Source organism: Halosimplex carlsbadense 2-9-1 (assembly GCF_000337455.1).
Taxonomy (GTDB): Archaea; Halobacteriota; Halobacteria; order Halobacteriales; family Haloarculaceae; genus Halosimplex; species Halosimplex carlsbadense.
Genome location: NZ_AOIU01000031.1, coordinates 169718 through 227388, shown reverse-complemented (window position 1 = coordinate 227388; position 57671 = coordinate 169718). Strand labels below are relative to the sequence as shown.

44 protein-coding genes (1 of these 44 cut by a window edge) are annotated in these 57671 nt (G+C 69.4%); 18 read left to right on the top strand and 26 right to left on the bottom strand.

What is annotated here, in order from left to right:
* The 4 genes from C475_RS13295 to C475_RS13280 form a co-directional block, all read right to left on the bottom strand.
* Positions 1-1333, bottom strand: the 5' portion of a protein-coding gene (locus tag C475_RS13295; protein ID WP_006884362.1) for an ABC transporter substrate-binding protein. 140 nt of this gene lie to the left of the window's left edge; only the first 1333 of its 1473 coding nucleotides appear in the window; the start codon lies at positions 1331-1333; its stop codon lies off the left edge, out of view.
* 104 nt (positions 1334-1437) lie between these two features.
* Positions 1438-2148 (bottom strand): helix-turn-helix domain-containing protein, encoded by a 711-nt coding sequence (locus C475_RS13290; protein ID WP_006884361.1) that lies wholly within the window; start codon positions 2146-2148, stop codon positions 1438-1440.
* Positions 2149-2299: 151 nt separating this feature from the next.
* Positions 2300-3907, bottom strand: coding sequence for an AMP-binding protein (locus C475_RS13285; RefSeq protein WP_006884360.1), 1608 nt, complete (start codon positions 3905-3907; stop codon positions 2300-2302).
* Complete coding sequence (locus tag C475_RS13280) at positions 3900-4700, bottom strand: alpha/beta fold hydrolase (protein ID WP_006884359.1); 801 nt, start codon at positions 4698-4700, stop codon at positions 3900-3902. The genes C475_RS13285 and C475_RS13280 overlap by 8 nt, the downstream gene beginning before the upstream one ends.
* 296 nt (positions 4701-4996) lie before the next feature.
* On the opposite strand from C475_RS13280, the gene ppc reads away from it, so the two are divergent.
* The 3 genes from ppc (at position 4997) to C475_RS24640 (ending at position 8719) form a co-directional block, all read left to right on the top strand.
* The gene (gene ppc / locus C475_RS13275; RefSeq protein ID WP_006884358.1) at positions 4997-7693 is read left to right on the top strand and encodes a phosphoenolpyruvate carboxylase; all 2697 of its coding nucleotides are present in this window, start codon (positions 4997-4999) and stop codon (positions 7691-7693) included.
* Positions 7694-7775: 82 nt separating this feature from the next.
* On the top strand, positions 7776-8219 hold the full coding sequence (locus tag C475_RS13270) for a universal stress protein (protein WP_006884357.1): 444 nt from the start codon (positions 7776-7778) through the stop codon (positions 8217-8219).
* A gap of 89 nt (positions 8220-8308) precedes the next feature.
* Complete coding sequence (locus C475_RS24640) at positions 8309-8719, top strand: hypothetical protein (RefSeq protein ID WP_006884356.1); 411 nt, start codon at positions 8309-8311, stop codon at positions 8717-8719.
* A gap of 24 nt (positions 8720-8743) precedes the next feature.
* On the opposite strand, the gene C475_RS13260 is transcribed toward C475_RS24640, so the two are convergent.
* From C475_RS13260 to glpA, 3 genes are all read right to left on the bottom strand, one after another.
* Entirely contained in the window at positions 8744-10069 is a 1326-nt protein-coding gene (locus tag C475_RS13260; protein ID WP_049930632.1) for an anaerobic glycerol-3-phosphate dehydrogenase subunit C, read from the bottom strand.
* Between the two features lie 95 nt (positions 10070-10164).
* The gene (gene glpB, locus C475_RS13255) at positions 10165-11442 is read right to left on the bottom strand and encodes a glycerol-3-phosphate dehydrogenase subunit GlpB (RefSeq protein ID WP_006884354.1); all 1278 of its coding nucleotides are present in this window, start codon (positions 11440-11442) and stop codon (positions 10165-10167) included.
* Positions 11432-13171 carry an anaerobic glycerol-3-phosphate dehydrogenase subunit GlpA gene (gene glpA, locus C475_RS13250; protein ID WP_006884353.1) on the bottom strand — a complete coding sequence of 580 codons (1740 nt, stop codon included), beginning with the start codon at positions 13169-13171 and terminating at the stop codon, positions 11432-11434. The genes glpB and glpA overlap by 11 nt, the downstream gene beginning before the upstream one ends.
* A gap of 376 nt (positions 13172-13547) precedes the next feature.
* Between glpA and glpK the strand changes: the two genes are divergently transcribed.
* From glpK to C475_RS13235, 3 genes are all read left to right on the top strand, one after another.
* The gene (gene glpK / locus C475_RS13245) at positions 13548-15080 is read left to right on the top strand and encodes a glycerol kinase GlpK (RefSeq protein ID WP_006884352.1); all 1533 of its coding nucleotides are present in this window, start codon (positions 13548-13550) and stop codon (positions 15078-15080) included.
* Between the two features lie 3 nt (positions 15081-15083).
* The gene (locus C475_RS13240; RefSeq protein ID WP_006884351.1) at positions 15084-16178 is read left to right on the top strand and encodes a hypothetical protein; all 1095 of its coding nucleotides are present in this window, start codon (positions 15084-15086) and stop codon (positions 16176-16178) included.
* A gap of 97 nt (positions 16179-16275) precedes the next feature.
* A complete protein-coding gene (locus C475_RS13235) occupies positions 16276-17451 on the top strand; it encodes a Cdc6/Cdc18 family protein (protein ID WP_006884350.1) in 1176 nt (391 codons plus the stop codon).
* 49 nt (positions 17452-17500) lie between these two features.
* Here C475_RS13235 and C475_RS13230 read toward each other — a convergent pair whose 3' ends face one another.
* From C475_RS13230 to kdgK1, 4 genes are all read right to left on the bottom strand, one after another.
* Positions 17501-18481, bottom strand: coding sequence for an ROK family protein (locus C475_RS13230; RefSeq protein ID WP_006884349.1), 981 nt, complete (start codon positions 18479-18481; stop codon positions 17501-17503).
* A gap of 143 nt (positions 18482-18624) precedes the next feature.
* Positions 18625-20397, bottom strand: coding sequence for a pyruvate kinase (gene pyk / locus C475_RS13225; protein WP_006884348.1), 1773 nt, complete (start codon positions 20395-20397; stop codon positions 18625-18627).
* 222 nt (positions 20398-20619) lie between these two features.
* Positions 20620-20823 carry an HVO_0649 family zinc finger protein gene (locus tag C475_RS13220; protein WP_006884347.1) on the bottom strand — a complete coding sequence of 68 codons (204 nt, stop codon included), beginning with the start codon at positions 20821-20823 and terminating at the stop codon, positions 20620-20622.
* 316 nt (positions 20824-21139) lie between these two features.
* Positions 21140-22096 carry a bifunctional 2-dehydro-3-deoxygluconokinase/2-dehydro-3-deoxygalactonokinase gene (kdgK1, locus tag C475_RS13215; RefSeq protein WP_006884346.1) on the bottom strand — a complete coding sequence of 319 codons (957 nt, stop codon included), beginning with the start codon at positions 22094-22096 and terminating at the stop codon, positions 21140-21142.
* Between the two features lie 271 nt (positions 22097-22367).
* Here kdgK1 and C475_RS13210 point away from each other — a divergent pair, with 271 nt between their 5' ends.
* The 4 genes from C475_RS13210 (at position 22368) to C475_RS13195 (ending at position 28088) form a co-directional block, all read left to right on the top strand.
* The gene (locus tag C475_RS13210; protein ID WP_082223319.1) at positions 22368-24278 is read left to right on the top strand and encodes a HAMP domain-containing protein; all 1911 of its coding nucleotides are present in this window, start codon (positions 22368-22370) and stop codon (positions 24276-24278) included.
* Between the two features lie 138 nt (positions 24279-24416).
* Complete coding sequence (locus C475_RS13205; protein ID WP_006884344.1) at positions 24417-25352, top strand: DUF1616 domain-containing protein; 936 nt, start codon at positions 24417-24419, stop codon at positions 25350-25352.
* Between the two features lie 85 nt (positions 25353-25437).
* Positions 25438-27273, top strand: a complete 1836-nt coding sequence (locus C475_RS13200) for a glycosyltransferase family 2 protein (protein ID WP_049930567.1) — start codon at positions 25438-25440, stop codon at positions 27271-27273.
* Between the two features lie 101 nt (positions 27274-27374).
* On the top strand, positions 27375-28088 hold the full coding sequence (locus tag C475_RS13195) for a hypothetical protein (RefSeq protein WP_006884342.1): 714 nt from the start codon (positions 27375-27377) through the stop codon (positions 28086-28088).
* Between the two features lie 39 nt (positions 28089-28127).
* Here C475_RS13195 and C475_RS13190 read toward each other — a convergent pair whose 3' ends face one another.
* Complete coding sequence (locus tag C475_RS13190) at positions 28128-28400, bottom strand: hypothetical protein (RefSeq protein WP_049930565.1); 273 nt, start codon at positions 28398-28400, stop codon at positions 28128-28130.
* A 128-nt stretch (positions 28401-28528) separates the two neighbouring features.
* Here C475_RS13190 and C475_RS13185 point away from each other — a divergent pair, with 128 nt between their 5' ends.
* Complete coding sequence (locus C475_RS13185; RefSeq protein ID WP_006884340.1) at positions 28529-29053, top strand: metal-dependent hydrolase; 525 nt, start codon at positions 28529-28531, stop codon at positions 29051-29053.
* 14 nt (positions 29054-29067) lie between these two features.
* Positions 29068-30009 (top strand): NAD-dependent epimerase/dehydratase family protein, encoded by a 942-nt coding sequence (locus tag C475_RS13180; protein WP_049930630.1) that lies wholly within the window; start codon positions 29068-29070, stop codon positions 30007-30009.
* 40 nt (positions 30010-30049) lie between these two features.
* On the opposite strand, the gene C475_RS13175 is transcribed toward C475_RS13180, so the two are convergent.
* From C475_RS13175 to C475_RS13150, 5 genes are all read right to left on the bottom strand, one after another.
* Positions 30050-30511: a plastocyanin/azurin family copper-binding protein gene (locus C475_RS13175; protein WP_006884338.1), complete on the bottom strand. Its 462-nt coding sequence runs from the start codon at positions 30509-30511 to the stop codon at positions 30050-30052.
* Between the two features lie 1996 nt (positions 30512-32507).
* The gene (locus C475_RS13165; protein ID WP_006884336.1) at positions 32508-33335 is read right to left on the bottom strand and encodes a glycosyltransferase family 2 protein; all 828 of its coding nucleotides are present in this window, start codon (positions 33333-33335) and stop codon (positions 32508-32510) included.
* The gene (locus tag C475_RS13160; RefSeq protein WP_006884335.1) at positions 33328-34554 is read right to left on the bottom strand and encodes a glycosyltransferase family 4 protein; all 1227 of its coding nucleotides are present in this window, start codon (positions 34552-34554) and stop codon (positions 33328-33330) included. Before C475_RS13160 ends, C475_RS13165 begins: the two co-directional genes overlap by 8 nt.
* The gene (locus C475_RS13155) at positions 34551-35510 is read right to left on the bottom strand and encodes a glycosyltransferase family 2 protein (RefSeq protein ID WP_152436412.1); all 960 of its coding nucleotides are present in this window, start codon (positions 35508-35510) and stop codon (positions 34551-34553) included. Before C475_RS13155 ends, C475_RS13160 begins: the two co-directional genes overlap by 4 nt.
* Positions 35503-36756: a glycosyltransferase family 4 protein gene (locus C475_RS13150; RefSeq protein ID WP_082223318.1), complete on the bottom strand. Its 1254-nt coding sequence runs from the start codon at positions 36754-36756 to the stop codon at positions 35503-35505. The genes C475_RS13155 and C475_RS13150 overlap by 8 nt, the downstream gene beginning before the upstream one ends.
* Positions 36757-37018: 262 nt before the next feature.
* Between C475_RS13150 and tnpA the strand changes: the two genes are divergently transcribed.
* From tnpA to C475_RS13130, 4 genes are all read left to right on the top strand, one after another.
* Positions 37019-37423 carry an IS200/IS605 family transposase gene (gene tnpA / locus C475_RS13145; RefSeq protein ID WP_006884332.1) on the top strand — a complete coding sequence of 135 codons (405 nt, stop codon included), beginning with the start codon at positions 37019-37021 and terminating at the stop codon, positions 37421-37423.
* A gap of 3 nt (positions 37424-37426) precedes the next feature.
* The gene (locus tag C475_RS13140) at positions 37427-38668 is read left to right on the top strand and encodes an RNA-guided endonuclease InsQ/TnpB family protein (RefSeq protein ID WP_006884331.1); all 1242 of its coding nucleotides are present in this window, start codon (positions 37427-37429) and stop codon (positions 38666-38668) included.
* 61 nt (positions 38669-38729) lie between these two features.
* Positions 38730-40007: a hypothetical protein gene (locus tag C475_RS13135; protein WP_006884330.1), complete on the top strand. Its 1278-nt coding sequence runs from the start codon at positions 38730-38732 to the stop codon at positions 40005-40007.
* Positions 40008-40112: 105 nt separating this feature from the next.
* The gene (locus tag C475_RS13130) at positions 40113-41180 is read left to right on the top strand and encodes a glycosyltransferase (protein WP_006884329.1); all 1068 of its coding nucleotides are present in this window, start codon (positions 40113-40115) and stop codon (positions 41178-41180) included.
* Between the two features lie 39 nt (positions 41181-41219).
* Here C475_RS13130 and C475_RS13125 read toward each other — a convergent pair whose 3' ends face one another.
* From C475_RS13125 to C475_RS13105, 5 genes are all read right to left on the bottom strand, one after another.
* Positions 41220-42419: a glucosamine inositolphosphorylceramide transferase family protein gene (locus C475_RS13125; protein ID WP_006884328.1), complete on the bottom strand. Its 1200-nt coding sequence runs from the start codon at positions 42417-42419 to the stop codon at positions 41220-41222.
* 56 nt (positions 42420-42475) lie between these two features.
* Complete coding sequence (locus C475_RS13120) at positions 42476-43813, bottom strand: hypothetical protein (RefSeq protein ID WP_006884327.1); 1338 nt, start codon at positions 43811-43813, stop codon at positions 42476-42478.
* Positions 43810-45678 carry a LamG domain-containing protein gene (locus tag C475_RS22380; protein ID WP_006884326.1) on the bottom strand — a complete coding sequence of 623 codons (1869 nt, stop codon included), beginning with the start codon at positions 45676-45678 and terminating at the stop codon, positions 43810-43812. Before C475_RS22380 ends, C475_RS13120 begins: the two co-directional genes overlap by 4 nt.
* 194 nt (positions 45679-45872) lie before the next feature.
* A complete protein-coding gene (gene glmS, locus C475_RS13110) occupies positions 45873-47672 on the bottom strand; it encodes a glutamine--fructose-6-phosphate transaminase (isomerizing) (RefSeq protein ID WP_006884325.1) in 1800 nt (599 codons plus the stop codon).
* Positions 47673-47674: 2 nt separating this feature from the next.
* The gene (locus tag C475_RS13105) at positions 47675-48841 is read right to left on the bottom strand and encodes a sugar phosphate nucleotidyltransferase (RefSeq protein WP_006884324.1); all 1167 of its coding nucleotides are present in this window, start codon (positions 48839-48841) and stop codon (positions 47675-47677) included.
* Positions 48842-49052: 211 nt separating this feature from the next.
* Here C475_RS13105 and C475_RS13100 point away from each other — a divergent pair, with 211 nt between their 5' ends.
* Positions 49053-50525 carry a PQQ-dependent sugar dehydrogenase gene (locus C475_RS13100; protein ID WP_082223311.1) on the top strand — a complete coding sequence of 491 codons (1473 nt, stop codon included), beginning with the start codon at positions 49053-49055 and terminating at the stop codon, positions 50523-50525.
* Positions 50526-50543: 18 nt separating this feature from the next.
* On the opposite strand, the gene C475_RS13095 is transcribed toward C475_RS13100, so the two are convergent.
* Genes C475_RS13095 through C475_RS13085 form a run of 3 tightly spaced genes read right to left on the bottom strand, consistent with a single transcriptional unit; the run spans position 50544 to position 54011 of the window.
* Entirely contained in the window at positions 50544-52013 is a 1470-nt protein-coding gene (locus C475_RS13095; RefSeq protein ID WP_204366168.1) for a flippase, read from the bottom strand.
* 1 nt (position 52014) lies between these two features.
* A complete protein-coding gene (locus C475_RS13090) occupies positions 52015-52968 on the bottom strand; it encodes an NAD-dependent epimerase/dehydratase family protein (RefSeq protein ID WP_006884321.1) in 954 nt (317 codons plus the stop codon).
* A complete protein-coding gene (locus tag C475_RS13085) occupies positions 52965-54011 on the bottom strand; it encodes a Gfo/Idh/MocA family protein (protein WP_006884320.1) in 1047 nt (348 codons plus the stop codon). The genes C475_RS13090 and C475_RS13085 overlap by 4 nt, the downstream gene beginning before the upstream one ends.
* A 103-nt stretch (positions 54012-54114) precedes the next feature.
* Here C475_RS13085 and C475_RS13080 point away from each other — a divergent pair, with 103 nt between their 5' ends.
* Complete coding sequence (locus C475_RS13080; RefSeq protein WP_006884319.1) at positions 54115-55170, top strand: GNAT family N-acetyltransferase; 1056 nt, start codon at positions 54115-54117, stop codon at positions 55168-55170.
* Between the two features lie 22 nt (positions 55171-55192).
* On the opposite strand, the gene C475_RS13075 is transcribed toward C475_RS13080, so the two are convergent.
* Positions 55193-55609: an NUDIX domain-containing protein gene (locus C475_RS13075; protein ID WP_006884318.1), complete on the bottom strand. Its 417-nt coding sequence runs from the start codon at positions 55607-55609 to the stop codon at positions 55193-55195.
* Between the last annotated feature and the right edge of the window lie 2062 nt (positions 55610-57671).

Below are 57671 nucleotides of genomic sequence, written 5' to 3'. Positions count from 1 at the left end.
CGGTCATCTCCGAGCGGGCCTGGTTGTTGTACTCCTGGAAGGTGTAGCCGTCCGCGCCCTTCGGCGTGTCGGCGACGGTCATCCCCTTCATCGCGCCGGCGATGTCCGCGCCCTCGGTCGACCCCGAGGTCTGGACGGCCTGGTGGATGGCCGAGGCGGCGGTGAACGTCCCGGAGGTGAACAGGTCGGGGACGACCTCGTAGGTGTTCGTGTAGCTGTCGACGAACGCGTCGTTGATCTCGTTGTCGTACTGGTTCCAGTGGTACCGGGTCGTGAACGGACCGAGCTGGGAGTCCTCTATCTTCTCGGCCGTCAGCGGCGACCCGAGGACGCTCTCCATCGTGTTGCCGACGACCTGGTTGGTGATCTGGGTGGCGAAGCCGCCGAAGGCTCGATAGGAGTAGTCGCCCGAGAGGAACGAACTGAACAGGTTCGGGAGCGTCGTGACGGTGAAGCCGCCGACGATCCCCTCGGCGCCGGCCTCCTCGGCGTTGTCGAGCAGCCCGTCCCACTCGGCGTAGCCCTGCTCGACGAAGCGCTTGCCGACGATTTCGACGCCGTTGTCCTGCAGCACGGACTCGTAGTTGTTGACGACGGCGCGGCCGAAGCTGTAGTCGGCGCCGAACAGGAACACCCGCGACACGTCCGTCTCGTTGGCGACGTAGCGCCCGCCCGAGCGGGCGTCCATCGCCGTGTTCTCGCTGGCCCGGAACACCAGGTCGCTGCAGTAGTCGCCGCTGGACGTGATCGCCGCCGAGGCGGCCGGTCCCGCTACGAACGGGACCTGCGCCTGGCTGACGACCTGGCCGATGACCCGCTCGGCCGCCGACGAGGACGAACAGCCGAACAGCATATCGACGCCGTCGTCGCGGACGAGCGACGTGGCCGCCAACTGTGCGGGGTCCGCCGCGAACTCCGTGTCGCGGACGAGCAGCCGGTAGTCCACGTCGCCTACGGTCACGGTCGTCTCGCCGGTGCCGACCGTCCCCGCGGGGTCCGCGCCGGCCTTGTAGGCCAGCCCGGAGAGGAATCCCCACAGGCCCTGCTGGCCGTAGTACGACAGGTTCCCCGACATCGGCTGGAGGACGCCGATAGTCACCTCGCCCGATACGCTGCTCGCCGTGCCCGTCGCTGTCCCGTTCATGCCTGAGTCGTCGGTCGCCGCGTCGCCGTCCGTTCCGTCGCCACCGCCGTCAGCGCTGGTGTCGGCGCCACCGTCATCGCCGTCGCCGCCGGTCGGTGTCCCGTCGCCGTCCGAGCAGCCCGCCAGCGCCGCGGCGCCGGCGACACCCAGTGACTTCAGCGCCCGCCTCCGCGTGATATGCTCTCGCATGATAATTAGTGATACTACACTCACGGCCATATCCACCCGGGTTCACATGTTAACGAGCGGGTTCGGCCGAGGAAAACGGGAACGCGGGATGGCCGAACGGCCCCTTATTCGGCGTCGTCGAGGTCGTCGAGCGCGTCGACGACGCGTTTGATCATCTTGCGCTGGCCCCTGCGGAGGTTCTTCGAGACGGCCGGCTTGGACACGTCGAACTCGTCGGCCAGCGTCCCGAGCGTGGCGTCGCGGGGCGATTCGAAGTAGCCCGAGGAGACCGCCGTCTCCAGGGTTTCGCGCTCGGTCTCGGAGAGCTCCTCGCAGCCCTGGATGAGCGTCATCGCCGCGCCGGCGTTCTGGACGAGGTCTCCCATGTCGGGCAGCGTCGTGTCCGAGCGCTCGACCACCTCGAACTCGTTGTCGCGTTCGAGCTCGGCGAGCGTCTCGTCGGCCTGGCCCGGCCGGTCGAACCCGACGTGCCACACCTCGCTGCCCTCCTCGATGTAGAACGGGCCGGTTATGTAGCCGTCGTTGTCCCGGATAGTCTCCATCGCCGCCGTCTCGTCGATGACCGTCCGGATGTGGGCCACGTCCTCCCGGCGGGAGAGCAGCGTGTAGTCGTGCATGTTGCCGTGCTCGCGGAGCGCGTCGAGCCCGCTGGAGAGCTGGCCGCGGTCGCCGCCCTCGACGACCATCCGCGTCTCCAGCGCCCGCCGGGACTGGTCGAACTCCCAGTGGACCGCCGAGAACGCGACCCCGTAGTCGGCCGTCGTATCGATGAACGGACAGTCGTACTGCTCCATGTCCATCGAGATGTCGATCATGTGCGGGGCACCCTCTCCCCGAAATGACTTCCCTCACGAACATAAATGATCCTACCTTCGTAGGTACGGTTCGGGGTAGGTAAGTCATACTCCGGGCAGCAGTGAACGGCACAGGGACGGTGAGGGAGGGCCGAAGCGGGGCCGACGACGGTCACTCGCCGAACTCGGCGGCGACTGCGTCGCGGTCGAGCTTGTCGGGGCCGCTGGTGGGGAGTTCGTCGACGAACGCGAGGTGACGGGGGTGCTTGAACCGCGCTAGCCGGCCGTCGAGGAACGCTCGGAGGTCGTCGAGCGCGAGCGGGTCGGTGTTCGCCGCCCCGTCGGCCGCCGTCTCGCTGCCCGCGTCGGCGGCGAGTTCGACGACCGCCTTGCCGACCTGGCCCCACTGGTCGTCGGGCACGGCGATCACGACGGCGTCGGCCACCGCCGGGTGGTCGGCGATGGCGTCCTCGACTTCGGCGGGATACACGTTCTCGCCGCCGCTGACGAACATGTTCTTCTTGCGCCCCTCGATGGACACGTACCCCTCGTCGTCGACGCGGGCCAGATCGCCGGTCGATACCCACTCGCCGAACGTCGCCGCCGATTCCTGGGGCGAGGACCAGTAGCCGTCGGCGGCGTGAGGCGACCGGAGCTGGAGTTCGCCGATCTCGCCGGCGGGGAGTTCCCCGCCGTCGTCGTCGACGACACGCGCGTCGACGTGTACGTTCGCCACGCCGACGGTGTGGGCCTTCTCGCGGGGCCAATCGTCCGGCATCGCGAAGTTGTTGGGGCCACATTCGGTCAGCCCGTAGCCCTGCGAGAGGTCGACGCCGCGGTCCCACCACGCCTCCATGACCGACTCGCGGCAGGGACCACCTCCCGATTTGACGAACCGCAGCGAGGAGAGGTCCGTGTCGGCCCAGCGGTCGTGGTCGGTCATCATCCGCAGGACGGCGGGGACGGCGACGAGGACGCTGGCCGACCGCTCCTCGACGATGCCGAGGATCTGGCCGGGGTCGAACTCCCGGTCTATCACGACCGTCCCGCCCATGTGGAAAATCGGGAGCGTCAGGACGTTCCAGCCGCCGGTGTGGAACATCGGGAACACCATCGGCGTCACGTCGTCGTCGCGCAGCCCCCACGCCGTGATCGTGTTGACGGAGTTCCAGACGAGCGCCTCGTGGGAGACTACGGTCTCTTTGGGCGTCCCAGTCGACCCGCCGGTGTGCAGGAAGAGGTGCGGGTCGCCGGGGTCGACCGCCGGTCCCTCGAACACCGAGTCGTCGGCCGGGAGCGCGGCGTCGTAGGCCTCCCAGGTGGTCGCTCCGCTCCCCTCGACCGGCAGCGACAGGATCGGCGCGTCGGCGTCCCAGGCGCCCTCGTCGGTCGCGTCGCCGACGAGGCCGGCGAACGGCTCCTCGACGACGACGAGTTCGGGGTCGACGGCCGCCAGGAGGGCCGCGAGTTCCGGCGGGGCGAGCCGGTGAGACAGGGGAGCGAGGACGCCGCCGGTCTTGCCCGTCGCGAAGAACAGATCGACGTACTCCGGGCGGTTGCGCGAGACGACGGCGACCCGCCCGCCCGCGGGCCCGCCGGTGTCGTCCGCCGCTCGTGCGACGCCGTGGTCGGCCAGGAGGCGCGCACAGCGGTTCGCCCGCCGGTCGAGGGCGGCGTAGGTGTACTCCCTGCCGGTCGCGGCGTCCACGAGGCCGATCCGGTCGGGCGAGAGCGCCGCGCGCTTCTCGCTCCAGGCGCCGACCCACTCGGCTTCAGACATCCTCGACGAACTCCCGGAGCTCGTCGGTGACGCGCTCGTCGCGCTCGACGAAAAAGAGGTGCGACCCGCCCTCGACTTCGACGAGTTCCGCGCCGGGGATCCCCTCGGCGAGGAGTCGCCCGTTCTCCGGCGGGAGCACGCGGTCGCCGGTGCCGTGGAGGACGAGCGTCGGCAGGTCGATCTCGGCCAGTTCGTCGCCCGCGTCGAAACCGACAGCGGCCGCGCTCTGCCACTCGTAGACGTCTTCGGTGGGGTCGGTCTCGAGCCGCCAGTCGACGATCCGGTCGACCACGTCCTGATTCGCCGCCCAGAACTCCTCGGAAAAGGCGGGTTCCATCTTGTGACGGACCGTCTCGGTCGGCCCGTAATCGTCGGGGACGGCGAGCATCCGTGCCTGGGTCTCCTCGGGGATCGGAACGGCGTCGTCGCCGCCCGGCGTGGTACAGAGCAGCGCCAGCGACTCGGCGCGGTCGTAGTCCAGCGCGTAGCGCTGGGCGATCATCCCGCCGAGGCTCGCGCCGACCAAATGGGTCCGCTCGATCCCGGCGTCGTCGAGGACCGCTTCGAGGTCGGCGGCCATCTCCTCGACGGTGTACGGTCCCTCGGGCGCCTCGGAGTCACCGGTGCCGCGATTGTCCATGACGACCGTGCGATACTCGGAGAGCGCCTCGCGCTGCCAGTTCCACATCCAGGTCCCGTAGGCCAGCCCCTCGAGGAACGTCACCGCCTCCCCCTCGGGTGGCCCCGCCACGTCGTAGGCGATCCGGGCCCCGTCGTTCGTCGCGTACGTCATGGCGGCAGTATCGAACTCCCGACCCTTCAACCCGGACGTTCACGTGTGAACCCCGTGAGAGGTCTCCGAACGCTCGAAACTGCGGCACAGGTTTCGATCCACCGACTCTAGGTCGATCTTTCGGCCGAACTACCTCGGAAAAACGGTTCGGCATGGCCGAACTAGTTTCGACAAAGTTCCGCCCGGGGACACGGTTGCGGAACCGGTGCCGCGCCGTTGGAGCGGTCTCTCACGCACGTTCCTGATGATTTTCGACTTCCGCTAGAGTTTTACGAATGGCCCAGAGAAACACTGTTATGGAATTACATGCCAGAGAGGTCAACGAAGACGTACGGGAACTGGGCGAGCTGCTCGGGGAGATAATCCGGGCACAGCGGTCCGAGTCTGCGTTCGACATAGTCGAACAAATACGGACTGCGGCGATCGACTACCGGCGCGGCGACGCCGAGAACCGGGCGGCGATCGACGAGGCGCTCGACGGGCTCGAACCCGAGGAGCAGGACGTGGTCGCGCGGGCGTTCACGACGTACTTCGAGCTGATCAACCTCGCCGAGGAGCGCCAGCGCGTCCGGGAGATCCGCGAGGGGAGTCAGGACGGGACCCTCGACGACAGCGTGCGCGCGGCCGTCGAGGAACTCGCTGAGCGCGACCTCGACGCCGAGACGGTCGAGCGCGTACTCGACGACGTGCTGATCCAGCCGACGTTCACCGCCCACCCGACCGAGGCCCGCCGGAAGACCGTGAAAGCGAAACTGCGGTCGGTGTCGAGCCACCTCGAACGGCTCGACGAGGTGCGCCTGACTCGCGACGAGCAGGCTGACGTGGAGCGCGACCTGGAGGCCGAGGTGACGAGTCTCTGGCAGACGGCGCAGGTCCGCGAGCGCCGGCCCGACGTGACCGACGAGGCGCTGAACGTCCAGTGGTACCTGGAGAACGTCCTCTTCGAGGTCATCAGCGAGGTGTACGACGCGCTCGAACGCGCCGTCGACGACGAGTTCGACGAAGCGGTCGACGTGCCGAAGCTCTACGAGTTCCGTTCGTGGGCCGGGAGCGACCGCGACGGCAACCCGTTCGTCACTCCCGAAGTCACCGAGGAGACGCTCGACCGCCAGCAGTCGGCCGCGGTCCCGCTGTACCGCGACCGACTCAAGACGCTCTCGGGCGTGCTCAGCCAGGACGGCGACCAGATCGACACCGGCGAGCGCTTCGACGAGCGGCTGGCCGAGCACCGCGAGCGGCTGCCCGCCGTGGCCGAGACGGCCCGCGAGCGCTACCCCGACGAGCCCTACCGACAGCTGCTCAAGCTGATGCGCGAGCGCGTCCTCCGGGTCGACGACGTGCGTCCGGGCGGCTACGAGGACGAGAGCGAGTTCCTCGAAGACATCGAGGTCGTCGCCGAGAGCCTGCGAGCCAACGGCGCCGACGTGATCGCCGAGTCCCACGTCGACCCCCTCTATCGCACCGTCGATACCTTCGGGTTCTCACTGGCCAGCCTCGACCTGCGCGACCACCGCGCGAAGCACACGAACGCCATCGCCGAGGCCGTCGAGCGCGACGGGATCGACTACGAGTCCATGGACGAGGACGAGCGCGTCGAGTTCCTGACGGAGGCCGTCCTGCAGGACGAGACTGTCGTCGACCTCGCCGACCGCGAGGACCTGTCCGACGAGGCCGCCCGCGTGCTTCGCCGGTTCGAGAAGACCGCCGAGTGGCAACGGGACTACGGCGTCGACGCCATCGACACCTACGCCATCAGCTGGTGCGAGGAACCGAGCCACGTCCTCGAAGTGCTCTTTCTCGCCGACCAGGCCGGCATCGTCGACCTCCCCGGCTACTGCGGGCTGGACGTGGTCCCGCTGCTGGAATCGAAGTACGCCCTCGACGGCGCCCGCCGCATCATGGGCACGCTGTTCGAGAACGAGGCCTACCAACAGGCCCTCGAAGCGCGAAACGGCGTCCAGGAGATCATGCTCGGCTACTCCGACTCCAACAAGGAGAACGGGTTTCTGGCGGCGAACTGGAGCCTCTTCCGCAACCAGCGCCGCCTGGCCGCGATCACCGACGACTACGACGTGGAGATGCGGCTGTTCCACGGCCGCGGCGGCTCCATCTCCAGAGGCGGCGGGCCGATGAACGACGCGATGCTCGCGCTGCCCAACGAGACGGTCTCGGGCCAGATCAAGTTCACCGAGCAGGGCGAGACGATTTCGGAAAAGTACGCCAACCGGCGGATCGCCGAGCGCAACCTCGAACAGATGCTCGACGCGCAGATCCGCGCCCGCCACAACGCGATGGAGAACCCCGTCGAGGAGGTCCCCGAGGCGTGGACCGAGGCCATGGAGACGGCCGCCGAAGCCGCCCGCGAGGAGTACGTCGACCTGCTGGAATCGGAGGGGTTCGTCGACTTCTTCGATACGATCACCCCTATCACCGTCATCGAGAACCTCAACCTCGGGTCCCGTCCCGCTTCGCGCTCGGAGGAGCGCGACGTCGACGACCTGCGGGCGATCCCGTGGGTGTTCTCGTGGACGCAGGCCCGCTGTATCCTCCCGGGCTGGTACTCGCTGGCGACCGGGATCGAGGCGTACCTCGACTCGGGCGGCGATATCGAGACGCTGCGGGAGATGTACGACGAGTGGCTGTTCTTCCAGACGACGCTCGACAACGCCGCGCTCGCGCTCGCTCGCTCGGAGATGGAGATCGCCGAGCGCTACGCCGACCTCGCCCCCGACGACCTCCGCGGGGCCTTCTTCCCGCGCATCCGCGAGGAGTACGAGGGCGCCGTCGAACTCGTGAAGACGATCACCGACCGCGACAGCCTCCTCCGGCGGGAGTGGCTCGCGGAGAACCTCGACCGACGCAACCCCTACGTCGACCCGCTGAACCTCCTGCAGGTGCGCCTGCTCGACCAGTCACACCTGACGGAAGCCGAGGAGCGCACCCTGCGGCTCACGGTGCAGGGCGTCGCGGCCGGGATGAAAAATACCGGGTAGGGCTGTCTTACTCCCGACTCGCCGGGCTCGGCGTCGTTGAACCGACGAAAGGCGCTTGCGGCGGGCCGGCGAACCGCCGCGCATGGCACTCGACACTGTTCTCGTGGCCGTCGGTCCCGGTGACGAGGCCCGTACCGATCCGGTCGTGACGGCAGTGAGTGACGCGGCGGGACCGGCCGGCGCGACGGTCGTCCTCGGGCACGTGTTCTCCCGGGACCGGTTCGCCGATGCGGGCGACCGCCTGGGCTTCGGTGACGACGCGGAACCTGACGCGGTCGCCGCCCGGCAGACGACCGTTCAGGCGTTCCGGGATCGCCTCACCGAGGCCGGACTCGACGTTCGGATCCGCGGTCGCGTCGGCGAGGTCGGCGAGGAGGTCGTCGGACTCGCCGAGACGATCGACGCGGACCTCGTCTTCGTCGGCGGCCGCAAGCGCCGTCCCTCCGGGAAGGCGGTGTTCGGATCGACCGCACAGGCGATCCTGCTCGGGGCGCCTTGTCCCGTGACCTTCGTCCGGGGCGGGTGAAGCAACCGAGCGGGGGACGTAGTCACGGAACCGCGAGTCCGGACGGCCGAAAGTATAAGTGAGGCACAGACGGCGGTTCACGGTACCCCGTGCGAACGAGACGGTCGGCTCTGCTCTCGGCTTCGACTCTGCTGGCGCTGTGTGGCGGCTGTGTAGCCGACGGTCCGTCCCCCGAGTCCTCGCCGACCGAACCGTCCTCGAGCGAGACGGCGACGAGCGGGCCGAACGAGATTATCGTGCGTAACGTGATGGACGAACCCATCGACGCACGGATCGAACTCACCTCGGAGTCGGCGGGCGTCGACCGTACGACGACCCGCCGGCTTGCGGCGGGGGCGGAGTGGACGCTCACCGTCCCGGAGCCGGGCGCGACGTACTCGCTGACGGCGTCGATGCCGGACGGTCCGGTCGAAGCGCTCTTCGGTCACTCGTGGTCGCCGGCCGAGGACGGGATGCTCACGGTCCGGTTCGAGCGCTCGGGTGCCGAGTTCGCTCCTTGACGGTCGGTCCGGCGACGAGTTCCCTCACTCCAACAGCGCCGCTTCCAGCAGTTCCAGCGGGTGGCGGATCTCGTAGCCGGTACCGTGTTCCATCTGCATCGCGCAGGTGGGACACTCGGTCATGCCGGTCTGGCCCTCGGCGTGCTCCATGTGCTCGAACATCTCCTCGCCGATCTCCATGGAGTAGTCGTACTTCTCTTCCTTCCAGCCGTAGGTGCCCGAGATGCCCGAACAGGAGTCGCCCACGTCCTCGACGTCGACGCCGTCGAGCTCGCGGAACAGTTCGACGGCCTGCCTGTCGAGGCCCTGGTTGCGTGCGTGACACGGCGCGTGGTAGGCGAACTCCTCGGCGAGGTCGCCGTCCACGTCCGTGTCGGCGACCGCGCCCGACAGGTCCTCGTGGATCCGCAGGTACTCGACGGCCTCGTAGGTGTTGGCGGCCACCTCGTCGGTGCCCTCGAAGTCGAACAGTTCGGGGTACTCCTGGCGGAGGCTCATCGAACAGGAGGTACAGGAACAGACGGCGTCGTAGCCCTCGTCGACCAGCGCCGACAGGGAACTCACGTTCGTCTTCGCGTCGCGGCGGGCGTCGTCCAACATCCCGTTGGCGAACATCGGCGTGCCCGAACAGCCCTGCTCGGGGACCGCGACCTGGTAGCCGAAGTGCTCGAACAGGCGGACGAGCGCCTTCGCCACCTCGGGGGTGTTGTACTCGGCGTAACAGCCGTGGAAGTACGCGACCCGTTTGTCAGCGGACTGGACCTGCGCGCCGCCCCGAGCTTGCCACCAGTCGGTGAACGTCTCGGTGGCGAACTCCGGGAAGTCCCGTTCGCTGGTGACGCCGAGGGTCTTCTCCATGACCCAGCGGGCCGGCCCGAAGTTCATCGCGGCCGTCGCGAGCCGGGGGACTTTGCTGGCGAAGAAGGCGGAGGTGCGGTAGTTGGCGAGGATCCGGTTGCGCCAGTACTCGACGGAGAGCTTGCTCATCTGTTCGTCGACGAACCGCCCCCGCGTCGTGTTGTGCATCTGGCTGAGCGGGACGCCCGACGGACAGGCGTCGTCGCAGCGCATGCAGTTCGAGCAGGACGTGACCGACTCGTCGACCTCGTAGTCCTCCTCACTCTGGGTGAGCCGCCACTGCTCGGGCCCCTGGAACTTCGGCCCGGGGAAGTCGTCGTCGACCTCCGCGACCGGGCAGCTGGTGTCGCAGGACGAACACTTGTAGCAGGAGTCGGCGCCCGACCGCAGGTCGAACTCCTCGGCCTCGCCGAACACGTCGGTCGGCTCGTGGTTCTCGTCGGGATTCGGTTCCATCGGCTCGAAGTCGCTGGTGTGGTCCGTGTCGCTCATTGGTGTCGTCGTATCGCCGGCCGTGTCGCTCGCGGTACCGCCGTCCGGGACGCGCGGCGGTCCCGGCTCCGTCTCGTCGTCCGCTCGGTCCTCGCTCATCGCAGCGCCTCCGCGGCGGCCGCACCGGCGGCGTGGCCGGTCGCGATGGAGACGCCGCTGCCCGACTTCTCCGCGGCGAAGTCGTAGCCGCCCAGCACCGACCCCGCCGCCCTGAGATTCTCGAACTCGGCGGTGCCGTCGGCGTCGAGCGGTCGCAGGTCGCCGTCGGTCAGGAGACCGAAGCGGGCGAACGCGTGGTCCCCGAAGGCGTCGGTGTCGAACCACTCGTAGCGGTCCGCGGCGTGGGGGACGTGACAGTCGAAGATCGGCTCCTCGACGCGTTCCCGGTCGGAACCGATCCCCTTCCCGACCAGCCCGCCCGTCGCGAGGACGAACTGGTCGGCGGCGAACGGAATCCTCGCGCCGTTGCGGTCGATCGAGACCGACTCGATCCCGCCCTCACCGTCGTACCCGACGACTGGGTTGCCCGTCTCCATGCTGACTCCGGCGGCGTCCAGGGCCGCGTAGAGGTCGTCCTCCAGACGGAGCCCGGGCAGCGAGGGCGGCCCCATCGGCACCTCGAAGACGGGAACACCCAGCTCGGTTTCGAGCGACTCGCGGACCGCGGCGGGGTCGTCGTCACCGAGAACGGCCGGGAATCCGACCCGCTCGGCGCCGTCGAGGTGGGGTTCGACCGCGCTCGCGAGCGCGTTGCGGGCGCGGCGGGTGGCCCCTGTCGCGGTCTCGACCGGCGCGTCTTCGTCGAGTAGCTTCGCGTAGCGTGTCACCTTCGCGTCGGCGGCCAGACCGCCCGGGAACGCGATCGTCGCGCCCGCTACCTCGAACGGGACGCCGGCGTTTTCGAGGTGGGTGGCCGCGTGAGGCGCGTCGAAGTCGACCAGCGCCTCGAAGCCGACCAGGAGGGCGTCGCGCTCGTCGCTGGCGACGCCCGCCGCGGTACTCGCGGGGTACCGGGCCGTCGGTTTGACCGTCCCGCCGTGGGTGGGCAAGAGCGCGTTGCGGTCCGTATGGGCGCCGCGATAGCGGTCGGTCACCTCGTCGAACGCCGCCATCGCCTCGCGGACGCCGCCGACGCCGACGGTCCGGTACGGATGTTCGTCGGGCAACGCCGGGATGACCTCGAAGGGGTCCGCGGCGGCCCCGTCGCCGTCGGGCGCGTAGCCCAGCACGTCGACGAGCCCGGAGGCCTGCGCGAGCGTGCTCTGTTTGTACGAGAGGAGCCGTGTGTCCGCCCCCTCACGCGCCGCGGCGAGGGCGGCGAACCCGCCCGCCAGGCCGCCGCCGACCACGACGACCTCGGACTCAATCGCCATCCCGTCCTCCGTCGGTCGCGACGCCGGTATCGCCCGCGCTCGGCCGTTCGACCGTCTCGGTCGGTCCGTCGTCGAAGGCCGCGAAATCAAGCGACTCGGGGGCGTCGGCGGGGTCGCGGTCGCGGTTCTGGGTGGTGGCGTGTAGCGCGTAGTTGAGCATCGCCTGGGAGAGCTGTTGGCCCCACAGGGCGTGGCGCTGCCCCTTCCAGCGCTCCTGGAGGAGCTCGTCCCACGCCTCGCGCACGGTGGGTTCGTCGTAGCTGTCATCCAGCTCGCCGGCGAGCCGGTGGGCGCAGAAACCGCCCTGGCAGTTGCCCATCGTGGCCCGCGTTCGGATGCGGACGGCGTTGAGGTCCGACCCCGACCCCTCGATGGCGTCCTGCACTTCCGCGCGCGTGACGGCCTCGCAGTTGCAGACGACGGGATTCGGGCCGTCGGTGTCGAGCACCTCCTCGGCCCGCGACCCGAGTCGCTCTACGCTACGGCGGCCGATCGGCGACTGGAGGCCGAACTCGTCCATGTAGTCCCGGAGGACCGAGAAGTCCTCGCTACCGGGCAGGGGCACGTCGGCGGTGCGGCAGGCGGCGTCGACGCCGAAGCGGTCGCAGACGTGGTCGACGATCTTCTCGGCCATCATCCGGTAGGTGGTGAACTTGCCGCCGACGATGCTGGTCATGCCGGGCAGGTCGTCGCGGTCGTCGTGGTCCAGCAGGAAGAAATCGCGCGTGATGTCGGTGGGGTCGGTGCTGCCCACGTCCGGCGGTTCGTACAGCGGGCGGACGCCCCAGAACGACCGGATGGTGCGAGCGTCTTCGAGCATCGGGATCAGCTCCGAGAGCGTGTCGATCATCATGTCGACCTCCCACCGCTCCTCGGGGTAGTCCTCGGGGTCGTCGACCTCCTCGTCGGTCGTCCCGAGGATCGCCGTCGTCTCGTGGGGGACGACGATGTCGGCGTCGCCCTTGGGCCGACAGCGGTTGATCACGGTGTCGACCTGCCGGACGTTCATGATCGTCATCACGCCCTTGGAGGGGCGGACCTCGATGTCGACGCCGGCCATATCGCCGATCTGGCCGGCCCAGGCGCCGGTGGCGTTGACGACGTGGTCGGCGCGGATCTCCTCGCGGCCCCCCTCGGTGCCGTGGACGCGCAGGCCCGGGCCGGATGCGTGTTCGACCTCGACGCCGACGACTTCCCCGTCCTCGACGAGCAGGTCGGTGACCTCGGAGTGTGTCTCGACGCGGGCGCCGTGCTCGACGGCGCTCGCGGCGTTGGCGACGACGAGTCGGAACGGGTCGACCGCGCCGTCGGGGACCCAGATCGCCTTGTCGATGTCCTCGGCGAGGTGGGGTTCCATCGAGCGGGCCTCGGGCCCCGAGAGGACCTCGGCGGGGATCCCGCAGGCTTCGCAGCCCTCGAGTTTCTCCTGAAAGTACTCCTCGGAGTCCTCCGGGCGCTTGACGAACAGTCCCCCCGTCTCCTCGACGCAGTGACTCGCGATATCCCGGAGGACGCGGTTCTCCTCGATGCACTCCCGGGCGCTGGAGCGGTCGGAGACCGCGTAGCGGCCGCCGCTGTGGAGCAACCCGTGCATCCGCCCGGTCGTCCCGTGCGTGAGGTTGCCCTGCTCGACGAGGGTCACGTCGAAGCCGCGCATCGCCAGGTCGCGCGCGACGCCGGCGCCCGTCGAACCGCCCCCGAGGACCGCGATGTGGGGTGTGGATGCCATCTGTTCGCACGTTCGACGCCCACCCACTTTACTTCACCGGCGAATCGCCGTCCCCGATAAATAAAATGGTTCTACCCCCGTTCGGAACGACTGACCGGCGAACCGGTCGCGATTACTCGGCCGACCACTCGTCGTTCTCCGAAGGGTGATCCGGCTTCGATGTCGTTAGTCCGCCGTGATTGGCCGGTAATATCCACTGAGGGCGGCGACGCGACGAGACGTACCGCTTCCGCCGCGAGCGTCCCGGCCGGCGGTACCAAACGCCTACTTTACCCGACGGCCCCCAACCATCAGTAACATTTATAACGATTCCGTATGTTGTTTATCGACAGGGCGGCATTCAGAGTAAATATTCCGCCACACACGGTGACAGACAATGGCAGACACATACATCGGCGCGATAGATCAGGGGACGACTGGCACTCGCTTCATGGTGTTCGACCACGAGGGTCAGGTCGTCGCGAACGCATACGAACAACACGAACAGATCTACCCAGAGCCGGGGTGGGTCGAGCACGACCCCATCGAGATCTGGGAGAACACCCAGGAGGTCGTCACGCGCGGCCTCCGCGACGGCGGGCTCGACGCTACGCAACTGGAGGCGCTGGGGATCACCAACCAGCGGGAGACCACGGTCGTCTGGGACGCCGAGACGGGTAAGCCGGTCCACAACGCCATCGTCTGGCAGGACCGTCGCACCACCGACCGCGTCGAACAGCTGGAGGAGGAGGACAAGGTCGAGTGGATCCGCGGGAAGACCGGGCTGGAAGCCGACGCCTACTTCGCCGCGACGAAGACCGAGTGGATCCTCGATAACGCCGAGCCGCTGAAGCTACAGAGCTCCCGCGGCGAGAGCGTCCGCAACCGGGCGGAGCAGGGCGAACTCCGGATGGGCACCATCGACACGTGGCTCATCTACAACCTCACCGGCGAGCACATCACCGACGTGACCAACGCCTCGCGGACGATGCTCTACGACATCGAGGGGCTCAACTGGGACCCCGAACTCCTGGATGAGTTCGGCGTTCCCGAGTCGATGCTCCCCGAAGTCCGGCCCTCCTCGGACGAGGCGACTTACGGCTCGACCGACCCCGACGGCTTCCTCGGCGCCGAAGTCCCGGTCGCCGGCGCGCTCGGCGACCAGCAGGCCGCGCTGTTCGGCCAGACCTGCTTCGACGCCGGCGACGCCAAGAACACCTACGGCACCGGCTCGTTCTACCTCATGAACACCGGCGACGAGGCCGTCAGCTCCGAACACGGCCTGCTGACGACGATCGGCTTCCAGCTCTCCGGCGAACCCGTCCAGTACGCCCTGGAAGGCTCGATCTTCATCACCGGCGCCGCCATCGAGTGGCTCGAAGACGTCGACCTGATCAACAACGCCGCACAGACCGCCGAGCTGGCCCGCTCCGTGGACTCGACCGACGGCGTGTACATGGTCCCCGCGTTCACCGGCCTGGGCGCCCCCCACTGGGACGGCCGCGCGCGCGGGACTCTCGTCGGGATGACCCGCGGCACCCGGAAGGAACACATCGTCCGGGCCACCCTCGAATCGATCGCCTACCAGACCCGCGACATCGCCGAGGCCATGGAAGCCGACTCGGGCGTCGAGACGACGAGCCTGCGGGTCGACGGCGGCGCGGTCAAGAACAACTTCCTCTGTCAGCTCCAGTCCGACATCATCCAGACGGAGATCGCACGGCCGGAGGTCGACGAGACGACAGCGCTCGGGTCGGCCTACGCGGCCGGCCTCGCCGTCGGCTACTGGGACTCGGTGGACGAACTGCGCGACAACTGGCAGGTCGACCGCGAGTTCTCGCCGGAGATGGACACTTCGGAGGCAGACCGGATGTACAGCCGCTGGGACGACGCCGTCGAGCGCTCGCTGGACTGGGCCAGGGAGGAGTGACCGATGTACGAGACGCTCCTCCAGGTCCCGATCATCGGCATGGAGTGGGAGCAGTTCGCGCTCTTGCTGATCACCGCGCTCGCCGGCGGCGCCTTCGGCGCGGCACTGGGCGCCCTGCCGGCGTTCATCTTCACCGGCTTCGTCGTCTTCCTCGGCGAGGGACTGGCGGTCCTCGAACGGCAGGTCGGCGCGGCGACCCCCGAGATCGGATCGGGGGAACTCGCCGCGGGCGTCACCGGTGTCATCGGCTTCGGCGCCGTCACCGGTCCGCACATCGCCTTCGCCGGGGGCGTCGCCGCTTCGGCCTACGCCGGCAAGAAGTATCCCGAGATGGAGCCGGAGGGCTGGGACTACCACTTCGGGAAGAACATCCTCTACGCGTTCGGCACGAAGCCGGATATCCTCGCGGTCGGCGCCGTCTTCGGTGTCGTCGGCGTGATCATCAACCAGCTCTCGGCGGCGGTCCTCGTCGTCGGCGGGACGGGCCTCACCGACTCCATCGCGCTGACGGTCGTCGCCAGCGCCTTCCTCGCCCGCATCGTCTTCGGCTACCCGCTCATCGGCAAGTCCGCCGGCGGCAGCCTCCTCGACATGTCCCCCTTCGAGCGCGAGGAACCGCGCATGGCTACCGACGGCGGCGAGGTACCCGAGGAACACGCCGGTCGGCTGGCGACCGAGCCGTGGCTCCCCCAGCAGTACAAATGGTCGGGGGTCACCGCTATCGGCCTCGTCGGCGGCATCCTCGGCGGCTACATCTGGATCCAGACGGGTAGCATCTTCATGGGCTACGCCATCTCGGCGATGAGCCTGCTGTTCCTCCAGCTCGGGGTCGAAAAGATCCCCGTCACCCACCACATCACGCTGATCGGCGCGGTCGGTGCGGTCGTCGTCGACCCCGTCGCCGGCAGCGTCGTCGCGCTGCTCGCGGCCGGCGTCTTCGGCGCCGTCAGCGGGCTGCTCGGCGAGGTCACCCAGCGGATCTTCTACGCCCACTCGGGAACCCACGTCGACCCGCCCGCGATGGCCATCGCGCTCTCGATGGTCGTCGTTGCGGTCCTGGCGATCCTCGGCGTGCTACCGAACGCGGGGTACGTCTGAACGGACTCGACTCGCTCGGCCCGGGCCGACCGGGCCCAACACGAGTGATTTATATTCCGAGCCGGAACTGATTCACAACTGACTCGCCGGAACTCCCATGAATATCGACGCGCGCATCAAACGACGACAGCGCCGGACCGACGGCCGCCGCCTCGTCGAAGACTACGAGTCGCTGTCGCCCGTCGCCCACCCCGAGGAACCCTCGGACCGCGGCCCGACGCTCGAACGCCTGCTCGACCATCTCGACCCGGTCTTCGACGGCAACCTCCCGGGCAACGCCTACGTCTTCGGCCCCTTCGGTGCCGGCAAGTCAGCCGTCGTCACCGCCCTGTTCTCCCACCTCGACAACCTCTCGACGGAGACCAGGTCGATCATCCACACCAGCACGCGCGCGGCGACGCCCACCTCGCCCGCCTTCGCCTACGTCGACCTCCGCGAGACGACCAGCGAGTTCGCCTTCTACCACGCGGTCCTCGACGCGCTCGTCGAGGAGTCGGTCCCCGACCACGGCATCTCCACCGCAGACCTGCGCGAGCGGCTCCACGACCTGCTCGGCGGCTCGCGGACCGGCGTCGTCGTCGTCGTCGACCACGTCGGCGAGCCCGAGGGCACCGGCGACGAACAGCTGGTCGACCGCTTCGCCGGCCTCCCGAGCAACGTGAGCTGGCTCGCCGTCGGCCGCCGCGACCCCGAGGACGTGCTGTTGACCGAGTACACCGCCACCGAGATCCGCGTCGACCGCTACCGCCGCCAGACGCTCGTCGACCTGTTGATGACTCGCGCCTCGCTCGGGCTGGCCCACCAGGGGATCGACCACGAACTCGCCCGCCGGGTCGCCGAGTGGGCCGACGGCAACGCCCACGACGCGATGACCGCGCTGTTCGTCGCCGCCGTCCGAGCCACCGAAGACGGCCGGGCGCGGCTCACCGAAGCGGACGTGACCGCCGCGGTCGAGGAGGTCCCCCGCGAGTCGGTCTCGCTCGGACGCGTCCTCGCGCTCCCGGCGAACAAACAGCTCGTCCTCCGGGAATTGGTCGATCTGGACCCCGAAAACCGGGCCTCCGTCACCGCGACGACCGAGGCGATCGGCGCCGTCCCCACCGTGGACCTCTCGCCGGGCACCGTCAAGCGCTACCTCTACGAGATGGCCGAGGTCGGGATCGTCGAGCGCGTCCAGTCCGAGGTCACCAACGAACAGGGCCGGCCGCCGAGCCGCGTCGAACTCCGCTTCTCGCCGACGGCGTTCCGCCGGCTGTACGACCTGCGGCAGTGACCGGTCGAAGAAAGCGTCGCGCGCTCGGGGGTGTCCGAACTCCGAGCCGTCAGGCCGACCGAACCCGCGAGCGGTCGCCGGTCCCGGCGGTCATCGCGCTGGCGAGCGCGCCCTTGACGACCACGTCGTCGCCGAGCGTGGTCAGTTGCACGTCCGGGACGTTCCCGAACACGACGGCGTCGAGTCGCTCGCGGATCGGGTCGAGGATCCGGTCGGGGTTGTTGAGCGTGACGGCGCCGCCGACGTAGATGACCAGCGGGGCGAAGGCGTGGATCATGTTCGCCGTGGCGACGACGTTCCACTGGGTCATCTGGTCTAAGACGTACTCGGCGAAGTCGTCGCCCTCCTCGGCGTGGGCGAACACGTCCGCCGAGGAGAAGTCCGCGCTCTCCAGGGGCATCGACGTCTCGACGGGGTCCCGGTCGTGCAGTTCCTGCGCGTAGCGGAAGATGTTGTTGCCCGAGCAATAGGCCTCCCAGTGGCCGTCGATGCCGCAGCCGCAGGTCATGAATCCCTGGGGGTCGACGGTCATGTGGCCGACCTCGCCGGCGTTGCCGTCCCAGCCGCCGACGACTTCGCCGTCGACGCAGACGCCGGCGCCGATGCCGCTGGAGATAGTGAGATAGATCATGTCGTCGGGGTTGCGGTCCGAGTAGAACCGCTCGCCGATGACGCCCGCGGTGGTGTCGTTGTGCAGGTATATGTCGTCGCTGTCGACGAGTTCGCCGACGGGGCCGGTCAGCGGGATCCGGTCGATCGTGTCGGGGAGGTTCGCCGGGTTGTCGATCGCTCCCTCCGCGAGGTCGAGCGGGCCGATAGAGCCGATGCCGACCGCGGCGATCCGCGTCGGGTCGACGTCGGCCTCGTCGGCCGCGCCGCGGAGCGCGTCGAGGACCGCTTCTGTGACGGTGATCCCGTTCGGACCCTGCGGCGTCCCCGTGCGTCGCGACGCGACGACCCGCCCCGTCTCGTCCCCCACGACGGCGCGGATGTTCGTCGCGCCGAGGTCGACCCCTGCGTAGGTGGCCATGGTACCTGATCGGTGTACCCTCCGCTACTTAACTGCACATATTCACCCGCCACCGAGTACCTTCTTCGCTGGCGGGCCGGACGCTCGCGGGTCAACGGCTCCCGAAGCCGGGAGTCCGCGCGTGTCGGTCGACGACGGGCGTCTCAGATGTCCCGGCCCGCTCTCCGCTCGCGCGCACGACTCTGGATCGCCTCGTCGTAGACGATGCCGCGCTCGGCGTCCAGCGTCACGACGGTCCCCGACTCGACCTCGCGGGGCAGCGACGCGTTCGAGATCATCGCCACGTCGAGTTCCCGGGCGACGATCGCCGCGTAACTGGTCATGCCGCCGTGGCGGTCGATCACCCCGCCGAGCTTCTCGATGTCGCCGGTGAACTCCCCGTCGAAGTCCTCCGGGACCGCCAGGATCGCGCCCTCGGGCACCGCCGAGAGGTCGCCGTCCTCGGTCCAGTGTAACTCGCCCGAGACCAGCCCTTCCACGACCGAGCGGCCCGAAGCGATCGTCTCGGAGGCGACGTGGACCTTCAGCATGTTCGCCGTGTTCACGCCCTCGAGCTCGGTCATCATCCCCGAGAGGACGACGACGGTGTCGCCGCTGTCGGCCGCGCCCGTGTCCAGGGCCGACTGGACGGCGTTGTTGATCACCGCGTCGGCGCCGTCGGCGGTGTAGGGCGAACTCTGCGGGATGATCCCCCACGACAGCGCGAGGCGCCGTCGGATCTCCTCGCTCGGCGTCGAGGCGACGATCGGGATCGAGGGGCGAAACTTCGCGGCCTTCAGCGCGGTGTAGCCGGACTCGCTGGCCGCGACGATGGCCGCCGCGTCGATGTCCCGCGCGAGAAAGCGGGCCGAGCGCGCCAGGGCGTCGGTTCTGGTCTCGTCGGCGGTCGGTACGCGCTGTTCGCGGTTCTCGGCGTACTCCGGGGACTCCTCCACGTCGCGAACGATCCGGTTCATCGTATCGACCACCCGGACGGGGTGGTCGCCGATGGCCGTCTCGCCCGACAGCATTACCGCGTCGGTGCCGTCGAGCACGGCGTTGGCCACGTCCGACGCCTCCGCGCGCGTGGGCCGGCGCGCCGTCACCATCGAATCGAGCATCTCCGTCGCAGTGATGACCGGGACGCCCTCCTCGTGGCACTTGCGGATGATCCGCTTTTGGATCATCGGCACGTCCTCCAGCGGGCACTCGACGCCCAGATCCCCGCGGGCGACCATGACGCCGTAGGCGGCGTCGATGATCCCGTCGAGGTTCTCGACGGCGACCTCTCGCTCGATCTTGGCGATGACCGGGATGTCCGCGCCGAGTTCGTCCAGCGCGTCGGTGATCTCGTAGACGTCGTCGCCGTCGCGGACGAAACTCGCCGCGACGAAGTCGACTTCCTTGTCGGCCGCAACCTGCAGTTCCTTCCGGTCCTGGTCGGTGATGACCGGTAGATCCAGGTCCACGCCGGGGACGTTGACGCCCTTACGGGCCCCCAGGTCGCCGCCGTTCTCGACGGTCGCGGTCACGACGCCGTCGTCGACCGATTCGACCGTCGTCTCGATGCGCCCGTCGTCCAGCAGGACCACGTCGCCCGGTTCGACGGCCGAGATGTCGTGGGAGACGCCGATCTCCTCGGGCGTCGCCTCCTCGCCCTCGACGAACCGGACCGTCGACCCGGCTTCGAGGGTGATCTCCTCGCGAATCGGCGCCGTCCGGACCTCCGGGCCCGGCAGGTCGAGCATCGCGGCCACGGGACGGTCGGTCCGGCGGTCGACCGTTCGGATACGGTCGACGAGATCCCGCCTGTGTTCGGGCGTGCCGTGACTCGCGTTCATCCGCGCGACGGACATGCCCGCCTCCGCGAGCGCCTCGATCGTCTCCTCCGAGTCGCTCGCGGGCCCCAGCGTACACACTATTTTCGCGCTGCGCATCTCAGATCGATACCTCCAGAATCGTCGACGTTCGGTTCATGTGAACGGCTTCCCGCGGCAGGGATAAAGGGCTTGTCTACCGTTCTTTACCACCGGTCGTCGCCGCGATCCCGTCCACCGGGACCGACCGCTCCCGGCCGATTTCGCGGTACGACATTTCACACCCACCGAACGCTCCCGTGCGACGAGTTTCGGACCGCGGCGGCCGGGCGCGATCCCCGGTCAGTCACGCCGGACCGTGAGCGTGTGTTCGCCGACCGCACCGCAGTCCGGACACTCGTGCGTGTACTCGACCACGCCACCGTCCGTCTCGCTTCGCCAGTGGCCCTCCTCGTCCTCGAACCCGCACTCCGAACAGACCAGCTCCGTGTCGTCGTAGTACTCCGTGAGTCGTTCGAGCGCCGATCGAGTCGTGTGATGCTGCATAGGAAACCGATACAATACCGGCGCTGAAAAATATTGCGCAGCTTTCTACCGCTGAGAAAAATTGACGCCCCCTTTGGGTTTCGCTTCGGGAAATATGGGCCGTCTGGGAGGGACAGTAGCGCCGGGCGAGGGGGCAACGGTGACGGTCTCCGCCCCGAGAAGGCGCTCGTCGGTGGCATCGAACGCGGCGAGAACCGCACCACACCGGGCGGGGACACGCGGATCGAAGCCGGAGGCGCCTGTCGATATTCCCCCCGGAGACGGTCCCCGAACGGCGAACGTTCGGGCCAGCGAGCGACGGCGACCTGCCGGCCGACTATCGCGAGATACCGCTCTGTTCGCCCGATTCGACGACCCGCTCGACTTCCTCGGGGGTGACCAGGGCGATGTCGCCCGGGATCGTTCGCTTGAGCGAGGCCGCCGCGGCGCCGTACTCCAGGGCGTCGGGGACCGAGTCGCCGTCGAGCCACGACGCGAGGAAGCCGCCGACGAACGCGTCGCCGGTGCCGACGGTGTCGTACTCCTCGGCCTCGAAGACGCCCTGTTCGAACACGTCGCCCTCCGAGAGCGCGAGCGACCCCTCGCCCCCGCGAGTGACGAGCGTCAGCTCGAAGCCGAACTCGTCGGCGAGGTCGCGGGCGATGGCCTCGGCGTCGCCCTCGCGGTCGAGGACGTCCCGGGCGTCGCGGACGGCGACGACCAGCACGTCGATGTCGGGGAACAGCCCCTCCAGGGTGTCGCGGGCCTCGGCGGGCGACCAGAGCTTCGACCGGTAGTTCACGTCGAAGACGGTCGTCGTGTCCGCCTCGCCGGCGAGTTCGAGGAGGTCCGCCGTCGTCTCCAGCAGCGTCTCGGAGAGGGCGGGCGTGATACCGGACGTGTAGAAGGCGTCGGCCGCGGCGATCCGTTCGGTTGCGAGTTCCTCGGCGGTAGCGGTGGTGACCGCGGCGTCGGCGCGGTCGTAGATGACGTTCGTCCCGCGCGGCTTGCCGGCCATCTCGACGTAGTAGGTACCCATCCGGGCGTCGTCGTCCCACACCACGTCGGCGTCGACACCGTGGGTGCCCAGCGCGCTGGTCACTCGGCGGCCGAGCGGGGAATCGGGGAGCTTCGACGCCCAGGCGGCGTCGAGACCGAGTCGCTCGGCGGCGATAGCGACGTTGCTCTCGGCGCCGGCGACGTGGACGTCGAGTTCGTCCATCGCTTCGAGGCGCTGGTGGTCCGGCGGCGAGAGCCTGAGCATGGACTCGCCGACGGTCACGAGATCTGTCATACCCGTCGCTGGGAGGGGGCTCGGCTTAAATCCGCGGGGATCCGCGGCGCGCGGACGCCGCCGCCCCGACGCGACGTCGAGCCGGATACGTGCGTGTTAGCGCGGAGGTGTCACCTAGTACTCCAAAGCTATATATGAGATAGTCGGACATGGAAATCCATGGGCAATTGGGGCACAACCGACAGGACGAGTCAGTGTTCCGGGCGCTACGCCCGGGACGGGAGTGACTCGAACGCGGGTATCGACCGACGACCGAACGGAGATGGGAGCGATGAGTAGCGGAGACAGCGACGGCGGCGGTGGCGGAGCGATGGGCGTCGTCCGGACGGTGGTTCCGGACTTCGTCAGGAAGCGATTCGCGCTGAAGTTCCTCATCGTACTGCTGGTGATGGGGCTGGCCATCGGCGCGGTCGGGCTCGTGGGCACCCAGCAGTTTGTCGACCACACGCGCGACCAGGTCGAAAGCGAGTACCGCGGGCTCGCGGTCCAGGAGTCGAACCTGGTCGAGCAGTGGCTGGAGAGTAACCGTCTCTCGACCCGACTGGCCTCCGGCGACCCCGCGTACGCAGGGGTCGACGGGGACCAGATGTCCCGGACGTTGCGGAATCGCCAGGGGAGCCAGATGCCGAGCGACGTGAGCGCGATGCATCTCATCGAGGGCGGCACCGGAGCGACCACGTTCGTCGCCAGCCAGAACATCGCGCCCGGCTCGGAAGTCGACGGGACGGTCCGCGAGTGGGTCACCGATCGCAGCTTCTCGGAGACGAACCAAGTGGAGGTCTCTAGCGTCTACCGGACGCCCAACGGCGTCCCGGTGGTCGGCTTCGCGAGTCTGGTCAACGGCACCACCGAGCGAGTGCTGCTCGTCGAGGTGTCCACGACCGCCATCGCAGGCCAACTCCAGGGCTCCGACCGCGCCGAAGGCGGGTTCACCGCGGTCGTCAACGGGACCGGGACCATGCTGATCGACGAAAAGGCGAGCGACCCGAACACCAACGCCGACCAGACGCTCACCACGTACGGAGACCAGGCGACGGTCGACAAGGCGGTCTCGCTGTCCCAGGCGAGCCAAGTCGATGCCAGCCAGTCCAACAATCAGGTCATGAACGAGGAGTACGCGGTCGGCTACGCGCCCGTCCTCGTCCCCGGGAGTTCCGAGGACTGGGCGGTCCTCGTCCACGCGCCGACGGACGTGCTGTTCGGTGACGTCCAGCAGGTCCAGCAGCTCGGGCTGTTCGCGACCGCAGGGGCCGTGCTGGTGATGCTGGTCATCGGCGCCGCGCTCGGGTACAACACCTCTTCGTCGATCGACCGCCTGAAGGGCAAGGCCCAGGAGATGGAGGAGGGCAACCTCGACGTCGATATCCGGTCGGGCCGCATCGACAGCATCGGCCAGCTCTACGGCGGGTTCGCGTCGATGCGCGACTCGTTGCGCGAGCAGATCGACGAGGCCGAACGCGCCCGGAAGGAGGCGGAGGTCTCCCGGGCCGAGGCGATGGAGCTCTCGAACTACCTCCAGGACCGGACCGAGGAGTACTCGGAGATCATGCAGGCCTGCGCCCGCGGTGACCTCACCCAGCGCATGGAACCCGAGGGCGAGAACGAGGCCATGGACCAGATCGCCGAGGACTTCAACGAGATGCTGACCGAGCTCGAGATGACGACCGGCCAGCTCAAGACCTTCGCGAGCGAGGTCGAGGACAGCGGTCGGTCGGTTCAGCAGAGCGCCGAGACGGTCCGCGACGCCAGCGAACAGGTCGCCGACTCCATCCAGCGGATCTCCGACGACGCCTACGACCAGAAGGAGCGCCTGCAGAACATCTCCGAAGAGATGGACGGCGTCGCCGCCCAGCTCGACGATTTCGCCGCCGACAACCCCAACGTCGACTTCGGCGACTCGCTCGACAGCATCCGCGAGGTCGCGAGCATGATCGAGCAGGCCGCCGACCTCGCCGAGGACACGATGTCCGAGAGCGAGAACGTCGCCGGCGCGGCCGAGGAGCAGGCCGCCGAGCTCAACGAGGTCTCCTCGCGCGCCGAGGAACTCACCCGCTACGCCCAGTACCTGGGCGACGGGCTCGGCAACTTCGAGACCGAGGAGGAACACGAGTTCGTCTTCCAGACCGGCGCCGGCTCGCCCGGCCCCGGCGGTCCCGACGCCGACGAACCGGCCGAGGAGTAACGACGCGTTCCGGGCGCCGCCCGACCGCCGGGGGCGCTCGACCGGATTCGTTTTCCCCGCAACCGGCCCGCCCGATCGCGGATCCGGGGCCGGTCGGGACCCTATCTTCTTTTGGTAGTCGGCGTCCGAGTGAGTCCCGTGTCAGAGAGTTCGCAGGCCGAAACGGGGAACGCCGACCTCCTGGCGGCCGCCGGGGTCGCACTGGTCGCTCTCGCGGTCGCGCTGGTCCCCGGCGTTCCGCCGGCCGTGGGGCTGGTCGTCGGCGTCCCGTTCGTCCTGCTCGTCCCCGGGTACGCGCTGGTCGCGGCCGTCTTCCCGCGGGCGGGCGAAACCACGCCACGCGGCGAGGGAAGCGTCTCCTGGGCGTCGCGGCTCGCGCTGAGCGTCGGCGGGAGCGTCGTCGCCGTCGGCGCGGTCTCGGGCGCCCTCGATTTCACAGTCTGGGGGTTCGCCCGGGAATCCGTCACCGTCGGGCTGGCGGCGTTCACGGTCCTCGCGGCCACGGTCGCGCGATACCGGCGCGCACGCGTTCCGGCCGGGGCGCGCGTGACGGTGACCGCGGAGGCCGTCGGAACCCGCCTGCGCTCGATCGTCGTCGGCGACGGGGTCGCAGGGGCGGCGCTCACCGTCCTCGTCCTCGCGGCCGCGGTCGGGGCCGCGGGCGTCGTCGCCGAGGAGGCGAACTCGACCGCGGAGACGACCGAACTGTTCATCGTCGGAAGCGGTCCGGACGACCAGCCGGCCGCGGGTGCGCACCCGACGAACCTGACCGTCGGTCGACCGAGCGACGTGACGGTCGGCGTCGGCGTCTCAGGGCCGGAATCCCTCGACGGGACGGTCGTCGGCCACCTCGAACGCGTCGCCGTCGAGGGAGACACCGTCCGGGTCACCCGCCAGCGGGAAGTCGCTCGCTTCGACGTGAGCGTCGCCCCCGGTGACCGCTCGCTCGTCGAGCACGCGGTCACGCCGACGCGGACCGGGGACCGGCTTCGGCTGACCTATCGGCTCTACCCCGACGGCACGGACCGGCCGATCCGCGAGGCCCACGTCTGGGTCGGGGTGGCGCCGTCCTGACGGTCACCAGCCGATACCTATTTGTTACGCTTTAGCGTACTCACGTACCAGATACGTACCCCGGGTGGGATACGAGGAGCGGAGAGTGAAGGAAAAACAGGCACTAGGCGACGGAATCGACGTTTTGAAATCGGTCGAATCGGCGGAACGCGGGCGGACGGTCACGCTGACCGTCGAGGCCGACACGGACGAGCCGGTCTCGGTCCGCGTCGTCGATACGGTCCCGTCGGATGCGACGGTCGTCGATCCAACCGACGAGACGGTATCGAACGGCGTGACCGGCGGTGGCGAACTGGTCGTCGAGACGACGGTGGCGCCGGGAACGGCCGAGCGGCTGCGTTACCGGCTGACCGGCGGACCGGCGGACCTCCCGACTGCGACCGTCGAGCGACTCGCGGGTGGCTCGTCGGCGGGCGACCTCACCGAGACGGTCGGCCAGTGGCTCCCGGCGGACGGCCCGGCGTCCCCCCTGGCGGTCGAGGCGGTCGGTCCGGATTCCGAAGGGGGCGGCGACCGCCACGACGGCGACGCGTCGCAGGTCCGGGTCCGGCTGGTCGGCGTCCGTCCGTCGGGCACAGTCCCGAGCGCGGCGACGCAGTCGAGCGTCTCGACCGCGCGGCCGGACAGCGGAGACCTGTCGGACGTCGCGGTGGGGTTCGTCGTCACTCGTCCGAACCAGGACGCCGCGTTACGGACGGCGATGCGGGCGGGTCAGCGTGGCCACCCGACGTTCGCCGTGGTGCGGGCGCCGGACCCGGACGGCGATCTGGCGGCGACGCTCGAAGCGGTCGGTGTGACGGTCGTCGAAGCGCCGACGGCGGAGGCGAGCCGCGCGGAACTGAACCGGAGCCTGTCGACGGCGGCGCGCGAACGGGGGCTGGCCGGTATCGTCCTGCAGACCGGCGACTGTCCGCGGATCGACTACGACCGGTCGCTGGCCGCGCTCGACAGCGCGGACTACGACGTGGTCGCCATCCCCGAGACGTGGAGCGACGAGACCGACGCCCCGCTGGTCGTCGTCGCGGTCCCGGCGTACAACGCGGCCGGGAGCGTCGGCGCGGTGGTCGAACGAGCGGGCGCGTTCGCCGACGAGGTGGTCGTGATCGACGACGGCAGCGCCGACGAGACGGCCGTCCGGGCGCGCGAGGCCGGCGCGACGGTCGTCGTCCACGACCGCAACCGCGGGTACGGCGGCGCGCTCAAGACCGCCTTTCGAGAGGCGGCGAGCCGCGACGCACACTACCTCGTCGTCATCGACGCCGACGGGCAACACGACCCCGCCGACATCCCGACACTCGTCGAGACGAGCAGGAACGAGCGGGCCGACATCGTCATCGGGAGTCGCTACGTCGGCGGCGAGACGCGGATCCCGTTCGTCCGGTCGGTCGGCCTTGCGGTCATCAACAACCTGACCAACGTGAGTCTCGGGAAACTGCGGCCGAGCGGCTGGATCCGCGACACTCAGAGCGGATACCGCAGCTACAGCAGGCGGGCGATCCGCTCGCTGGCCGCCGACCGCGCCATCGGCGACAACATGGGCGCGAGCACGGACATCCTCTATCACGCCCACCGCAACCGCCTCAGCGTCGCCGAGGTCGGGACGACCATCTCCTACGACGTGCCCGAGTCGAGCACCCAGGGGTCGCTTTCCCACGGGATCGACCTCGTCCGGAACATCCTCTGGACCGTCGAGTACGGCCGGCCGCTGCTCGTCGTCGGTCTCCCAGGCGTGCTACTGACGCTCGTCGGGGTGGCCGCCGGCGTCACGGCCCTCGTCCGGTACGACGGGGGCGGGGGGATCGCGCCGGTACAGGTCGCCATCGCCGCGCTCGCCCTCATCGGCGGCGTGTTGGTCTGTGTCGCCGCTCTCGTCATGCACATCCTGAACGCCCACCCCGCGGTCAAAAACCTCCAGCAGTGACCCGCGGGAGCCGGGTCGAACGAGGGGAAGGGATAAACGCGAGCGGCCGGACGGGAGGTGTATGAGACTGAACCAGCGCGGGCCGACCCCTGTGGTCGGCGGTGGCCGCCGTGGATGACGCCGTCCACGTCGCGGCCGGCGCCAAGCATCGTGACCGCTTCGGCCGACGCGCGCCGGCGACCGTCTTCGCCCTCGTCGGCGTCGCGCTCCTCGCGGGCGGACTCGCCGTCCCCGCCCGGGACACGCTCCTGTTCGCCTGGGGCGGGACGGCGTTGTTCGTCGCCCTCTTCGTCGGACTCGTCGCCGCCGACCCGACGGTGCCGGCGACCGTCGCCGGCGACATCCACACGGCGGCGACCGCGCGCGCCCGTCCCGACGACGCCTCGCCTCCGCGGTACGTTCCGACCGGATCCGGCGTCCGGCTCGCGTCCGGCGGCGAACCCGTCGGTGTCCGGCTGCTCGCGGGCGTCAGGACCGACGACGAGGGAGACGAGACGCCGGCGACCCGCGCGGCGACGCTGGTCGACGCGGTCGTCAACCACCTCGAACTTGCCGAGCGGGCCGCGGCGAGCGTCCACGAATCGAGCGCGGAGTTGACCGCACAGTCCCGGCTCGCGACCGACGAACTGTACGACCACCCCGTCGCGTCGGTGTTCGCGGTCGGGATGGCCCAGACCGTCGACCGCCCGGTCACCGTCGAGAGCGCCGTCAGCGACGACGGCCTGGTCGTCACCTGCCGGTGGGACGGCGACGACGTTCCGGATGCCGACGCTCGGGGAGCGGACGGTCCGACGGTCGGCGGTCCGGACCGCTGACACGGGACTCCCACGGCTGCGGGCGACGAGGGAGCGGTCTCAGAGCGCGGCGAGCAGTTTTTCGAGCGTCCGGGCGCCGACGAGCGCGAGGAAGACGGCGCTCCCGAGGAGGAGCGGCCACCTGAGCCGGCGGCGCCACGGCGGCGTCACGTGGACCGGCGCGGTCAGCGTCGCGGTCGCGACGAGCGCGAGAAAGCCGACCAGGAACGCGTGTTCGAGCGTCAGCGCCCCGACCGAGGCCAGCCCGGCGACCCCGAGGAGGGTCGCGTACAGCTGTGCCCGGAGAAATCGATACTGTCTCGGGGTCGGCACGCCAGCCCCTACGCCGTCGACCGGTATAATCACGGGGGGTACCGTCGTCGCCACGAAGTCGCCGTCTTCGGCGCCGCAGTCCGTCACCCGGGTCGTTGAAGCGACTGGAGTCCGTCCGCCCGGTAGCGATGTACCCCTGGGGTCACGCGGCGTTCGCGTACCTGCTGTTCGTCGGACTCGCGCTGCTGGCCCACCGCCGCGTCTCGCGCGCGCAGCTGGTCGCCGTCCTGGTCGCCAGTCAGCTGCCCGACCTGATCGACAAGCCGCTCGCGTGGTGGGTGCCCCTGCTCCCGTCCGGGCGGTCGCTGGGCCACTCGCTGCTGTTCGCGCTGCCGCTGGTGGCCACGGTCGGGGTCCTCGCCCACCGGATCGGCCGCTTCGGCGTGGCGCCGGCAGTCGCCGTCGGGTATCTCGGCCACTTGCTCGGCGACGCCTACGTCGAGATCTACTACTGGCGCGTCGACGAGCTGACCTACCTGTTCTGGCCGGTATTGCCGCCCTACCCCTACGACACACCCGTTCCCCTGTCGGCGCTGGTTGGGAACCTGACCGTGACGGCGGACCTGCTCGCGGCGTCGCTGGCAGCGCTCGTCGGCTGTACCGTGTTCGCCGTCCACTTCGCGGTCGCGCCGCGGTGGTCGCCGTCCGAGTGACGACCCGCGCCTATATGCCGTCCCGGAGCGCAGGTCGGGGCGTGCAAGGGTCACTTCAGGGCCGGACGGCGCTGGTCACCGGCGGCGGCGGCTTCGTCGGGAGTCACATCGTCGACGCGCTCGTCCCCGAGACCGACGTGGTCGTGCTCGACAGCTTCGTCCGCGGCGACCGCGAGCGGGTCCCGGACGCGGCGCGCGTCGTCGAGGCCGACGTGCGCGACGAGGACGCGCTGGCGGCGGCGGTCGACGGCGTCGACGTCGTCTTCCACCAGGCCGCGATCGTCAGCGTGGCCCAGTCCGTCGAGGACCCGACGACCACCCACGCCGTCAACGCCGACGGGACGCTGGCGGTGCTCGAAGCCGCGCGGCGGGCCGACGCCCGCGTCGTCTTCGCTTCCTCGGCGGCCATCTACGGCGAGCCGGAAGCGGTCCCGGTCGACGAGCGCCACCCGAAAGAGCCCGCCTCGCCCTACGGGCTGGAGAAGCTCACCGGCGACCACTACTGCCGACTCTACGCCGACCTCTACGACCTGCCGACGGTCGCGCTGCGCTATTTCAACGTCTACGGCCCCCGCCAGGCCGGCGGCGACTACGCCGGCGCGATCACGGCCTTCGCCGAGCAGGCGCGGGCGGGCGGCCCGCTGCGCGTCGACGGCGACGGCGAACAGACCCGCGATTTCGTCGACGTCGCCGACGTGGTCCGAGCGAACCTGCTTGCCGCGACGACCGACGCGACCGGCGAAGCGTTCAACGTCGGGACCGGCGAGGCGACGACGATCCGGCGGGTCGCGGAACTCGTCCGGGATACTGTCGCGCCCGACGCCGAGGTCGTCCACGGAGACCCCCGGGAGGGCGACATCCGCGAGAGCGTCGCCGACATCGGAAAGGCCCGCGAGCGACTGGGCTACGAGCCGACGGTCTCGCTCGAAGACGGGCTGGCTGACTTCCTCGGCTAGGGGACAGTCACTCCACGACGACGGCCCCGTCGAGCCGCCCTCACTCGACGACGACGGCCCCCTTCATCCCCGACTCGTGGGGGACGCAGAAGTACTCGTACTCGCCGGCGACGGCGAAGGTGTGCGCGAACGTCTCGTCGGGGCCGACGCTGCCGTCGGGGTAGCCGGACCTGGCCGCAGATTCCCCGTCGAAGTCGCCCGAGGCGAAGTACTCCGCGTCCTCGGGGATGGCGTCGGCGTAGGCGGTGACGCTGTGGGCCACCGAGCCGACGGTCTCCCAGACGACCGTCGTCCCCCGCTCGACGGTGACCGTCGCCGGGTCGAACTTCAGCCCGTCGGTCATGTCCACGGTCACCGGCGCGGGCGTGGCCGCGTCCGGTTCCGTCTCGGTCGGGGCTGCGCCGTCGGACCCGTCGCCGCCGTCCGATCCACAGCCCGCCAGGCCGGCGCTCCCGGCCACGACGGCCCCGGCCGTCCGCAGCAGCGCCCGTCTGTCGTACATACCGACTACTGGTCGGACAGCCGGATAAACGCGTCCGTCGCTCGTCCGTCGGATGCAACACTTTTGCCAGTCGGTACGGAAGGGAGAGCAAGGTTTTCCCCCCGATGACACCTCGAACGTCGCTCCGTCGCGTCGACTGGCTCGCGCTCGCAGTTCCCGTCGTCGCCGCGGTCGGCCTGGCCGCCCTCGACGTCCTCGCCGTCCTGCCCCGCCCCACGCTCGTCCGCGCCGGGTTCGCGCTCCTCGCCGCGGTCGTCGCCGCCGCGCTCTTCCTGGCGAGTCGCCGAANCATCGCGGCGAAGATCGTCGTCCTGCTATGTGCGGGGGCAGTGATCGCCTCCGCGGTGTCGGGCTCTCGCGTCCTCCCGTTCGCGGTCGCGCTCCCGCTGGGGTATCTGCTCGTCGGGTTGCAACTGCGCGCGGAGCCATCGGTACCGGCCGTACTGACGGGGCTGTGGGCGCTGTTCCTGGCGCCGCGGCTCGGCAAGTACGTCACGACGGGCGTCTACTTCGGCGGGTCCGACACGCTGGCCCACGTCGGCGCCGTCGACGCGCTATTCGCGGCCGGCTACTCGACCGCGCTCCCGCACGGCTACGACCTGTATCCAGTCTATCACTTCCTCGTCGGGTCGACGGCGGCCTTCTCGGGCCTCCCGGTGTACGACGCGCTCGTGCTGACGGGGATCGGCGCGCTCTCGCTGGTCGTCCCCGTCGTCTACGCCCTGGCCGTGACCGTCTTCGACGACCGCCGTCTCGGGCTGGCCGCCGCGCTGGCGGTCACCGTCCTGGAGTTTTTCGCCTACCACGCCGCCTACTTCTTCCCGCAGGCGCTGGCGTCCCTGTTGCTGATGGTCCTCCTGGCGGTCAACGCCGCGCTGTTCTACGCCGGTGACGAGCGGGGATACCGCCGACTCTCGGTGTTCGCGCTCGCGCTGATCGGAGTGATGGTGTTCACCCACCACCTCACCTACCTGCTGTTCGGCGGCGTGGCCGCCGTCGCGCTGCTCGTCGCGCTGGTCCGGCCGTTCGCCTTCGGCGGCGACCGCTCGGACGCCGCGCGAACGCTGCGATTCAGACGGGTGTTCCCGGGACTCGTCGGCGGCGTCGTCCTGCTGGCGTACTGGACCTACTCGCCCAGCATCATCGTCGTCGGCATCGTCCAGCTGACCGCCGGGGTGTTGCTCGACGTGGTTTCGGTGCCGGCGCCGCAGCTGTACGCGTACGGCGAGACGCTGCCCGCCGACTCGGTCGGCCGGGCCGTCGAGTGGCTGCTGACCCCGACCGGCGTCTACGCGGTCGGACTGGGCGCCGTCCTGCTGGTCGCGGGCTACGAACTGCTCGACCGCACCGAGCGCTACGAGCGGGGGTTCACCCTGACCGCGACCGGACTCGTCCTCGCGGGACTGCTCCTGCCGGTCCCCGTCGCGATCCCGCAGGTCGAGCGCCTCCAGTTCGTGGTCACGCTCGTCGCCGTGTTCCCGGTCGCGGTCGGCCTCCAGCGGGCGCTCTCGGCGCCCCGCAGAACCGTCGTCGCCGCACTGGTCGTCCTCGCGGCGCTGGGCGGCGCGACGGCGTTCACCGTCCTCGTCGCCGACGACGTGCCCGGCGTCTACACCGACGAACCCCGCCAGCAGGTGTCGATGAGCGACGCCGAGTTCGGGGCCGTCGGGTCGACCGCCGCGTTCGCCGACCGGTATCTCGGCGGCGAGGCGGCGACCGACCGGATCACCAATCGAGCGTTCGAGACGACGCCGTTCAACGCGACCGGTCGGCTCGGCGTCCGGCCCGACGGGCTGGCGACCGAGGCACCGTTCCTCGTCGTCCGCAGCGAGTGGCGACGCCACGTCGTCGCGCCGACCGAGAGTCTGCGCGCGGCCGACCAGAACACGTTCGTCGTCTCCAACGACCGGTTCGCCGCCGCCGACGCGACGGTTGACAAGGTGTACACCGCCGGACGTGCGCGCGTGTACCACAGCGCCGGCGGCTTCGAGGGAGTCTACGGCGCGAACGGCACCGCGCGGTAGAGCGCGCTCCGCGCGAGATACGCGACCGAGAAGGGGTGGGGCGAGATGCGCACGGCGCGTGCGAACAGCGTCACCGCTCGCTCGTAGTCGCCGGCGTCGTGGCAGGCGAGACCCAGGTCCGTGTACAGCTGATTGTAGTAGACCGAGAGGTACGGCTGGGCTTGTGGGACGCGCTGGCTGACGAGATAGCCGAAGCGTTTGGCCTGCTCGCGGTACTCGTCGACGGCCATCCCGGCGGACATCATGCTCGCGCCGTGGCGCCGACGGGTGAAGAGATCCGGACAACAGCAGACGCCGGCCTCCGTCGCGGCCTCCAGCGCGTAGAGCAGGTCCTCGCCGCGGCGGAGATCCGACTCGAAGCGGGCGCCGGCGCGGTCGGTGTCGACGACCATTGCGGAGGTCACCTCGTGGAGGTCGCCGACGAACACCTCGTAGACGAAGTCGTCGAGCGCCATCGGATCGCTTTCGACACACAGGCCCGCGCCGGTCTCGGCCATCCGGTCGAGCTGGCGTTCGAGCTTGTCCGGTTCCCAGAGGTCGTCGGCGTCGAGAAAGGCGACGTACCGGGTCTCGGCGCGGTCGAGGCCCGCGTTGCGCGCGTCCGCCGGACCGGTGTCCACGTCGTCGACGACGACGAGCTCGGTGGGGACGCTCTGGGCCGCGACCGTCGCCTCGGCCTCGGCCAACATCTCACGTGGTGTGTACCGCTCGCTGTAGGGGATCACGACGGAGACGGTCGGATAGCCGCCGTCCGCGGCGACCTCGGTCGGCGCCCCGCGGCGCTCTCGGGAGTCACCCATCCATGGCCTCCCGGTGGATCGCGGCGAAGCGCTCGGCGTGGCGCGCCCACGTCCATCCCTCGTCGACCAGCCGCCGGCCCCCCGCGGCGCCCATCTCCCGCAGGCGCTCGGGGTCGTCGAGCAGTTCGTCGAGGACGGCGGTGAGCGTCTCGGGGTCTTTCGGCGGGACGAGCACGCCTGTCTCGCCGTCGACGACCATCTCCGGAATGCCACCGACGGCCGAGCCGACGATCGCTGTCTCGGCCGCCATCGCCTCGTACATCACGGTGGGTCGCCCCTCCGTCCAGCTGGGGTGGACGAGCGCGTCGGCGGCGACCTGCCAGCGCCGCAGCCCAACGGGGTCGAGGCGCCACTGCGAGCGCGCCGGGTGGTCGAGTTCGCCCAGGCGGTCGAGCAGCCACCACCGGAGGTCGCCCTCGTGGCCGACCGTCGCGAGCATCACGTCCTCGCGCTCCAGCGCGTCGACCGCCGCGACCAGCTCGCGCAGCCCCTTCTGCTCGGTGTAGGCGCCGACGTACAGCAGCAGTTTCGTGTCCGGGTCGATCCCGAGTTCGCGCCGGATCGCGGCGCGGCGGTCGGTGGGGAACTTCTCGGGGTCCTCGCCGATCGGGACGGTCTCGACTTTTTCCGCCGGCGCGAACTCCCGGGCCACCTCGGCGAGTTCGTCGCTGACGACGGCCACGGTCGAGGCGTAGTCGAGGGTCTCGCGGATCCGCTCCTGGACCGCGTCGTTGAACGACTCGAAGTTGTGCAGGTCGACCGCGTGGCTGTTGACCACCAGCGGCACGTCGTGACGCTCGCAGTATCTCAACATTCCGTAGCCGTCGAGGTAGATGTCGGAGGTGTGGACCACGTCGTGGGGCGTCTCGAAGGTCTCCTCGACGTAGCGGGTGACCCGCTTCTGGATCGAATCGCCGGAGACGTGGTAGAACCGTCGTTTCGGCAGCATGTAGAGAAATCGCGGGTAGTGGGCGACGTAGGTGCCCCACCGCTCGGTCCGCGGGACCCGGGCGTACTCCGAGTTGGGGCCGACCGGCGGCGCGAACGGCGTCGGCGAGACCACGTCGAGGTCGGCAGCGGTCCGGTTGATCGCGTCGAACGACCGGTGGTTGAACGGCGAGCGCACCTGCAGCGAGTGGCTCTGGTGGTGGATGCAGCAGGCCAGCACGTCGTAGGGGTCGCCGCCCGCGGCGCCACCGCCGGAGTCGTCCGCGGTCATCGAACGCCTCCGAGGCGCGCGCGGACACCGAGCAGCGACCAGAAGGCGAGCCGCGCGAGGTCGGTCGGTCGGCGGAGGACGCGCCCGTCGAGATACGCGGCGGCGTCGCTGAATCGCCCCTCGGCGAGGAAGTGCCCGACCAGCCCCATCCGGTGGATGTGGCGGACCGGAACCCCGCGTGCCTCCAGGTCGTCGACCAGGGCCGCGTTGCGCGCCAGATAGCGCGCGTCGTTCTCGACGTAGGCCTCGGCGGGCGCGTCGCCGGTGAAGTGGGTCACCGCCAGCGGCTCGGCGACGTGAGCGATCCGCCCGGCGGCGAGCACCCGCAGCACGAGGTCCCAGTCCTCGTAGATCGACAGCCCCTCGTCGAAGCCGCCGGCGGCGCGGACGGCCTCGCGCTCGACCAGCAGCGTCGACCCGGGGCCCATGAACACCCGCATCGTCACCAGCGCCTCGGCGAGTTCGCGCCCGCCCTCCGCGAGGCCGCCGGAACGGACCACCCGCTCGGAGAGCGCGGATCCGACCCGACCGAGCAGGGAGAGGTCCGCCGTCGCCACCTCGCAGTAGGCGCCTACCCATCCCTCGCCCCGATCGTCGAGAACGGCGAGCTGGCGTTCGAGCTTCCGGGGGAGCCACTCGTCGTCGGAGTCGAGGAACGCGACGTACTCGCCGGTCGACGCCTCGACGCCCGTGTTGCGCGCCGCGCTCACGCCGCGGTTTCGCTCGTGGGCGAGATAGCGGACGCGAGGGTCGTCGTAGGCGGCCACGACCGCCTCGGTCCCGTCGTCGCTCCCGTCGTCGACGACGACGACTTCGAGGTCGCTCGCCGTCTGGGCGAGCGCGCTGTCGATAGCGCGGCCCACCACGTCGGCGCGCCGGTAGGCCGGTATCACGACGCTCACCCGTGGGTTTGCGCTCGCGTCGGCCGGCTCGGCCGCGGAGCAACCGTCACCCACGCATGACCTCCCGGTGGACGGCCGAGAGCTTCTCCGCGTGGGCGCTCCAGGTCCACTCCTGATCGAGCAGGCGCCGGTGGCCGGCCTCGCCCATCGCCGTCAGCCGCTCGGGGTCGTCGAGCAGCTCGTCGATCGCCGCGCGAAGCCGCTCGGGGTCGTGGGGCGCGACGAGGACGCCGGTCTCGCCGTCGACGACCATCTCGGGGATGCCGCCGACGTTCGAGGCCAGCACCGGGAGTTCCGCGGCCATCGCCTCGTAGATGACCGTCGGGCGCGCCTCGACGTGGCTCGGGTGGACGAGCAGGTCGGCGGCGACGTAGAGCCGCCGGAGCGCGATCGGGTCCAGCTCCCAGTAGGCGTGGGCGGGGTGGCGAAGCTCGCCCAGCCTGTCGAGGAACCACCACCGCAACGCGCCGCCGTGGCCGACCGCGGCGACCGCCACGTCCTCGCGGTCCAGCGCGTCGAGCGCCGCCGCGAGTTCGCGCACCCCCTTCTCCTTCTCGAAGCGCCCGACGAACAGCAGCAGCTTCGTCTCCGGCGCGACGCCGAGTTCCGACCGGATCGCTGCCCGACGGTCGGTCGGGTAGAGGTCCGGGTCCTCGCCGATGGGCAGCGTCCGGACCCGCTCGGCCGGGGCGAACTGGCGGGCGACACCGGCCAGTTCGTCGCTGACGGTCAAGATCGCCGAGCAGTAGTCGATCGCTTCGCGCATCCGCTCGCGGACGCCCTCGTTGAACCGGTCGAAGTTCTTCAGGTCCCCCGCGTGGGAGATGGCGACCATCGGGATGTCGTGGCGCCGACAGTAGGGCAACATCGCGTACCCGTCGAGATAGAGGCTACAGACCTGCACCACGTCGTGGGGCGTCTCGAAGGTCTCCTCGACGTAGCGGGTGACCCGCTTCTGGGCGGAGTCGCCCGATAGCTGGTAGAAGTACCGTTTCGGGATCGCGTAGAGAAAGCGAGGGTAGTGGACCCGATAGCTGCCCCACTGCTCGGTCTCGGGGACGTGACGGTACTCCGAAAACGGACCGACCGGCGGGGCGAACGGGGTCGGCGAGACGACGTCGAGACCGGCCCCGGCGCGGTGCAGGGCGTCGAACGACCGGTGGTTGAACGGCGTTCGAACTGGAAACACGTGATTCGGGTGTTCGACCGCACAGCCCAGAACCCGGTACGGTGCGTCGCTGGCGGGCACGTCCGCGTCGGCGTCCGACGCGGTCCTCTCGGATGCAAATAATCCTGACATATCGGCGTGTGGCCTCGGAACGGTCCCCCGCTCGGTCTCGGGGCCGTTCGACGGCCGTTCTCGACAGTACATCAGTCAGGCGAGACTTAGCTTTTACGAGACGCTAACCCCCCTTCCTCAGCGAGCGCCGACCGAACGGGAGGCGCGAGCAGGGAGGGGATACAGCGCCCCACGGTTCTCATACACTCTACGGTTGTAGGCCCGCAGGCCCACGCAGTCGTAACCTTTTCTCAGTAGGGTAACAAAATGTTGACCGAACCTAATGGAATACGACCTCGACTCGGGAGCGCACTCGACGTATTCCCTGCACTACCACCTGATACTCACCACAAAATATCGGCGCGGAGTGCTAACCGAGGAACGAACCCAATTCCTCCACGAGGTCATCAGCGGGTTCACGGACAACTACGGTGTCGAACTGACGAACCTCGACGGCGAAGACGATCACGTACACATCCTGTTCCGAGCGAAACCAACCACAGACCTCGTGAAGTTCATCAACACGGTCAAGGGCGCGACTGCCCGCCGTATCCGCAACGAGTATGCTGACAAACTGAAGACCGAACTGTGGGGCGACTCGTTCTGGAACGACTCGTACTGCCTCATCTCGACAGGGCAGGTATCGCTGGATGTGCTGAAACAGTACATCGAGGACCAACGCGAGTAGTGAATGTACTACGCCTACAAGTACCGTCTCAAGCCGTCCGACGCCCACCGTGAGGAGTTGGACCGCCATCGAGATATTTGTAGGCAACTGTACAACCACACGCTCTACCGCCTCAACGAGTACCAAGACAAACACGGCGAACTGCCGTCCATGACCGCCCTGCGGTCGGAACTACCCGACCTCAAGCAGTGGTGGGACGACCTCTCGGACGTGTACTCGAAGGTTCTCCAAACCGTCGTGGAACGCCTGTTCGACAACCTCAAAGCGCTCTCAGCACTCAAGAAGAACGGCTACGGCGTCGGCCAACTCAAGTGGAAGCCGCCGCGGGAGTTTCGCAGTTTCACGTACAGTCAGTCTGGCTTCAAGCTCGACAAGAAGGGCGGTCAGACTGTCCTGTCACTTTCGAAACTCGCGGACATCCCGATTCGGCTTCACCGCCCCATCCCCGACGACGCCAAACTCAAACAGGTCACGGTCAAGAAGGAACCGACGGGCGAGTGGTTCGCCACATTTGGGGTCGAAGTGGACCGTGAGCCACCCGAACCGCCTGAGAACCCCGAGAAGTGCGTCGGCATCGACGTGGGAATTTTTAAGTATGCTCACGATACCGACGGCACGGCGGTCGGGTCGCTCGACCTCTCTGACGAGCGCGAACGCTTGGAACACGAGCAACGAAAGCTCTCGCGCAAACAACGCGGGTCGAACAACTGGGAGAAGCAACGACGGCGCATTGCGGAGTGTCACGCCGACCTCCGACGGAAGCGCCGCGACTTCTTGCACAAGCTCTCGAACTACTACGCCCGAGAGTACGACTTCGTGGCGGTCGAAGACTTGAACGTCAAGGGGATGATGGAGTCACCGTCGAACAGCCGCAACACGGCGTCTGCCGCGTGGCGGACGTTCCTCTCGTTGCTCGAATACAAGTGCGAGCGAGAGGGGACACACTTCGTGGCGGTTAACCCGAGCGGGACGACCAAGGAGTGCGCGTCCTGTGGAGTCTCGACGGAAAAACCGTTGTGGGTCCGCGAACACTCCTGTCCCGCCTGCGGGTTTGAGGCGGACAGGGACGCGAACGCGGCGTGGAACATTCTTTCTCGCGGCCTCGAAAATGTAGGAGTGGGACACTCCGAAGGAACGCCTGTAGAGACTGCGCTCCCTACGGATACGCCTGTATCTGCAAAGCGCGTCGTGGAAGCAGGAAGCCCTACCCTCAAGGAGCGAACGGCGTCAGCCGTAAGCGAGTAGGGTAGTTCACGTCTTCTGGGGGCGGGCGGGAACTGAACGCTTTTGACCCGATGTGGCGTAGATGTCGCCAGTGTCCCCTTCCGACGAGCGCCAGCGCGTCGACCGGCCCCGGATCGGTCGGCGGTCGTATCTCGCGCTCGCGCTGGCCGCGTCGACCGCCGGTTGCTCGTTCCTGGGGGGAGACGGGGAGGACACGGATGGCCCACCCGACACCCACGACGACGGGGTATCGACGGCGACGGAGGAGACGGTGACCGCGGCGCCCAACACGGGAACAGAGGCCCTCGGAGCCGCGGCGAACGGCGACCTCGTCGCGGTCGCCGCCGGGCTGGACTACGTCGCGGTCTCGACCGAGGGCTCGCCGACGCCCGTCCAGGACGCGCTCGACCTCGTCGCGGAGTCCGGCGGCGGGCACGTCTACCTGCCGCCCGGGACGACCCGCAACGAGGGCGCTCTCAGGCCGCACCGGAACACCGGGCTGTACGGGTTCGGCATGAACGTCTCGGCGCTCCGGATAACGGGCGCCGGATCGGACGGGATCCGATTCGACCGCGACCGCCGCGCGAACTGGGTCGCGCTCGACGGGTTCGAGCTGCGCGGCCCGGGCGCGGACGGGCCGACCGGCGTCGCGATCCACTTCGTCGACAACGGGACGACGCCGGTGACCGACCCGGCGGACCTGCGCGTCGGTCACCTCTACTGCCGGGAGTGGCACGATTCGGTGTACCGCGTCGACGAGGGGGTCGGCCCCTTCCAGTGTCGCCACGAGTACCTCCGCGCGGACGACTGCGACGCGGGCGAGGCTCGCGCCCTGATCGACTGGCGCTCGACGTACGGCCCGGCAAACTGGTTCGGTACGATTCTCTCCTACCCGACCGACAGGGTCACCGGGCGGAACTCCGACGTGCTCTTCCAGCGCGGCGGCGAGCTCACCGTCGGCGACATCTCCGTCGGCGGGACGGCCGGCCGGATGGTCGACAAGCGGGCGGGCCGGCTCCGGGTCGGCCGTCTCCACTACGAGCCGGAGGCCCAGCCGAGCGTCCCCGGATCGCTCGTGCGCGTCGCCGGTCTCGGCCAGAGCCACGTCGGGGACGCCATCGTCGACGCCGGCCGCGTCGAGACCGTCTACGAGCTCGCCGGCCGCGCCGGCGACGCGGTCCTGCACCGACCGACGACCGACCGCGGCGAGGTCACCGACGCCATCGTTCGCGTCGCAGGCCCGCTCCACCCACAGCGACGGTCGTGGTACTTCGGGTCCGCCGACGAGGTGGCCGTCGAGAACTCGACGCGGACCGGAAGCCTCCGCGTCATGGGTGAGGCCGGCCGCGGGCTCGGGTGAGGTCGGCCACGGACCTGGATGAGGCCCATCGCGGATCTGGGTGAACTCCGCCAGCTCCGATAGCGTTATTCGTCAGCTCCGGGTATCGAAGCCTGTGATATCAGCGTGACGGAGCGTCTCGGTGACGGCGGCGGACTGCGGGGCGACGGTGGGGCGGCTATCGAGACGGGCGACGGGGAGTCGGACGCGGGGTCCCGGCCGACGGTCACAGTCGTCGTCGTCACGTACAACTCGGTGCCGACGGTGGCGGAGACGCTGGCGTCGCTGACCGGCCAGACCTACCCGTCGGACCGGTACGAAGTGGTCGTCGTCGACGGCGGGTCGACGGACGGCACGGCCGACGTGGCCGCCGACTACGGCGTGGAGTTCCTCGTCGAGGAGGGAGCGGGCATCGGCGCCTGCCGAAACCGCGGGATCGACCGCGCCGAGAGCGACTACGTGGCGTTCACGGACTCGGACTGCGCGGTCCCGGCCACCTGGCTCGACTCACTGGTCGACCGGATGGCGACCTACGCCGACGACGAGCGAGTGGTCGGCGTCGGCGGCCCCAACCGGCCGTTCCCGACCGACTCGGCGTTCACGAAGCTGGTCGGCAGCTTCCAGGGGACGGCGTTCGGCTCCGGCGGCTCGCCGCAGTCCCACGACATCGACCGCGAGCGGCTCGTCCGCTCGGTCGCGGCGTGTAACGTCCTCTACGACGCCGAGATCTTCGAGCGCTTTCGCTACGACGACTCGGTCAACGTCGGCGAGGACGCCGAGTTGCACTTCCGGCTGAGCGAGGCCGGCTACCGCTTCGCCTTCGACCCGACTATCGCCGTCTCGCACCACCTCTCGCCGAGCCTCCGGGCGCTCTGGGCGAAGAACCGCTCGTACGGGACCGCGATGGCCCGGATCCAGCGCCGCCACGGGAAGCTGGTCCGCTGGTACTCGTTCGTCCCGACCGCGGCCATCGGAAGCGGCGGCGCGGCCCTCGCAGCGGACCTGGTGACCCGACGCGCCCGCTACGTCCCGCTGCTGGCGGCGCTGTTCCTGGTCGCGAGCGGCTACGCCGCACTGCAGGTGTACCGCGACCGGGGCACGCTCCTGGCCGCCCTCGTCCCGGTCGTCTTCGCCGTCCAGTACCTCGCCTACGGCGTCGGCTTCGCCGAGGGACTGACCGTCGACGACCCCTGATACGGATCGCTGTAACTGTTTCCCGCGACGACCGCCCGATCAGGCCCGGTAGATGCCGATCGACCAGTGGTGTTCGCCCAGCACCTGGTAGCCGAGGCCGATGTTGCCGTCGACTGCGCAGTGCCACCCCTCGCCGTCCCACCAGGGGTCGACGTGGTGCATCGCGCCCGAGTTCCAGCCGACGAGCCCCGCCCCCTCCAGCACCGGCGAGTCCGAGCGCTCGGCGTCCTCGTAGGCCGAGGGGGTCAGCTCGGTGATCTCGTACGGTCGGATCGACTCCCCGTAGCGGTCCCGACAGTCCTGGTAGAAGGCGAGCACCCGGTCGTCGAAGACGATCGGCCGACCGCCGGGACGGGCCGCGGTCGGTCGGTTCTCGACGACGGGGTTGGCCTCGTGGGGCCGCCAGTCGGGCGCTTCGAGGTCGTCGCTGTAGTAGGCGTAGAGGTCGACGCCGTCGCCCATCAGCGCCCACCAGCGACCGTTCCACCGGAACGGCGCGAAGTCGTGGCGCGGCGTCTCCGGCCGGACGAGGTCGGCGACGGGCTCCCACGCCGTCGGGAACGACTCGGCGCGGTAGAGCGTCGCCGGCGCTGGGTCGGCGGTCTTCGACCACTGGTCGGGGACCATGTACTGCTCGCCGGCCCAGCGGAAGACGTAGGGAAAAGAGAGGTGATACGGGTGTTCGAGGACGACGCGGTCGTAGGTCCACTCGTAGCCGTCCGGGCTCTCGGCGTGGGCGATGGCCGCGGAGGGGTCCCGGTTGAGCGTGTACACCTCGAAAAAGCAGTGCCACCGGCCCTCGGCGTCGACGAAGAGGAACGGGTCGGCGACGCAGTCCGTCCGCCCGAAGTCCGTCACGCCCCCGCCGGTGAGTACCGGGTTCAGGTCCCCGGCGGGGAGGAACTCCGAGGGCGCTCGCTCGGCGGCCGTCGGGTACCCCGGAACGGCGTCGCCGTCGTAACGGCCGGCCACGTCGACGGGCGCCGGTCGGTTCTCGCCGGTGCCCTCGCGCACGTGGAGGAGTTCGCCGGTGTGCCAGACGGCGCGCTCCAGGGCGGTCGACTGTGCCAGTCGGCGGCGAACTCGTACCAACAGCGGGTCCGGGTCGGCCCGCGGGTGGGCGAGCAGGTCGTGCTCGTCGGTCCCGCCGCCTCCACCGCACCCAGTCGGTTCGACCGTCCGCGTCTCCTCGCTCCCGCTCCCGTCCCCGTCGTCCCGTCCCTGCCTGTCGGCGCCCATTGTTCGGGTCAACGTCGTGTGGCTGGGAACTTAACCGTCGCTGTCGCTCGCGACGGTCAGAACCCGGTGCCGGCCGACCCCATCGCCCGGAGGCCGCCGTTGGAGCCGTCGCCGTGGGTCACGTCCACGTCGTCGGCCGCGCCGTAGTAGAACGACGGGTTCGCCGGGTCGGCCTGCGCCGAGAGATTTACGATGTTCGTCGCGATGTCGGCCTCGGCGCCAAGTTCGATGTACGGCCCGACTGCCTTCCGGGCGGGGCCGCGACCGTTGTAGTCGTCGAACCCCAGCTCGTAGGCGTAGTCGGCGACGCCGGTCACGTGTTTCAGCGAGTCGACGCTCGCGGTGCCGTGGCCCCGCAGGCGAACGATCGCCGGCGGGTTCGTCGGGTTCGTCGTCGGTTCCCAGTGGACGTTGCCGAACTCGACGACGGCGTCCCAGGTCTGGTCGACGGCGACGCCCGAGGAGCCGCCCATGGTGAGGTAGTCGACGGTCTGGGTGCCGCCGCGGGAGTAGAACACCGTCGTGTTCGCGCCGCTCGTGTCCGGGATCGGGTAGGCCGCGATCGTCCCGAACCAGTTGGCCGGGCCGTACCACGACCGGAACTCGAAGAGGCCGTCCTGGTCGCCGGCGTCACAGCCGTAGATGGTGATCTGGTCGTGGCGACACTGGAACGGCCCGACGTCCTCGTCGACGCGGTAGACGGAGTTGTTCCATCCCCAGAAGAGGAGCCGACCTACCCGCAGGTCCTGTGTGTCCCTGTTGGTGTGGTGGACGGCGACGCCGGTGTCGGCGGACCCGCCCGGTCCGTTCAGCGCGAAGGCGTCGAGGACGACGCGGCTGGTCCCCGGGTCGCGGTCGAAGCGGATCCCGTCGACCGGCTGGCCGGTGATCGAGACCTTCGTGATCTCGACGCCGAGGCCGTGGATCTCGGTGTCCGCGTAGGGGCGGATCGGGCCGGTCTCCTCCACGACGCCCGGCGGGAGCCGCACCTGACCGCCGCCGTTGGCGGCGAGGACGTCCAGCGCGTCCTGGATCGGCGTGTCCGACGCCGCGGGCGACACGGTCTGCAGTTCCGCCAGGTTCCGCGCAACCGCGACGACGTTGCCGTCGAGCAGGAGCTGAGTCAGGCTCTCGCCGCTCGACCCGCTCGACCCGCTCGACCCTCCCGACCCGATCGTGCCGAGTTGCACCCAGTCGCTCCCGTCGCCGATGAAGACGGCGCCGGTGTCCGTCGCGAGGAACTTCCCCCCGGCCTTGGGCGCGTAATCGTCGCGCGCGGCCTCGGCGTCGCGGATCTCCACGTCCGTGTCGATGCGTTCGAAGTTGCGATTCAGCGGCAGGTTCCAGTCGAGCGTCCCCGCGGAGGGGGTCTCGTACTCGTGATTTTCCGTCATGATGTCGTCTCCGGGTCGACGCCGCCGAAGCCGAACTCGCCGTACCCCCGCTCGCCGAACTCGTCGTTCGGGATCGGGGTCGGCGTGTCCGTGTCGGTCGGCGTCGTGGTCGGCGTGTCCGTCGCGGTCGGAGTTGGCGTTCCCGTATCGGTCGGCGTAGTAGTCGGTGTCGACGTTGCCGTCGGCGTGGGCGTCGCGGTGGGCGTGCCCGTCGGTGTGTCGCCCGACGCGAGCGCTCCCACCTGGGCGGCGGAGAGCGCTTCGTCGTACAGCCGCAGGTCGTCGATCCGGCCGTCCATGTCGTAGTACGAACTGTAGCCGTTGTCACCGTATCCGACGTACAGCGACCGGTCGCTGTGGACCATCGGGCCCGCCTGGGAGGCGTCGCGGTCGACTTCCTCGCCGTCGAAGTAGGCGATCAGGTCGGTCCCGTCCCAGGTGAGAAAGACGTGGTGCCACTCCCCGTCGTTGGTCTCCAGTCCGTACGGGTTGACGCTAGCCTGCCCGCTCTCGACGGCGACGTGCCCGCGCAGACTGCTCGGCGTCTGCACGTCGACGGCGTAGCCCTCGTCGCCGAAACGGCGATCGGCCTTCTGGACGAGCGTCTGGCTGTTCGCACCCGAATCGGTTCGGTACCAGCCGCCGACGGAGAGCGTGTCCGCCGGGCGGATACCGCTCGCGTCCGGCACCTCGACGTAGTTCGACGCCGAGGCGCCGAGGGCGATCCCCGAGGAGTCGAAGACGCCGGCGGCCGAGAGATCCGGACTCCCGACGGCCGTCCCGTCGTTCGACCCGACGCCGTCGGCCGCCGTCGACCCGCTCGTCTCCTCGAACCGCCAGTGTGCGACCGGTGTCGGGTCCCCCGAACCGGCCGGCGTCGGTGTCGGGGTCGCCGTCGGAGTAGCCGTCGGCGTTGGTGTCGGTGTCGGGGTCCCCGTCGGCGTTGGTGTGGGCGTTGCCGTCGGCGTGGCCGTCGCCGTCTCGGTCGGCGTCGCGGTGGCAGCTTCCCCCTCGTACAGCGCCGCTACGTCGTCGGCTGAAAGCGCGCGCTGGTAGACGCGCACGTCGTCGATCGCCCCGTCCATATCGTAGTATGTGGTGTAACTATTGTCGCCGTAGCCGATGTACAGCGGACGGTCGCTGTGGGCCACGTCGCCGGACTGGGAGGCGTCGCGGTCGACTTCCTCGCCGTCGAAGTACGCCACGAGCGCCGCGCCGTCCCAGGTGAGAAGGACGTGGTGCCACCCCCCGTCGTTCGTATCGAGGCCGAACGGGTTGACGCTAGCCTGCCCGCTCTCGACGGCGACGTGTCCGCGGAGACTGTTCGGCGTCTGCACGTCGACGGCGTACCCCTCGTCGCCGTATCTGCGGTCGGCCTTCTGGACGAGCGTCTGGCTGTTCTCCCCCGACGCCGTCCGGTACCAGCCGCCGACGGAGAGCGCCGATGTGGGTTTGAGCGCGTCGTCGTCGGCAACTTCGACGAAATTGTCCGCCGAGGCGCCGAACTCGTAGGCGGTCGAGCCGTGAACGCCGGCGACGCCCTGCCGGGGCGAACCGCGGATCGTGCCGGCGTTGTCGCCCGCGGCGTCGGTCGCCGAGGCGTCGGTCCCGTCGAGCGTCCAGTGGCCGACGAGTCCGTCGCTCGTCGGTGCGAACGCCGCGACCGCGGCGAGGCCCGGATCGAGTCGGTACGGATAGCCGCCGTACCCCACACGGCGGGCGCCCGGGTCGTCGCCGCCGAGGCAGCCCGCGATCGACGACGAAACGATAGTCGCGGCGCCGGTCGCCTTCAGTAGCGACCGGCGAGAGATGTCCAGAGTCTCGTCGTCCCCCTCCCTGTCCCCCTCCGGTGGGTCTGGTGCCATGCTGTGTCCTTTAAGCTTCGCGTTTATATCACTCTTTCTCCGACAACTGTCCAGATCGAATCAGAATACGCCCCACGTACTATGACAAATAGTGTCCTCGGTGCAATAATCGAACCAGTTACGAAGGGATACGAACCGGATACGAACGGTCGGATGCGGGATCGACCCGTCGGACTGACGGGGTCAGCGGCCGCTCACTCGACGGTGACGCTCTTGGCGAGGTTGCGCGGCTTGTCGATGGGGCGGCCCTTGCTGTTGGCGAGGTGGTAGGCGAACAGTTGGAGGTAGACGTTAGCGACCAGCGGCTCCAGCAGTCCGAGGTCCGGGATCGAGAACTGCTCGGCCACGTCCTCCTCGCCACGGGTCGCCGAGGAGAAGGCGATCACGGGCGCGCCGCGGGCCTGGACCTCGCGGACGTTGTTCGCGGTCTCGTCGGGGCGAGCGCCCTCGGTCAGCAGGGCGAGCACCGGCGTGTTCTCGGTCACGAGCGCGAGCGGACCGTGTTTGAGTTCGCCGGCCGGGAACCCTTCGGCGTGGTCGTAGGAGATCTCCTTGAGCTTCAGCGCACCCTCCAGGGCGACCGGCGAGCCGAACTGCCGGCCGACGAAGAAGAACGAATCGCCGTCGGCGTAGTGCTCGGCCACGTCCCTGATCGTCTCCTCGTCGTCGAGAACGCCCTGGACGGCCCCGGGGAGCCGCTGGAGGTCGTCGAGCAGGTCCCGGGCGCGGTCGGGGTCGAGTTCGCCCCGTGCGTCGGCGACGGCGACCGCCAGTAGCGCGAGCGTGACGACCTGCGAGCCGAAGGTCTTGGTCGCGGCGACGCCGATCTCCGGCCCGGCCTGGATGTAGACGGCGTCGTCGCACTCGCGGGCGACCGTCGACCCGACGGTGTTGGTGACCCCGAGCGTCCGGATGCCCGAGCGCCGGGCCGCGCGGAGCCCGCGCAGGGTGTCGGCGGTCTCGCCGCTCTGGCTGACGCCGATCACGAGCGTCCGGTCGGGCGTGCGACCGCTGCCGACGGCGTACTCGCTGCCGTACTCGACGGTCGCGCGCACGTCGGCGAGCGACTCTATCAGCTGCTTGCCGAACAGGCAGGCGTGATAGGAGGTCCCACAGGCGACGAGCTGGACCTCCTCGACGTCCCGCAGGAACGAGTCGGACAGCGAGAGGTCCAGGTCGACCCGGTCCTCGTAGTCGTCGATCCGCCCGGCGATGGCCTGGCGGAGCGACTGGGGCTGTTCGTGGATCTCCTTGAGCATGTAGTGGTCGTAGCCGCCCTTCTCGGCCGCGTTGGCGTCCCACTCGATGGTGTGGCGGGCGCGCTCGACCGGCTGTCCCTCGTGTTCGACGGTGATCCCGTCGCGGGTGACGACGGCCACGTCGCCGTCTTCGAGGTAGGAGACCGACCGGGTGTGTTCCAGCAGCGGCGTCACGTCGCTGGCGACGAAGTTCTCGCCCTCGCCGTAGCCGACGACGAGCGGGCTCGCCCGCCGGGCGACGACGATCCCGTCGAAGCCGGCGGCGACGACGCCCAGCGCGTAGCTCCCTTCCATGCGCTCGGTGACGCTCGCGACCGCCTCGGGGAGGTCCTGGCCCTCGGCCAACGCCTCCTCGACGAGGTGGGCGACCACTTCGGTGTCCGTCTCGCTACGGAAGGTGTGACCCGGTAGCTCGGCGCGCAGGTCGTCGTAGTTGCCGACGATCCCGTTGTGGACGACCGCGACCCGCTCGGTACAGTCGGTGTGGGGGTGAGCGTTGGCGTCCGTCGGCGGCCCGTGCGTGCTCCAGCGGGTGTGCCCGATCCCGATCGTTTGCGGGGACGAGGCGGGCAGGTCGAGGTCGCCGACCAGGCCGGTGCGTTTGGTGACGCTCAGGTCGCCGTTGGCGAGGGCGATCCCCGCCGAGTCGTACCCGCGGTACTCCAGTTTCTGCAGCCCGCTCACGAGGCGCGGCTGGGCCGATTCGTCGCCGACGTAGCCGATGATTCCACACATGATTACCCTCTCCGAACCGTGTCCCGCGAGTCGATCCGACCGTCGAGGACGGTCCCCGCGTCCGCCCGCACGTCACAGCCGACGACAGTCCCCGGGAGGACGGTCACGTTGCCCCGGAGCGTCGTGCGGTCGCCGAGTACGCCGCCCAGTCGCACGTCGTCGTGGACGCGCCCGTCGACGACCACGTCGGCCTCGCCGCCTTCGACGGTCGCGTTCGGCCCGACCGAGACGGACTCGCCGACGACGCAGTCCGACAGGGCCGCGCCGTGACCGATCTCAGCGCCCGCCATGACGATGCAGTTCGAGAGCGTGACGTTCGAGCCGACGCGGACGTTCGGCCCGAGCGCCGTCCCCGCCAGGACCGACGTGTGCGAGCCGACCGAGACGCTCTCCGCCAGCGCGGTGTCGCCGGAGACGGAGGCCGTCGCGTGAACGCCTTCCGGAACGCCGGTACTCCCGCCGTCCCTGAGTCGAGCGGCGTTGGCCGACAGCAAGTCCCAGGGGTAGGTCACGTCCCGCACGTCGCCGCCGTCGACGACCGCGGTGAGCAGCCCGTCGTCGGCCAGCGACTGCAACGCCGTCGCCATCCCAAGGTCGAGGTGGCTCCGGGCGTCGGGGTCGGCCGCCTCGACGGCGTCGAACACGCGCTCGTCGAAGACGTACGCGCCCGCGTTGACGAGGAACGGCGGGTCGTCGGTCGGCTCGGCGGAGACGCCGACGACCGACTCGCCGTCGAGTTCGACCGACCCGTACTCGGTCGGGCGCTGCGAGCGCGCGGCGGCGACGCTCGGGCGCTCGGACCGCTCGTAGCGTTCGACCAGTCGCTCGATCAGCGCGGGGTCGACCGGACGGTCGCCGTGCAGCGCGACGAACGGGCCGTCGACCGCCGACGCCGCCAGCGAGAGGGCGTGTGCGGCCCCGATCTGGTGGTCCTGAACGACGTACCGGACGGTCGCGTCCCAGTCGTCGCCGTCGCCGAAGTGGTCCTGGATGCGGTCGTGCCGGTAGCCGACGACGAGCAGGATCTCGTCGGCACCGGCGTCGACGGCGGCCTCGACGACCGATTCGAGGATCGGCCGGTTGGCCACGGGCAGCATCGGCTTCGGCCGCATCTCGGTCAGCGGGCCGAGCCGACCGCCCCGCCCCGCCGCGAGGATCACCGTCCGCATATCCGTCCTCCGTCCGCGTAGCGAGCCATAAGCGTGCTATGTCAAACCTGGCTATAGTACTGCCTATCGGGACAGGTTTCGGCACCTAACGGTCGCTACGTGGCTCGCATTCTCCGTCACTGGGTAGGTAATACACCGAGAATCGGAGTAAATGCGTGGAAAATACGGTCCTATCGGCAACCGTTAAACCCTGTGCCCGCTTCGTGTCGGTATGAATTCACGGGACGGGTCGGGAACCACGCGCGGTGACCCCGAACGACGAACGCGACGGTCCGTGCTGCGGACCCTCGCGGCCACCGGTGTCGCCGGTGCGCTGGCCGGGTGTTCGCTCGACGGCCGAAGCGGCGAGGGACGGGACGATACGGACACGCCGGAGGGGACCGCGACGACGGAGCCACCGGCGACGGACGCGCCGGAGCCGTACTTCGAACCCGGACCGACGGTGCGGCTGGCGGAGGTCGCGACCGGGCTGGTCTCGCCCAGCGCGCTCGTGACGGCCGACGACGGGACCGACAGGCGGTTCGTCCTCGACCAGGTCGGGACGATGCACGTCCTCGACGACGACGGGCTGGCCGAGGAGCCGTTCCTCGACCTGACCGACCGGCTGGTCGCCGTCGGGGAGGGGTTGCCGAACTGGGTCTCCTACGACGAGCGCGGGCTGCTGGGCGCGGCCTTCCACCCCGAGTTCGCCGACAACGGGCGGCTGTTCGTCCGCTACAGCGCACCGAGCGACGACGAGGACCTCGACCACCGCGAGCGGCTCTCGGAGTTCACCGCCGACGACGACGGCGACGGCGTCGACCCCGACACCGAGCGGGTGCTGATGGACCTGCCCTGGCCCCGGCCGATCCACCAGGCCGGGACGGTCGAGTTCGGACCGGACGGCTACCTCTACGGCGCGCTCGGCGACGGGCTCAGCCCCTTCAACGGCCAGGACCTGACCGGCACGCTCAAAGGGGGAATCTTCCGGATCGACGTGGACGGCGGCTCGCCCGACGCGCCGCCGGTCGGACGCGGCGACGACGGTGTCGACGTCGATGGCGGCGAACGACCCTACGGGATCCCCGAAGACAACCCGCTCGTCGGGACCGAGGGCCACGACGAATACTACGCCTGGGGCCTGCGAAACCCCTGGAAGATGGCCTTCAGCGGTGACCGGCTGATCGTCGGCGACGTGGGCCAGGCCCAGTGGGAGGAAGTGAACGTCATCGAACGCGGGGCCAACTACGGCTGGCCGCTCAGGGAGGGGCTGCACTGTCACGACCCCCAGACCGGGACGAGCAGCGACGAGGGTTGCGTCGACGAATCCGAACGGGGCGAACCGCTGGTCGACCCGGTGCTGGAGTTCCCCCACTTCGCCGACGACCGGGCGGTCGGGTTTGCCGTCATCGGCGGGCACGTCCACACCGGGTCGGTGTCGGCCATCGCCGACTCGTATCTGTTCGGCGTCTTCACGAGTTCCTTCGAGGCGCCGGCCGGCCGCCTGCTCGTCGCCGATCCGAGCGGGTCGGGCCAGTGGCCGGTCCGTGAGCTACAGTTCGCCGACCGCGACGCGCTGGACATCCAGGTCCTCTCGCTGGGCGTCGACGGCAACGACAGTTACGTCCTCGGCACGCGCGCGTCGCTGGCCGAGGGGCCGCTCTCTCAGACCGGGGGCGTGGTCTATCGGGTCGAATCGGCCTGATCCACGGTCGGCACCCGGCTACCCCATCGCGCTCCGCATCCCGCCGAGCACTTTCTCCCGGAGCGACGGCGACGCCAGCACGCCCGCCCCGTAGACGGCCGCCGAGACGGCGACGACGGCGATCAGCCCGAGCGGCGTGTCGACGACGAGGACGCGCGTCACCGCGACGATGGCGCCGCCCATGACGAGCGCGGCGAGCGAACACCAGGCGATGTCGTCGACCGGGAACCGGACCGGCAGGAGCCGCCGGAAGTAGTAGGCGAGGATCGCCGTGTTGACGACGACGGAGATCAGCGTCGCGAGCGCGGCGCCTTCGAGGCCGAGCCGCGGGACGAGCGCGAGGTTGAGCGCGACGTTCATCGACAGCGAGACGACCGTCGCGATGGCGCCGTACTTCGGTTTGTCGAACGCCTGGATCCCCTTGTCGAGGACGAGGTTCGCGGCCTGGGGGACCTTCTCGACGATGAGGATCACGAACGCGCCGGCGGCGATCACGTACTCGGGCCCGAAGATCACGCCGAGCAGCTCTCGCGAGAGCAGCGCGATGCCGACGACCGAGGGGAGGATGAGCAACAGCGAGGTCGTCAGCGAATCGGAGACGAGCGCCGAGAGCCTCTCGGTGGCGCCGTCGGCCTCGAAAGCGCTGAGCTGGGGGAACAGCGCCCGGGCGAAGACGGTGCTGAACATGATCGCCGTCGTCGTCAGCCGCCAGGCCAGCTCGTAGGCGCCGACGGCCGCCTGGGAGAGAAAGAGGCCGATGACGATCACGTCCATCCAGTTGTAGACGTGGCCTCCGAGCCCCCAGATGCCGTTGAACTTCGCGTAGTCGTACAGCGAGCGCAGGTGGCGGCGGCCGGGCATCGCGAGCGGCGTCTCCAGGCGCAGCGTCGCCGTCACGAGCAGGAGGCCGTAGCTCACGAGCAGGCCGTAGACGAGCGCGCGGACGCCGTAGTCCAGCCGGAGGAGGGAGACGGCGACGACGACGAAGGTGAGACTGCGCAGGAAGTGGAGGACGGCGGTCTGGGCGACCCTGAGTTCACCGTGGAGGACGTGGACGGCGAGCATCGACAGCTCGAAGACGGCGACGACCGCGACGAGTTCGAGCGCGAGGTCGACCCCGATATACGCGGCCAGCGGCTCGCGCGCGGCGAGGACGACCGTCGAGACGACGGCGATGAGCACGAGCTTCAACGCGAGCGCCGCGCCGAACATCCGCGCGGGGTCGTCGCCGGCGCTGATCCGCTTCTCGACGGCGCCGCGCAGGCCGAAGTCGACGACGGTGGCCATCGTGTACAGCGTCGCCTCGAAGAGGAAGAACACGCCCAGCGCCGTCGCGCCGAGTTCGCGGGCGAAGTAGACGGTGCCGAAAAAGCCCAGGGCCGTGTTGACGAGTTCGACGGCGAACAGCAGGCCGCTGGCGCGGGCGAGGTTCATCGTCCGGCGGAGCGGCGGCGGGGCGAGCGTGCCCCTGGGACCACGACCGCGCATCTCAGAGCAGCCCGACCCGTTCGTACCAGGCCACGGTGTCGGCCAGCGCGCGTTCCCACGACCGCCCTTCGACCGGCGCTTGCGATTCCAGCGGCGGCGCGACCGTCCCGAAGTCGCCGCGTTCGAGGAATCCCTCCCCGGGCACCGGCGAGACGCCGACGCGGTACAGCAGGTCCATCGCGGGCTTGATCCCCCAGCGCGTGAGCGAGTAGGGGACGCCGAGAACCGTGCAGTTCCCGGGCGCGTGGCGAGCGATCGTTCGCAACACCTGGCCGTTGGTGAGGTTCGGGCCCGTGACGAGGTGGCGGCCGGCCGCGTCGTCGCGGTCGGCGGTCAGACAGTGGACGAGGCTGTCGACCACGTCGGCGACGTGGACGATGTTGTACTCGTCGTGGGTGTACAGCGGCGGGACGAGGAGGCGGTTGGCGGCGATGACCCGCACCACGTCGTAGCGCGTCAGCCGGTAGTCCCGTGGGCCGAAGATGTACGTCGGATACAGCGCCGACACCGCGAAGGGGTGGTCCCGGCCGAACAGCAGCGCCTCGGACTCGACTTTCGACTGCTGGTACGGCGATCCGGCGTCGGCGGGCACGTCCGGGTGCGCCCCGATCGTGGAGACGAAGACGAACCGGTCGATGTCGGCCGCGGCGGCCGCGTCCACGAGGTTCTCGGTCCCGGCGGTGTTGGTGCCCGCCATCTCCGAGGTATCGTAGACGGCCGCGCCGAGGTGAACGACGGCGTCGGCGTCGGTCTCGACCATCGCCGCCCGCAGCGACTCGGGGTCGCGCAGGTCTCCAGTTACGGTCTCGGTCCCCTCGGGAAGGCGGGCCGTCGAGGTCGACGGCCTGACCATCGCGACCGGGTCGATCGTCCCGTCCCCGGTCGCGCCCTCGTCGAGGGCGTGGAGGAGGTTCAGTCCGATAAAGCCCGTCGCGCCGGTGACGAGGACGTTCACCGTCGTCCCTCCGCCGGTGGACCGTCGGTGTCGGGTTCGGCGCCGTGCCACTCGACCCCGGCGGTTTCGTAGGCGGAATCGATCACCTCGGCGACGGCGACGCCGCGGCTCGCGGGCGCGGCGGTGTCGGTGTCGCCCGCGGCGGCGTGGTCGGCGAAGTCGTGGATCCGCGCGGTGTGGGCGTCCTCGTCGTTCGCGGGAAACAGGTCCGCGATACCGAGGTCGACGATCGGGAGTTGTCCCCCCTCGAAGGCGAACGGGCGGCCGAACACGTCGCCCTCCAGGCGCTCGGCGTCGAGTTCGAGCCAGCCCTCGGTTCCGACGACCATGAACCGCGAGACGCCTTCGGTCTGGGTCCACGTCGTCGAGAGGTGGACGGGCACGCCGTCGAAGTCGAGTGAGACGCGGGCGGCGTCCTCCACCGCGCGGTCGCGGAGGTGCCGGACCGAAGCGTCGGTGACCGCCGGGTCTTCCCCCAAGACCTCGAACAGCACGTCCAGCGAGTGGGGCAGGAGGTCGCGAGCGACGCCGCCGCCCGAGATCGTCGGGTCGTAGTACCAGCCCTGTGACGGCGGCGCCGAGTGGTGTGCCACCGTCACCTCGACGATGTCGCCGAGGAGGTGTTCGTCGAGCAGGCGGAGCGCGCGCCGGTAGTTCTCGTAGTAGCGGTGGAGATAGCCCACCTGGGTGACGACGCCGGCCTCGGCGGCCGCGTCGGCCATCCGCCGCGCGCTCTCGGCCGTGATGGCAAGCGGTTTCTCGCAGAGTACGTGGCAGCCGTGGTCGACGGCGTCGAGGAAGATCGATTCGTGCGTGCTGGGTGGCGTACAGATGCTGACGATGTCGAGGTCGTGGGCGCCGAACAGCGCGGCGGCGTCGGTATACCCGGGGAGGCCGGTCGTTCCGGCGACTTCGTCGCGGCGGGCGTCGTCCCGTTCGGCGAAGCCGACGACGGTCGTCCGCGGGTGGTCTGAGAAGGCCGGGATGTGGTAGTCGGTCGCCATCCAACCGGCGCCGACGACCCCCACGGCCAGTGCAGTCATACCCGACAGTCGCCGGACGCGGAGATAAACCCACCCGATACGTACCGGTCGCGGGCGGGACGTATCAGATACAGTTACGCTCCGGGGCCGCAAATGTGGCTCGATGAGCGACCTCACGGTGACGGTCCACGACACCGTCGCCGATCTCAAGCCGAACGAGTGGAACGCCGTCGTCTCCCAGCAGTCCCGGACCGGCTGCCTCTTCGAGCGTCACGAGTGGCTCGCCGCCTACGAGGCCGCGAGCGACGCGACGCCCAGGTATCTGCAGGTCCGTCGCGACGGGACGCTCGTCGGCGCGCATCCGGCGTTCGAGCGCTCGCTCTCGATGCCGGGACTTCGATTCCTCGGCCCGGCGCGCCCCGGCACGAACGGCGCGATGATAGCGACCGCCGAGGACGACGTGCTCGACGCCCTCCTCGACGGGGTCGCCGACCTGACCAGTGGCCGGACCGTCGGCCACCTGCTCAAACCGGGGAACGGGGCGTCGTTGCGGTACGCACAGCGCCTCCGCGAACGCGGGTACGTCCCGACGGTCCGAGACTGTCAGTTCCGCATCGGCCTGGATCGCCCGTGGGAAGACGTGGTCGGGGACTTTTCGGGGAAGAAGCGACGCAACCTGCGGAAGGCGGAGGAGGCCGGCGTCGAGGGGACGACGGCCCACGTCACCGCCGACGCGGTCGACGCGTTCGCGGACAGACACGACGAACACATGTGCCGAATCGGAGGGGCCGGGGTCTCCCGGGCGTTCCTCCAGGCGTTGCGGGCCCATCTGGGTGACCGGGTCGTCCTCTTCCAGTCGACGCTCGACGACGCAGTAGCGGGGGAGATATTCGCCGTCTGTGACCGCGAGCGGTCCACGCTACATCTACTGTTTCCCGCCTACGACCCCGGCCGATTCGACCAGTACGCCACCGAAGCGGTGTATCGCACCGCGCTCCGGTGGGGGATCGACAACGGATACCGGAACTGCGACCTCGGAGAGACGACGCCGCACTTCGCCGACGGCACCTACGCGTTCAAGTCCGAGTTGGGGGCCGAACCGGTCCCGACGCTCCGCTGGGAGCGGATCGATTCGCTGGTCGGCCGAGCGGTCTATCGGTTCGGGGGCAGTCGCCTGCCCGACCTCCCCGCTCGCACCCGGAACGCACTCGGTCGGTAGACTCCGCTGCGGGCGTCGCCGATCAGCCCATCCGGTCGCCGCGCTCGGCGCGCGCCGCTCTCACGACCGCAGTCGTCTGTGGGGCCGAGAGTCGCTCCCGGGCTTCGGCCTCCGAAACCCACTCGGCCTCGGTGTGTTCGTCGCTCAGCACGAGGTCCGTCTCGGCGGCGCTGCAGTGATAGTAGACCGCCAGTCGGTCGTCGCCGTCGTCGTTTCGCCACGCGTAGGCGTGGACCGGCTCGCCCACGGCCGCGTCGATACCGACCTCCTCCGCGAGTTCCCGACGGAGGCAGTCGGTCACGTTTTCGCCCTCTCTGATCCGACCGCCGGGGAGTTCCCACCCGCCGTCGCTGGCGCGTCGGATCGTCAGCGTCGTGCCCGCCGGAGAGCAGACCGCGCCCCTGATACTCGCCGTCGCTCGAAGCAACCGCTCGTCCATACCACGCCCTTAGTCTACCGCCGCCTCAGTCTACCGGTTTCCGGGAATTATCTGTCAGTTCCCCTTCGAGCGACCCGTTCGCACGCGATTTCGGTATCCGACCTCGATCCGGAACAGTCGAAACTTCATATAGCGCCATGAGGTTTACGAGTGTCGCGTCGAACACCGTGTCCCCGACTGCAGACGAGAATTCGACAACTACTTTATTTTTGGAGCGTCGAATTTCCGTGCGAGTCCGGACGAGTCAATTCACTCGGCGGACACGCGTGTCGAGCCCCGGCGCGCCAGCTATCCCGGACTACGGCGACACTGTGATCCGGCCGGGCCGGGACCGCCAACGGGGTCGTCAGGGGCTGGTGGTGGTGGATCGGCCCGTGCGCCAACAGTGGGCCAAGCGGCTACGAGCGGCGACAGAGCGGCGGCTGAACCCCGTCTGTGTACGGGGCACGGTTGCGCCCGCTCCGTCCCAGCCACTCCGTACGGTTCGCCGAGTTCGGTCTCATCGGGAGTCCGGCCGGATCGGACCGCTGATCCTCACCCGAGCATGGGGGTCCGATTGTAAACCCGTGGCTCCGAAGGATTCAGCTGGGCTCATCGAGCTCGTGTGTCGGCGACCGGTCGACGGCAGATACTGACTTCGGGGCCGGGCGAACAGTCGGAATCAGGAGTCGCTCCCGCCCGGTAGCTGCCGTTGTCCGCTGGGGACCGCCACATGGGCGGCCCGACCGTGACATCCCTCGCTCGGTGAACGGCCGGCTCCTTCCGGCGGAAATCGGCCCGGCACCGGTTCGGTGACGGGACGCTCTCCCGAGTTTGACGAGGCGGGGTTCGGCCTCGACTGGACGGGCCGTCCCCTGGTACGGGGATTCCCAGCGACCGGGTTATCCGCCGCAGTCTCCCGACGATCCCCCGTGGCAGTCGCCTCCTGCGGTACGTCCACCGTCGCAGTCCGAACCTCCCAGCGGGCCACCACCTGTGCGGGTCGAGCGCTGCTGACGTGGGGAAATGAGGACCAACTCCGGCGCTCGTCACCCACCGGAGGTCGGCAGACCCGTCTGCGAACAGATGTGCGCCCGACGCTACCCGTTTAGGTCCAGAACACCGTATTCCGTCAGTCCGGGGGGCCGTGACTATCGATTCGCCCCGGTCGTGGACGGCGTACTCTGGCGCTGCCAGGAGATAGCGGTCAACCGCTCGTGACCGGCAGCACTCTCGCTTTGCGGTCGTCCCGTCTAACGGGACGGACGGCCCCACTGCCGACGGATCCGTCTCGCGAAGGGTGAGGAGCGTTCGACGCAGTCCAGCCCGGAACCCCAGCTGTGACAGCGACCCGTGGCGTTGGACGCCACCGCAGGACCCGACCGGGCGCCGGTTTCCCGGCCGTATCCGTCGATCGAGACTCGTCGTCGACCCTTCGCCGTCCGGGCGGATCGGAAACCTCGGGCGAGTATGGTCGCTCCTCCGCCGAGCGAGCGTCGACAGGTCGAGCGGGTGTCGACCTTCGCAACTGGGACACTGGACTCCCGAGCCGACCGCGAGCGATACGAAACCCACTCCACGAATTCGGTTCCGTGTTACTGGGAAGTGATAGGATCGGAAGGTCCCGTCCGACTGGTCCTCGGCCCGGTGGCGCCGCCCCGCCTTCGACAGCAGCGCGAACGGTCCGCAAGCCGTTCCGAAGATAATTTTTAGTTGTGTATGTGCCTTCATCCCCTCTTTTGTGTGCTAAATGCACAACTAAATCGTCAGCCTGATCCGCTATAACGGACCTAATCTCACAAATAAGGGCCTTTATCCGGGAGTATGTACTCATAGCTTGGAATCCTGTAGTGATTCGGTGTCTGGGTCGAGTGCGAGGATGATCGCCGCTAATTCGTTTTTTGTCAGCCTCTTTTTATTATCGCAATTCCGAGTGTCCGTGTAGTTCGCGAGGGCGAGTAACGTCCTGACCATGCCTTCGCGAGTGTGGATTAGCTTCATGTGCGAGATCCGCCGCTCTCGGTCCCAACGCTCGAAGTTTGGCGGGTACCGCGAGCGAGGGGCGTTCTCGCATGCGCTACCC

What these genes read in the sequence shown, in the direction of transcription:
- C475_RS13290 (WP_006884361.1), bottom strand. Translation starts at nt 2,148, where the DNA reads ATGATCGACATCTCGATGGACATGGAGCAGTACGACTGTCCGTTCATC.
- C475_RS13285 (WP_006884360.1), bottom strand. Translation starts at nt 3,907, where the DNA reads ATGTCTGAAGCCGAGTGGGTCGGCGCCTGGAGCGAGAAGCGCGCGGCG.
- C475_RS13280 (WP_006884359.1), bottom strand. Translation starts at nt 4,700, where the DNA reads ATGACGTACGCGACGAACGACGGGGCCCGGATCGCCTACGACGTGGCG.
- ppc (WP_006884358.1), top strand. Translation starts at nt 4,997, where the DNA reads ATGGAATTACATGCCAGAGAGGTCAACGAAGACGTACGGGAACTGGGC.
- C475_RS13270 (WP_006884357.1), top strand. Translation starts at nt 7,776, where the DNA reads ATGGCACTCGACACTGTTCTCGTGGCCGTCGGTCCCGGTGACGAGGCC.
- C475_RS13260 (WP_049930632.1), bottom strand. Translation starts at nt 10,069, where the DNA reads ATGAGCGACACGGACCACACCAGCGACTTCGAGCCGATGGAACCGAAT.
- glpB (WP_006884354.1), bottom strand. Translation starts at nt 11,442, where the DNA reads ATGGCGATTGAGTCCGAGGTCGTCGTGGTCGGCGGCGGCCTGGCGGGC.
- glpA (WP_006884353.1), bottom strand. Translation starts at nt 13,171, where the DNA reads ATGGCATCCACACCCCACATCGCGGTCCTCGGGGGCGGTTCGACGGGC.
- glpK (WP_006884352.1), top strand. Translation starts at nt 13,548, where the DNA reads ATGGCAGACACATACATCGGCGCGATAGATCAGGGGACGACTGGCACT.
- C475_RS13240 (WP_006884351.1), top strand. Translation starts at nt 15,084, where the DNA reads ATGTACGAGACGCTCCTCCAGGTCCCGATCATCGGCATGGAGTGGGAG.
- C475_RS13235 (WP_006884350.1), top strand. Translation starts at nt 16,276, where the DNA reads ATGAATATCGACGCGCGCATCAAACGACGACAGCGCCGGACCGACGGC.
- C475_RS13230 (WP_006884349.1), bottom strand. Translation starts at nt 18,481, where the DNA reads ATGGCCACCTACGCAGGGGTCGACCTCGGCGCGACGAACATCCGCGCC.
- pyk (WP_006884348.1), bottom strand. Translation starts at nt 20,397, where the DNA reads ATGCGCAGCGCGAAAATAGTGTGTACGCTGGGGCCCGCGAGCGACTCG.
- C475_RS13220 (WP_006884347.1), bottom strand. Translation starts at nt 20,823, where the DNA reads ATGCAGCATCACACGACTCGATCGGCGCTCGAACGACTCACGGAGTAC.
- kdgK1 (WP_006884346.1), bottom strand. Translation starts at nt 22,096, where the DNA reads ATGACAGATCTCGTGACCGTCGGCGAGTCCATGCTCAGGCTCTCGCCG.
- C475_RS13210 (WP_082223319.1), top strand. Translation starts at nt 22,368, where the DNA reads ATGAGTAGCGGAGACAGCGACGGCGGCGGTGGCGGAGCGATGGGCGTC.
- C475_RS13185 (WP_006884340.1), top strand. Translation starts at nt 28,529, where the DNA reads ATGTACCCCTGGGGTCACGCGGCGTTCGCGTACCTGCTGTTCGTCGGA.
- C475_RS13180 (WP_049930630.1), top strand. Translation starts at nt 29,068, where the DNA reads ATGCCGTCCCGGAGCGCAGGTCGGGGCGTGCAAGGGTCACTTCAGGGC.
- C475_RS13175 (WP_006884338.1), bottom strand. Translation starts at nt 30,511, where the DNA reads ATGTACGACAGACGGGCGCTGCTGCGGACGGCCGGGGCCGTCGTGGCC.
- C475_RS13165 (WP_006884336.1), bottom strand. Translation starts at nt 33,335, where the DNA reads ATGGGTGACTCCCGAGAGCGCCGCGGGGCGCCGACCGAGGTCGCCGCG.
- C475_RS13160 (WP_006884335.1), bottom strand. Translation starts at nt 34,554, where the DNA reads ATGACCGCGGACGACTCCGGCGGTGGCGCCGCGGGCGGCGACCCCTAC.
- C475_RS13150 (WP_082223318.1), bottom strand. Translation starts at nt 36,756, where the DNA reads ATGTCAGGATTATTTGCATCCGAGAGGACCGCGTCGGACGCCGACGCG.
- tnpA (WP_006884332.1), top strand. Translation starts at nt 37,019, where the DNA reads ATGGAATACGACCTCGACTCGGGAGCGCACTCGACGTATTCCCTGCAC.
- C475_RS13140 (WP_006884331.1), top strand. Translation starts at nt 37,427, where the DNA reads ATGTACTACGCCTACAAGTACCGTCTCAAGCCGTCCGACGCCCACCGT.
- C475_RS13135 (WP_006884330.1), top strand. Translation starts at nt 38,730, where the DNA reads ATGTCGCCAGTGTCCCCTTCCGACGAGCGCCAGCGCGTCGACCGGCCC.
- C475_RS13125 (WP_006884328.1), bottom strand. Translation starts at nt 42,419, where the DNA reads ATGGGCGCCGACAGGCAGGGACGGGACGACGGGGACGGGAGCGGGAGC.
- C475_RS13120 (WP_006884327.1), bottom strand. Translation starts at nt 43,813, where the DNA reads ATGACGGAAAATCACGAGTACGAGACCCCCTCCGCGGGGACGCTCGAC.
- C475_RS22380 (WP_006884326.1), bottom strand. Translation starts at nt 45,678, where the DNA reads ATGGCACCAGACCCACCGGAGGGGGACAGGGAGGGGGACGACGAGACT.
- glmS (WP_006884325.1), bottom strand. Translation starts at nt 47,672, where the DNA reads ATGTGTGGAATCATCGGCTACGTCGGCGACGAATCGGCCCAGCCGCGC.
- C475_RS13105 (WP_006884324.1), bottom strand. Translation starts at nt 48,841, where the DNA reads ATGCGGACGGTGATCCTCGCGGCGGGGCGGGGCGGTCGGCTCGGCCCG.
- C475_RS13100 (WP_082223311.1), top strand. Translation starts at nt 49,053, where the DNA reads ATGAATTCACGGGACGGGTCGGGAACCACGCGCGGTGACCCCGAACGA.
- C475_RS13095 (WP_204366168.1), bottom strand. Translation starts at nt 52,013, where the DNA reads ATGCGCGGTCGTGGTCCCAGGGGCACGCTCGCCCCGCCGCCGCTCCGC.
- C475_RS13085 (WP_006884320.1), bottom strand. Translation starts at nt 54,011, where the DNA reads ATGACTGCACTGGCCGTGGGGGTCGTCGGCGCCGGTTGGATGGCGACC.
- C475_RS13080 (WP_006884319.1), top strand. Translation starts at nt 54,115, where the DNA reads ATGAGCGACCTCACGGTGACGGTCCACGACACCGTCGCCGATCTCAAG.
- C475_RS13075 (WP_006884318.1), bottom strand. Translation starts at nt 55,609, where the DNA reads ATGGACGAGCGGTTGCTTCGAGCGACGGCGAGTATCAGGGGCGCGGTC.